The following is a 56,384-nucleotide window of genomic DNA, read 5'->3' as shown; positions in this document are numbered from 1 at the left end:
CGGCGACGGCGGCGGGGCCGCCCCGGGTGGTCCGCCACGCGTCCCACGCCACCCCCGCCGCGCTCAGCCGTCGAGGTCCTGGCTCCACGAGTGATCGTTCCAGTCCTCGGAGGAGGGGCCCATCATCGCGAACCGCTCCCCGTCGGGGCCCGCGGCGAACACCAGCTCCCCGTAGCCGAACTCCTCCGGGTCCCGGATCAGCGTGCCCCCGGCGGCGACGACCCGCTCGGCGGCGGTGTCGGCGTCGTCGACCTCGAAGCACACCCACCACATGGGCGGCGCCTCCTGCAGGGGGTCCACGTCCTCGGCGGGGACGCCGATCCCGCCGGCGGTGCGGTCCATGCCCGGGACGGTGAACACCGCGTAGGCCTCGTGGCGTGTGCCGATGTCCTGGAAGGTGTAGCCGAAGACCGTGCCGTAGAACCGCTCGGCGCCCTTCTTGTCCGAGGTCAGGAGGTCGCACCAGGCGACCGTGCCGTGCTTGCCGACGAGGCTGAAGCCGGTGTGGTCCTTGGGCTGCCAGACCCCGAACGCCGCGCCGGTGGGGTCGATCCACACCCCCATGGCGCCGAAGTCCCCGACCTCCATCGGCTCGAACAGCTGCCGCGCCCCGGCCGCCACCGCGGCGCGGCCGGTGGCCCCGATGTCGTCGGACTCCAGGTACACGGCCCAGGCGTGCGGGTCGTCCTCCATCTCGGGCAGGGCCGGGGACATCCCGGCCACCACCTCCCCGTCGACGAGGGCGTTGCAGTAGCCGCCGTACGCGGGGTCCGGGGGCGTGAACCGCCACCCGAGCACGGCGGCGTAGAAGTCCTGGGACCGGTTCAGGTCCGAGACCATGATGTCCGCCCAGCACGGGGCCCCGGGGGGCCACCTGTCGACGTGCTCCGCCATGGGATGTCCTCTCCTCGCGCCGGCGGCGGCCACGGCGACGACGACTTGGCCCCGCACCGGCAGTCCTGTCCCCCCATGGTCGTCCGCGCCGTCCCGGAAGGGAACACCCGGCGGTGAGATCCTGCCGCCGCGCCGTCCCGGCCCGCGGCGTCCGCGCGGCGCGGAGCGGCGGTTAACATTCCGGGCACGCTTCCGGGTCCCCCGCACCGTTCCTAGACTCGGGAGCAGGACAGGGGTTCCGTTCCGCGGGCCCCGCCCCGGCGGACGGACGAGCGGCCATGCGTGCTTGGTGGATCGAGGAACAGGGACCGATCGCCGGCGGGCCGATGCGCTTCGGGCGGTGCCCCGACCCCGTGCCGGGGCGGGGCGAGCTGCTGGTCCGCGTGCGCGCGTGCGGGGTCTGCCGCACCGACCTCCACCTCGCCGAGGGGGACCTCGGCCTGCACCGGGCAGGGGTGATCCCCGGCCACGAGATCGTGGGCGAGGTGGTGGGCCGGGGCCCGGACTGCACCCGCTTCCGCACCGGCGAGCGCGTGGGCGTGGCCTGGCTGCGCCGCACCTGCGGCCGCTGCCGGTTCTGCCGCCGCGGCCGGGAGAACCTCTGCGTCGCGCCGCGCTTCACGGGCTGGGACGACGACGGCGGCTACGCCGAGCTGACCCTGGCCCCGGAGGCCTTCGCCTACCGTCTGCCCGAGGAGTTCGACGACGAGCACGCGGCCCCGCTGCTGTGCGCCGGGATCATCGGCTACCGGGCGCTGAAGCGCGCGGAGCTGCCGCCCGGCGGCCGGCTCGGGATCTACGGGTTCGGCGCGTCCGCCCACCTGGCCGCGCAGGTGGCCCTGCACCAGGGGGCGGAGGTGTTCGTGATGACCCGCTCGGAGCAGGCGCGCGAGCTGGCCCGGGAGCTGGGCGCCGCCTTCGTGGGCGAGGCCGACGAGCCGCCCCCGCAGCCCCTGGACGCGGCCGTCCTGTTCGCGCCCGTGGGCACCCTCGTGCCGCCGGCCCTCCGGGCCCTGGACCGCGGCGGGACGCTCGCCGTCGCGGGCATCCACCTCAGCGACGTGCCCTCGCTGAACTACGCCGCGGAGCTGTTCCAGGAACGGCGGCTGGTCAGCGTCACGGCCAACACCCGCCAGGACGGGGAGGAGTTCCTCCCCCTGGCCGCCCGGCTGGGCCTGCGGCCCACCACCGTCCCCTATCCGCTCAAGGACGCCGACCGCGCCCTGGCCGACCTCGCCGGGGACCGGATCACCGGGGCGGCCGTCCTGCGCGTCTGACACCGCGCCCGGCACCACCCCGAACGACCGCGCACGACCCGAGCGAGAGGAGACCGGCGATGTCCGTCCTGGTCGTCTACGAGTCCATGTACGGCAACACCCACCTGGTCGCGGACGCGGTCGCCAGAGGCCTCGGCGAGGCCGGGGTGCCGGCCGAGGTGCTGTCGATCCGCGACGCGTGGGGCCGTCCCCTCGCCGACGACGACGTCCTGGTGGTCGGCGCCCCCACCCACGGCCACGGGCTGAGCCGGGAGAACTCCCGGGAGCAGGCCGTCCACGACGCGGACCGGCACCACCTGCGGGTCGACGAGTCCGCGGAGGGGCCCGGCGTGCGCGAGTGGCTGGCGTCCCTGCCGGCGGGCACCGGGCGGGCCGCGGCCTTCGACACCCGCGTCAAGGGGCCCCGGCTGCTCACCGGGCAGGCGTCCCGGAAGATCGCCGACGCCCTCGAGGAGCACGGGCACCGCCTGCTCACCGGGCCCGAGAGCTTCCTCGTCACCCTGTCCAACGAGCTGGCGCCGGGCGAGGCGGACCGGGCCCGGCAGTGGGGCGCGGCCCTGGCCGCCGCGCTCTGAGCACGGCCGCGGCCTCCTCGCACCACCCTGCAGCGCGCACCGAGCAGCACACCGACGCCGACCACCACCGGGGGACACCATGACCGCACACACCGCTCCAGCCCGACCCGGCCCGCCGCCGCCGCGGCCCGTGCCCCGCACCCGGCCCGGCCGGTGGGTGATGCTCGTCGTCGGCACCCTCCTGGCCGCCCTCGGGCTGGGCGCCACGATCGCCGGGCTCGTCCTGGCGGGGGCGGCGAGCGCCCAGGAGGGGGGCCGCTTCCTCACCGGGGACACGGAACGCCACCAGACCGCCGCCTACGCCCTCACCGCGCCCTCCGTGGATCTCGACGCCGGCGGGGTCCCGTTCCCCGACGTGCCGAACGTCGAGCAGCTGGCCGGGGTGCAGGTGCGGGTCACCGCCGTCGACCCGGAGCAGGAGGTCTTCGTGGGGGTGGCCCCGACCCCGGACGTCACGGCGTACCTCGACGGGGTCTCCCGCGCCGAGCTGGGGCGGGACACCCGTGACGGGGCGGACCGGTCCCGGGTGCCCGGTGACCGCACCCCGGACCGGCCGGGCAACCAGACCTTCTGGGCGGCGTCCGACCAGGGCACGGGGACCCGCGAGCTGACCTTCGACCTGCAGCCCGGCACCTGGAGCCTGGTCGTGATGAACGCCGACGCGTCCCGTCCCGTCTGGGTCGACCTGCAGGTCGGCGCGCGCTCGGACCTGATCGGGCCGGTCGCCGCCGGGCAGCTGGTGGGCGGGCTGATCGGCCTGGTCGTGGGGGTCCCGCTGCTGCTGCTCGGCGCCGCCGGGCTGGGCCGGGACATCGACCCGGGCGCGTCCCGCCCCGGCACCGGTCCCGGCGCCGCGCTCGCCCAGACCGCCGGGACCGGCGGCGGGGACGCGTTCCCCGTCTACCCGGTCCGGGTGCTCGGGTTCCTGGACCGCCGGCTGTCGCGGGGGCTGTGGCTGGTCAAGTGGCTGCTGGCGATCCCGCACTTCATCGTCCTCGCCGTGCTGTGGTTCGCCCTGTTCGTGACCACGGTCGCGGCCGGCATCGCCATCCTCTTCACCGGGCGCTACCCGCGCTCGTGGTTCTCCTTCTGCGTGGGCGTGCTCCGGTGGAGCTGGCGGGTGGGCTTCTACTCCTACTCGGTCCTGGGCACGGACCGGTACCCGCCCTTCACGCTGGCCTCCGCCGACTACCCGGCGGACCTGGACGTCGCCCACCCCCAGCGCCTCTCCCGGGGGCTCGTGCTGGTGAAGTGGTGGCTGCTGGCGATCCCGCACCTGCTCGTCGTCGCGGCCCTCACGGGCAGCGCCGGCAGCGCGGGGGCCGGCGCGGAGTGGGACGAGAGCGGCGGGGCGACGACCGCCTCCTGGGGGCCGTCGCTGCTGGGATTGCTCGTGCTCATCGCCGCCGTCATCCTGCTGTTCACGGGGCGGTACCGCTCCGGGCTGTTCGACCTGATCATGGGCATCAACCGGTGGCTCTACCGCGTGGGCGCCTACGTGCTGCTGATGCGGGACGAGTACCCGCCGTTCCGCCTCGACCAGGGCCCGGTGGAGCCCGCGGCGGGGACGGCGCCGCAGTCCCCGCCGCGGGGCCCGGCTCCCGGTCCGCAGCAGGGCCCGGAACAGGGCCCGCCGGCAGGACGGGACCAGGGCCCGTGGGCGGACCGGGGGCCGCAGGTCAGCGGAAGCTGACCGCGCCGATCCGGGCCCGGAAGAACTCGTCCTCGGGCCCGGGGCCCCACCCGGCGCGCAGCACGGTGGGCATCCGGACCCCGGAGAACACCGCCTCCTCGGACAGGGCCACCCGGAAGGGGTGCCGGCCGAACGGCGCCCCCTCAGGGTTCCCCCACCGCTGCATGCTCAGCTCCTGCAGCCGGCCCTCCGGGTCCACGCGCAGCACGCAGGCCTCGCGCTCGCCGCCGAGGGTCCAGGACATGGTCGCGGTGTCCGGCTCCGGCCCGGCGGCCCAGTCCGCGCGCAGGCACGCGGTGGGAACCGTGACGGCCTCACCCGCCAGGCGCCCGGCGGCGCTGCGGGAGACGTCCGGTCCCGCGGCGGACTGCACGGGCACGACGCCCAGCAGCCGCCACCGCATCTCCCCGCCCGCGGGCCCGTACCGGTCGAAGCCCACCACGGACAGGGCGAGCACGCGGGTGCGGGCGACCCACACGAAGCCCCGGCCCGGCGCGATGACCTGCCGGGCGGCGAAGCGGTGCCACGTGCCGCCGAGCCGGATCCCGCCCTCCATGGTCAGCTCGGCGGCGGACCACGCCGGGGTGCCGGGCGGAACGGCGCGGGCCAGCCACCGTCGCGCCGGTTCGGGCAGCCGCTCCAGGTCGGCGGGACCCACGGGGACCGGGGGCGTGGCCGCGGGGCGGCCCAGCGCCTCCCAGTCCGCGCGCGCGGCGCGGGGCACGCCCGGTCGCGCGGTCACGGCCGGTGCTCCCGGAGCATGACGACGGCGGCCGGCAGGTACCAGAGGACCGGCACCAGGCGCAGGGCGGTCGTGAGCGGGCCCAGCGGGGACAGGGGGCCCTCCGTGGGCACGAGCGAGACGGTGGAGAGCATCGCCGCGAGGGTCGCGGCCGCCGCGATCCAGCCCAGCCACGCGGGGTACGCCCCGCGGCCGACGGACAGCGCCGCGACGGCCGCGAACATCAGCGCGAGCGGCGCGTTGGCCAGGGCGATCGTCACGACGCACAGGTTCATCAGCGCCGCGAGGACTCCCGGGTCCAGGGCCGTGGTCGACGGCAGGGTGAGCACGATCTGGACGCCCTGCCCCGCGATGTTGAACGCGGCCGCCGTCAGCCCCGCGCCGAAGGCCACGGCGGAGAGGACCCCGGGGTCCCCCTCGGCCCGGAGCAGCCGGGCGCGGACGTAGCCGAGGAACCAGATCAGCGCGGCCTGCCCGGCCACGAAGAGCATGCTCTGGGCGAGCACGGGCGTCCGGTTCTCGGCGAGGAACGGCCCGTAGGACGCGTCCCCCGCAGCAGGCCACGGCCCGGAGAGCATCGTCTCCAGGAGGCCGCCGGCGAGGCCGAGCACCACCGACAGCAGCCCGGCGACCGCGCCCGCCACCGGCCACACCGGCGCCGTCGTCGTGGGCGCGGCGCCCGCGACCCGCGTCACGGCGCGGGCCGTTCCGGAAGCGGCCCGCCGCTGGGGCGGGCGCGTGGGCGGACGTGCGGGCGGGCGACGAAGTTCATGGCCGGTCTCCCCGGTTCTTCCGATGGTGTCCCGTGATGATGTCCCGTGATGACGGCCGCGGCGGGCCTGGTCGTTGACGGCCGGTGGACCCCATTCCACCATGAGCGGTACAGGGCGCTCCACGGGGGCGCCGGACTCCGGACCCGGGGAGCCGTCATGGACGTCGGACGCAGCCTGCGAACGGCCGGCCATGGCCTCGGGGCCCTCCTGGCAGGAGCGGCTGTCCACCTCCGCCGCCCTGCTGGAGCCCCTCAGCTTCGTCATGAGCCAGGAGATGCTGCGCAACATCGGACGGCCGGCGGAGGAACCGCCGGCCCACAGGAGGAGGAACGGCCATGACCGGCAGGAGATCAGCACGGACCGGGCTCGGGAGGACGAGCAGGTGCGGAAGGAAGATGAGCTGGGGGAAGAGGACCGGCTGGGGGAAGAGGACCGGCTGGGGTAAGAGGACCAGGCGGTGGAGCGACCTGACGCCGGGGCAGCGGACCGCGCTGCTGGTGCTGGGGTCCGTGCAGCTCTCCCTGGCCCTGACCGCGTGGACCGACCTGGCCCGGCGGCCCGCCGAGCAGGTCAACGGCAGCAAGGCGAAGTGGGCGGCGGTCATCGCCCTCAACTTCGTGGGCCCTCTGGTGTACTTCCGGCGGGGCATCCGGCGCTGACCACCCGGCGGGCGGACGCGTCCGGCCACGCAACCGTTATCTGATTTGCTCTAGTGACCACGGGACCGCAGACCTACACTGGGAACGTCAGAGTCTGCAACTGCGCAACGGTGCGTAGCCCCTGGTGGCACCTGCTCTGCCGGGCCGCTCCCGACTGACCGCCGCGCGTCGTGGCACCCGCTGACACCGATCGGTTTTCGGAGGTCTGGGGGACCCGCCATGCAACGTTCACTGATGTCCCGACTGCTCACCGGCGCGTCGGCCGCGGCGCTGGCCGTGACCGGCCTCGCCGCCGCCGGACCGGCCCAGGCCGCCGTCGCGAGCCCGATGTTCTCCTACGCGGACGGCTGGCGGGTCGACCGCCACGTGCGCGAGCTCGCCGACGTCAACGCCGACGGACGCCTGGACGTCGTCGGCTTCGGCGACGCCGGTGTGTGGGTCGCCTACTCGCAGACGAACGGCACGTTCACCTCGCCGGTGCTGCGGCTCCGCGACTTCGGCACCGCACAGGGCTGGACCAACGACCGGCACGTGCGGACGGTCGCCGACATGGACGGGGACGGCCGCGAGGACCTCGTCGGCTTCGGCAACGCCGGTGTCTGGGTCTCCTACGCGCTGACGAACGGCACCTTCACCGCCCCGGTGCTGAAGGTCCGCGACTTCGGCTGGGACCAGGGCTGGCGCGTCGACCGCCACCCGCGCATGATCGCCGACCTGACGGCCGACCGTGCCGGGGACGTCGTCGGCTTCGGCGAGTCCGGGGTGCACGTCTCGCACGGCCGCATCGACCGGTCCTTCTCCGGCACGGGCAAGCGGATCGACAGCTACGGCTACGACCGCGGGTGGCGGGTGGACAAGAACCCGCGGCTGCTCGCCGACATGGACGGCACCGGGACGGCCGACATCGTGGCCTTCGGCGACGCCGGCACCTACGTGTCCTACTTCTCGCCCCTGGGCGACACCTTCACCGCGGCGGCGCTGAAGATCCCGAACTTCGGCTACGCCCAGGGCTGGCGCGTGGGCGAGCACCCGCGCGCCGTGGGCCTGATGAACGTCGACGGCCTCCGGGACGTCGTCGGCTTCGGCTACGGCGGGGTCTCCGTCGCCTACGGGCAGGGCTCGCAGTTCTCGACCTCCTACACCGGGGTCCAGGTGAAGGTGAACAACTTTGGCCGGGCCCAGGGCTGGCGCGGGGAGGACCTGCACCCGCGGACCCTCGCCGACGTCAACGTCGACGGCATCCAGGACCTGGTCGGGTTCGGCAACGCCGGCGTCTACGTGGCCGAGGGACGGGCGAACAGCACCTTCGGACCCGTCTACCTGAAGGTCGCCGGGTACGGGTCCGATGACGGCTGGACCGAGGACCGGTATCCGCGCCTCATGGGCGACGTCAACGGCGACGGCCGCGACGACGTCGTCGGCTTCGGGCACTCGGCCACCTACGTGACCCTGTCCTGACCACAGGCCGAGGGGCCCGCCGCACCGGCGGCGGGCCCCTCGGCCCCGCTTCCCGCTCCGCTTCTTCTTCTCCTTCGCTTTCTTCCCGTCACGGGGGCCCGTCATGGAACGCTCGTCACTGTCCCGCCTGATCGCCGGCGCCGCGGCCGCGGCACTGGCCGCGAGCGCGGTAGCGCTCGGGGCCCCCGCCCACGCTGCCACCGCGCAGCCCTTCCTCTCCTACGCCGACGGCTGGCGGGTCGAGCGGCACCTGAGGGTCCTGGCCGACGTCAACGGCGACGAACGCGCCGACGCCGTCGGCTTCGGCGACGCCGGGGTGTGGGTGGCCCTCGGCCAGCCCGGCGGGACCTTCGCCGCCCCGGTGCTGAAGGTCCGCGGCTTCGGCTGGGACCAGGGCTGGCGGGTCGGCGCGCACCCGCGCGCCGTGGCCGACCTCGACGGCGACGGCCGCGACGACGTCGTCGGCTTCGGCGACGCCGGCGTCTGGGCCTCCTACGCCCAGCCCGACGGCACGTTCACGGCCCCGCAGCTGAAGCTGCGCGACTTCGGCCGCGCCCAGGGCTGGACGGCGGAGCGGCACTCCCGCCAGGTCGCCGACCTCGACGGCGACGGCCTCGCCGACCTCGTCGGCTTCGGCGAGGCGGGCGTCCACGTCTCCCACGCGACCGTCCAGCGCGGGTTCACCGGCACGGGGCGGCGGATCGACGACTTCGGCTACGCGCAGGGCTGGCGGGTCGACCGGCACCCCCGGATCCTCACCGACATGGACGCCGACGGCACGGCCGACGTCGTGGGCTTCGGCAACGCCGGCACCTACGTCTCCTACTTCTCCGCCGCCGGGGACACGTTCGCGCCCTCGATCCTGGAGGTCCGAGACTTCGGGTGGAACCAGGGCTGGCGGCTCGACCGGCACGTCCGGGTGGTGGACGGCGACGCCAGCGGGGACGGCCGGGCGGACGTGATCGGCTTCGGCGAGCGCGGCGTGCTCGCAGCCCACTCCCGGCCCTACGCGCAGGGCGAGCCGAAGTTCTTCGGCGTCTCCCTGGAGCTGGCCGAGTTCGGGTACGCGCAGGGCTGGCGGGTGGAGCTGCACCCGCGGACCCTGGCCGACATCAACGGGGACCGGCTGCAGGACGCCGTCGGCTTCGGGTGGTCGGGCGTCCACGTGTCCTACGGCGACGACAACGCCTTCGTCGGCACCGAGCGGCGGCTGGCCGAGTTCGGGACCGTGGACGGCTGGCGGCCCGACCGGTACCCGCGCCTGCTCGGCGACGTCAACGGCGACGGCCGCGACGACGTCGTCGGCTTCGGGTACTCCGCCACCTACGTGGCGCTGTCCTAGACCGGGGCGCCGGCGGTCCCCGGCTCAGGCGAGGAAGGAGCGCAGGGTCCGCTCGGCCGCCCGGTAGGTGTCCGCGTCGATGGTCTCGCCGCCGTGGAAGCGGTCGATCACGCGCGGGTCCACGTAGGAGCTCCGCGCGATGGCGGGGGTGTTGCCGAGGTGCTCCGCGACCTCCCGCATGGCGGAGGACACCGCCCTCCTCCGGGCGCTCTCGCTGGGCCGGGTGCCGGCCCGGGCCGCGAGGGCCATCGCGGCGGTGACGGTCCCCTGCCAGGTGCGGAAGTCCTTGGCGGTGAACTCCGGGCCGCACTGGATCCGCACGAAGTCGTTGAGCCGGGTGCTGGTGGTGGTGGCCCACTGCCCGTCCTCGTCGCAGTAGGCCAGCGCCGGCTCGTCGGGCCCCCGGTCGAGCATCGGGGCCAGGGCCGCGGCGAGGTCGGCGTCCCGGACGGCCAGCGTCCACCGGTGGCCGCTCTTGCCGGGGAAGTCCAGGTGCACCTCGTCCCCGTCCACCCGCACGTGCCGGACCAGCAGGGTGGTCACGCCGTAGGAGCCGTTGGACTGGGCGTACTCCTCGTTGCCGATCCGCAGGGCCCCGACGTCCATGAGCCGGAAGGCCGCGGCGTACGCCTTCTCCTCGGTGGCGCCCTCCGAGCGCAGCAGCCGGGTCACGGCCGGCCGGGCCCGGGGCAGGGTGTCGCCGAAGTCGAGGACGCGGTCGAACTTCTCCCGGTCCTTCAGCTCCCGCCAGCGGGGGTGGTAGATGTACTGGCGCCGCCCGGCGTCGTCCACGCCGGTGGCCTGGATGTGGCCGTTGGGCCGCGGGCTGATCCAGACGTCCTTCCAGGCCGGCGGGATCGCGAGCCCCCGGATCCGGGCGAGCTCCGCCTCGTCCTCCACCTTGGAGCCGTCGGCACTGCGGTAGGAGAAGCCCCTGCCGTGGCCGCGGCGGGTGATGCCCGGACGGGTGCAGTCGCTGCGCCGCAGACGCGGTGCGCGGGGTCTGCGGGGCGTCGCGGGGGTCTGCGGCAAGGCGGCCATGACGTCCTTCCGGGCGGGGCTCCCGGACCGTCCCGGGAACACCAAGTCTACTGACGACCGGGGTGGCGGCACAGCCCCCGCCCCGCACCGGGGCAGCTCCCGCGGCGGCGCTCAGCCCTCCGAGCGGGTGTACGCGGCGGCGCGCACGACGTCGTCGTCCTCCAGCCCGGCGCCCAGGGCTCCGCCCACCGTGGCGAGCGTGGCGGTGAGCCAGGCGAGCTTCACGTACTCGAGCGCCCCCACGGGCGCCCCGACCACCTCCGCGAAGACGTCCCCGTCCACGAGCAGCAGCGCCCCCAGCCAGGACAGCGCGAAGACCGTCAGGTAGAACACGAGCACCCCGACGGCCACGGTCGCGGCGGTGGCCAGGTTGAACAGGGCCACCTGCTCGCGCTCGGCGCGCCGCCGCGGGCGCTCCCAGAGCCGGGCGCCCACCACGAGCGCCCCGGTCACCGCGCCGACGGCGAGCAGGCCGAGCAGTCCCAGCCGCCACGGGCCGTAGGCGGCGGCCAGCAGCCAGAGGTCGGAAGCGACCAGGGTCAGCACGCCGGTCGCCGCGGCCACGGCGAGCAGCCGGGACAGCCGCGCCACCAGGGTCCACGGGCGGTTCGCCCGGATCATCCCGAGCAGCAGCCGCACGTTGCCGCCCAGGACACGGGCGGTGAATTGCACCGCGTTGTCCCCGGGCCGGTCCTCCACGTCGACGGCGCGCTGCCGGGCCCGGCGGACCAGCTCCTCCATCCCGTCCTCGTCGTCCGGGTCGTGGCCGAGCAGGTCGCCGGCCATCCGCACGGTGGCCTCCCGCACCTTCTGCGCCACGTGCCGGGCCCCGAGGGCCGGGACGGCGACCAGCCCCACCCCGTGCACGGGGCTCAGCTGGGTGAGCACGGGGTTGCGGCCGTCCTTGAGCGGGACGTCCGTGAGGACGACGACGAGGTCCCAGTCCTCGTCGAGCATCCGGTCGCGGGCGGCCTCGAGCAGGTCGAGTCCGTCCGCCGGCGGAACGGCCAGCCGGTCCTCCGCCACCGCCACCCGCCACCGCACCCCGGGGTAGCGCCCGGCGAGCATGGCGGGCAGGTCCGCGGCGACGTCCCGGGGCAGCAGGGACCGGATCTGCGGGGAGACCACGAGCCCGAGCAGCAGCTCGGGCTCGGGCTCGCCCGCGGCCCCGGGACCGGGAACGGGGTCGGGCAGGGGCTCAGTGGCGGAGGCGGAGCGGTCGTCGGGCACCGCACCATCGTCGTCGAGCGGCCCCGGGAGCGCCAGCCGGGCCGGCTCAGGCCCCCACGGGGACCGGTGCGGCCACCGGGTTCTCCAGCGTCCCGGCGTACTGGAGGGACGCCGCCTGGTCGGCGAGGTCCACCATCTGCAGGGTGTTGAGCAGCTGCAGGCGGTTGAGGCAGGAGTGGCTGAACCGGGGCGCGAGCAGCGGGAAGCGCTCCCCCGTCCCCGGGTCCGCCGCCACCAGCTCCTGCAGGCACCGCGCGGCAACCGCCCAGAACCGCTCCGACGGCAGCAGCCCCTCGGCCTCGAGGATCCCGGCGAGGTGGCGCAGCACGCCGTCGAAGACGTCGGTGTGCACGGACAGCGCCGCGGTGGCGGGGTCCACGACGTGGCGGATCCGCTCGAGGCCCTCCGGCAGGGGCCGGTCGGTGACGACCGCGACCTCCTCCCCGATGTCCTTCATGATCACCCGCCGCGGGACGTGCTCGTGGAGCACCAGGACCACGTTCTCCCCGTGCGGCATGAACACCAGGTCGTGGGCGAGCAGGCACCGGGCCACCGGGGCGAGGTAGGCGTCCAGGAGCCGGCCCACCCACTCCTCGGCGGCCAGCCCGGAGGCGCGCACGTGCTCGGCGACGAGGGGCACCCCGCAGGCGTCGACGTGCAGGAGGGAGGCGAGGGTCGCCAGCCGCTCCCCCGGCCCGGTCCGGGCCAGGGGGCTCTCCCGCCACAGGGCCGCGAGCATCTTGGTGTGCGGGCCCTCGTCCGCGCGCCCGGCCGCCGCGGCGCGGTGGTAGGCGTCCCCCGTGTACCCGACGGCCGCTACCTCCCGCAGCACCGAGAACCCGGACGCGGCGAGCACCGGGTCGGTCGCGACGACGTCGGCCACCCAGTCGTTGACCGCCGGGGTGTCCCGCATGTAGCGGGGGGAGAGCCCGCGCAGGAAGCCCATGTTCTGCACGGCCAGGGCGGTCTTCACGTAGTGCCGGCCGGGGCGGGAGGTGTTGAAGAAGGTGCGGATCGACTGCTGGGCCTGGTGCTCGTCGCCGGTCTCGCCCAGCAGCACGAGGTCCCGGCGGGCGAGGTCGGGCGCGAAGCTCACCGTGACCCGGTGCTCCCACTGGTGGGGGTGCACGGGCAGGAAGCGGTACTCCCCCGGGTCCAGGCCCAGGGCTGTCAGCCGGGCCCGGAACCGTTCCCGGACCTCGGGGTCGAGCTCCCCGGCGTAGAGCCCGTCCTCGTCGAGGCCGCGCGCGGCGTCGAACCGGCTGAGTTCCCGGCGCGCCGCCAGCCACACGAGGCGCACGGGGCGGGCGGCCTCGGGGGCGAAGCGGTCGTGCTCCGTGACGCCGAGGCCGATCCGGCCGTTGTTGGCCACGAACCCGGGGTGGCCCTCGGTCATGGCGGCCTCGACCTCCTGGAAGCCGGCGCGCGCGAGCGCCGCGGAGGGCCGGGTGCGGTGCACGAGCTTGTACGCCGCGGAGGCGAGGGTGCTCGCGATCTCCTCGAGGTAGGTGGCCAGCAGGTGCGGCGGGATGCCCAGCTGCGGGGCGAGCTCGGTGACCAGGGCCTGGGCGTCGGGCTCGGCGTCGGCGCCGTCGACGGTGCGGCGCAGCGAGCCCTCGTCGAGGACCCAGTGCTCCAGCCCGGTGCGCCGCGCCCGGAACCGGTAGCGGACGCGGCCGCCGTCGGCGCCCACCTCGAAGGCGCCGTCGCCCACGGCCTCGGGGTGCACGAGGCGCTCGTGGGCGAACTCGGCGAGCGCCTTGCAGCACAGGTGGCGGTGGGCCACGCGCATCGGGTGCAGCCCGAGGTGCGCGGCGGGCGCGGGGCCGCCCGCCCGGCCCGGCTCCGGCTCGGGGACGGGCACAGCCGCGGGCCCCAGCTCGGAGGCCTCGAACCCCTCCCGGGTGCACGTGCTGAGCAGGGCGGTCTTGCCGGGCAGCTCGAGCGGGCCGTGGACCTCGAACCCGGCGCGCGCGTTGAGCCGGTGGACGGCCGTGTTGCGGGCGTCGGGCTCGACGACGACGCGCCGGACCCCCTCCTGCTCGAACAGCCAGCGCATCGTCCCGGCCATGAAGGCGGCGCTCGTCCCGGGCACGGGGGTCCGGGCGGGGGCCAGGAGCAGGTGCATCCCGACGTCCCCGTCGCGGTGCGCGTAGCGGCCGGCGAGGAGGACCGCACCGGGGTCGTAGGTCTCCACGACCCCGAGCGGGACGCCGTCGAGGCGGACCAGCCACGCGTCGCAGCGGGGGTGCGCGGCGACGGCCTCGAAGGTGCGCCGGACCCGGTCGGGGTCGGCGTCGAGGAGGTCCCAGTACCGGGACCGCGGGTGGGTGAGCCACGCGTGCAGGAGCTCGACGGTGGGCCCGTCCGGGACGAGCGGCTCGAGGGCGAGGACGCCGCCGGGGGTGGCGAGGCGGGCGGGGGACGCGGTGCGGGGGCTCATGCGGACTCCTGGGGGATGCCGAAGGTCTGGAAGGCGATGGCGGGCTCGATCGGGTAGGCCTCCCGGCCCGTGACGGCCCGGAGGATGACGCTGTTGCGGTAGGCGCCCATGCCGAGGTCGGGGGCGGTCAGGCCGTGGGTGTGCACCTCGGCGTTCTGCACCCAGATCCGGGAGCGCTCGTGGTCCACCGCGTAGTCGCGGGAGACGTCGTAGCGGCCGGCGGCGTCCCACGCGATCCGGTCGAGCACGGGGTCCAGGAACGCGGGGACCTCGGCGCGGTAGCCGGTGGCCAGGACCACGGCGCCGGTCGTGTGCCGCCAGGGGCGGTCCAGCTCGTCGTCGTGCAGCGCGAGGACCAGCTCGCCGCCGTCCCGGTCGAGACCCGTGAGGGTGGTGTTCGTGGTCAGCACCCCGGCGGGGTGCCCGTGCACCGAGCGGCGGTAGAGCAGCTCGTGGATCCCGTTCACCAGCTCCGAGCTGATCCCCTTGTAGAGGCTCGCGTGCTCGCGGTTGAGCCGGTCCCGGACGGGCATGTCGAGGCCGTGGAAGTGGTCGACGTACTCGGGGGAGGTCATCTCGAGGGTGAGCTTGGTGTACTCCATGGGGAAGAACCGCGGGGAGCGGGTGAGCCAGTCCACGCGCGGGCCCCCGGCCCCGGAGCGCTCCAGGAGGTCGCGGTAGACCTCCGCGGCGGACTGCCCGCTGCCCACCACGGTGACGCTGTCCCGGGCCAGCAGCTCGTCGCGCCGGTGCAGGTAGTCGCTGGTGTGCAGGACGGGCCCCGCGCGGAGGTCGGCGCACTCCGGCACGGCCGGGACGGTGCCGATGCCCAGGACCAGGCGGCGGGTCCGCCACCGCTCCGTGCCGGCCGCCGTCCGGGCGGTGACGACGTAGGCGTCGTCGGCGGGGTCGTGCTCGACGGCCACGACCTCCCGGCCCCAGCGGAGGGAGCCGAGCTGCTCGGCGGCCCACCGGCAGTAGGCGCTGTACTCGGCCCGGAGGGGGTTGAAGTCCTCCCGGATGTAGAACGGGTACAGCCGGCCCGCCTGCTTGAGGTAGTTGAGGAAGGACAGCGGGGAGGTGGGGTCGGCCATCGTGACGAGGTCGGCGAGGAACGGGACCTGGATCGTGGCGTCCTCGAGCATCAGGCCGGGGTGCCAGTCGAAGCCGTCCCGGGCGTCGAGGAACACCGCGTCGAGGTCCTCCAGCGGGGCTGCGAGGCAGGCCAGGCCCAGGTTGAAGGGGCCGATCCCGATGCCCAGCAGGTCGTGGACGTGCCCGGTGGCGGGGCCCATCAGCGGGCCCCCGCCACGGCCTCGAGGGGGCGGGGGGCGGTCTCCCGGGCGGCGGCGCGGATCAGGTCGAGCACCCGCTCCACGTCGGTCGCGGTCGTCGCCGGGTTCAGGAACGTGAACTTCAGGCAGCGGCGCCCGTCGAGCACGGTCGAGGCGACCACGGCACGGCCGGAGTCGAAGAGGGCGGTCCGGACGGCCTCCACGATCCGGTCGGCGTCGTCCTCGCCGGTCCCCGGGGGCACGTGCCGGAACAGGACGGTGGAGAGCACCGGCTCGGCCACGAGCTCCATGTCGGGGGCCCCGGCGACGATCCGGCCCGCCTCCTGCGCGAGGTCCAGCACCCGGTCGAGGGCCCGGCCGATCTCCTCGGCGCCGACCGTGCGCAGGGTCATCCACAGCTTGAGGGCGTCGAAGCGGCGGGTGGTCTGCAGGGACTTGTCCACGAGGTTGGGCCGCACCGCGTGCCGGGGGTTCAGGTACTCGGCGCTCCAGGTGGAGAAGCGCAGGCTCCGCCCCTCGCGCAGCAGGAGGGCGGAGGCCGCCACCGGCTGGAACCAGGACTTGTGGAAGTCCACGGTGACGGAGTCGGCGCGCTCGATGCCCGCCAGCAGGTGCCGGCGGGTCGGGGAGACCAGCAGGCCCCCGCCGTACGCGGCGTCCACGTGCAGCCACGCGCCGTGGGCGCGGCACGCCTCCGCGACGCCGGGCAGGGGGTCGATCACGCCGAGGTCCGTGGTGCCGGCGGTGGCGACGACGGCCGCGACCTCGCCGCCGGACGCGGCGACGTCGTGCAGGGCCCGTTCGAGGGCGACGACGTCCAGGGCCCCGCTGCGGGTGCCCGGCACGAAGACCACCGCGTCCGGGGCCAGGCCCAGCAGGTGCGCCGCCTTCGCCACGCTGAAGTGCGCGTGCTCGCCCGCCACGATCCGCAGGCCGGCCAGCCGCTCCTGCCGGGTCCCCGGGTGCGGCCGGGACAGCCGCTCCTCCCGCGCCGTGAAGAGGGCCTGGAGGTTGGACTGGGTGCCCCCGGAGGTGAAGACCCCGTCCGGCTCCCCCGCCGCGGGGAAGCCGATCCGCGCCGCGGTCCAGTCCACGATCCGCTGCTCGATCAGGGTCGCGGTGGTGCTCTGGTCCCAGGTCTCCACCGCCGTGTTCACCGCCGCGGTGAGGGCCTCGGCGGCCACCGCGGGGATCGCCACCGGGCAGTTGAGGTGGGCCATGTAGCCGGGGTCGTGGAAGTGGACGGCGTGGTCCAGGTACAGCCGGCGCGTCTCGTCCACGGCGGCGCCGAGGTCCCCGAGCGGGCGGTCGAGGTCGACGGCGGCCACGAGGTCCTCGAGCTGCCCGGGGCTCGCCGCGGAGCGGGGGCCCCCGGTGCCGGCGAGATGGACGGCCACCGTGTCGACGGTGGAGTGCAGGGCGCGGGCGTACTGCGCCGGAGTGTCGCGGGTGAACAGGAAGTCGCTCATGGGCTCCTCGCAGGGGGTCGATGGGGCTGCCAGCACTTAGGCAAGGCTCACCTAACCACATTTCGATGAGGATTACATCATGCTCCTGTTGCGTATTCCCCGGCTCACAGCCTAGGGTGAGGCCTGTTCTTTGGTTAGGCAAACCTTGCCTGACCGCCCGATCCGCACCGACGGCCCCGCCGTTCCGTTCGAAAGGGTGGCCCGTGGCCCCTGCACCGCTCCGCGCTCCGCGCCCGCTGTTCCCCCTCCCCTCCGCCGCTCCGCGCCCCGGTTCCCGCCGCCGCGCCGCGGCCCCGGCCGCCGTGCTGGCCGTGGGCGCCCTGCTGCTGACCGGCTGCTCGACCGGGGCCTCGGGCGGGGAGGCGGCGGGTGCCGACGCCGCGGAGGGCGCCACCGGCGAGTTCCCCCGCACGGTCCAGCACGTCTACGGCGAGACCACGATCGAGGATGCCCCCGAGCGCGTGGCCACCGTCTCGTGGGTCAACCACGACGTGGCGACCGCCCTGGGCGTGGTGCCGGTCGGCGTCCCGACCACCGACTTCGGCGCGAACGAGAACGGCTCCACCGACTGGTTCGACGCCGCGCTCGAGGAGTCCGGGGCCTCGGCCCCGCAGACCTACTCCGAGACGGACGGGATCGACTACGAGGCGATCGCGGCGCTCGAGCCGGACGTCATCCTGGGCGCCTACTCCGGGCTGACCCAGGAGGAGTACGACAAGCTCTCCGAGATCGCCCCGGTCGTCGCCTACCCGGAGGACGGCGTCGCCTACGGCACCTCCTGGCAGGACTCCACGGAGCTGATCGGGCAGGCCCTGGGCCGCGAGGAGAAGGCCCAGGAGGTCGTCGCGGACGTCGAGCAGCAGATCGAGGAGACCGCCGCGCAGCACCCCGAGCTCGAGGGCACCTCGTTCGTCTCGGGCACGATCGACCCGGCCGCCGCCGACCAGATCTACGCGTACACCGACGTCGACAACCGGCCGAAGTTCCTGAGCGCGCTCGGCATGGTCCAGTCCGAGGCCGTCACGAAGGCCGCCGAGGGCAAGGAGGACCAGTTCGCGATCACCTGGTCTCCCGAGAAGGCCGACGAGCTGACCTCCGACGTGTTCGTCAGCTGGGCCGCCGACGAGGGCGTGCGCGAGGACATCGAGAAGGACCCCCTGCTCAGCCGCATCCCCGCCGTCGAGAACGGCGCCCTGGTGCTGCAGACCGACGCCCAGGAGGTGCTGTCCGTCTCCGCCGCGTCCCCGCTGAGCATCCCGTGGGCGCTCGAGAACGTGGTCCCGGACATCGCCGAGGCCGCCAAGACCGCCTCCGGCGAGTGAGGCCCGGCCCACGGTGAGCACGCTCTCCCCAGCCCGCACGACCTCCCCGGTCCCCGGTGCCGCCCAGCGGCACCGGGGCTCCGCCCTGCTCGGGGCCGTGGCCCTGCTCCTCGCCGCGGCCGCGGCGTCCCTGTTCTGGGGCGCCCGCTCCGTGGACCCGGCCACGGTCCTCGCCGTGCTGGGGCAGCTGCCCGCGGCCCTGCTCGACGGCGGGTGGTCGCAGGTCTCCGCGGGCCTGGGGATCGACGCCGCCGTGGTGCACAGCCGCATCCCGCGGACCTTCACCGCGGTGCTGGTCGGGGCGGCGCTGGCCGTGGCCGGCGCCGGGATGCAGGGGGTCAGCCGCAACCCGCTGGGCGACCCCGGACTGCTGGGGCTCACCGCGGGCGCGGCCGCCGCGGTGGTGCTCGGCATCGGGTGGCTCGGCGCCTCCGCGGCCTGGCAGCTCACCGCCCTCGCCCTGGCCGGCTCGGCGGTCGCCGCCGTCCTGGTCTTCGGCGTCTCCCGGCTGGGCGGCGGCTCCCCGACCCCCGCGGGGCTGGCCCTGTCCGGGGCGGCCGTCAGCGCGGGCTTCACCGCCCTGACCTCCTCCGCGGTGCTGGCCGTGCCCGCCGTCCTGGACCGGTTCCGGTTCTGGAACATCGGCTCGGTGACCCGCGCGGACCTCCCCGACGTCGCGGCCGTCGCGCCGCTCGTGCTCCTCGGCGTGCTCCTGGTGCTCGGCGGGTCCTCCGGGCTCAACGCCATGGCCCTGGGCGACGAGCTCGCCCACGGCCTGGGCGTGGACCTGGGCCTGCAGCGGGCCCTGGTCTTCGTGGGCGTGGTCCTGCTCTCCGGCGCGGCCACCGCCCTGGCCGGGCCCATCGCCTTCGTGGGCCTGCTCGTCCCCCACGCCGTGCGCCGCCTGCTGGGCGGAGACTACCGCTGGATCGTCGTGCTCAGCGCGGTGCTCGGTCCCGTGCTGCTGCTGCTCGCCGACGTCGTGGGCCGGGTCCTCACCCCGCCGCAGGAGATCCACGTGGGCGTGACCACCGTGGTGCTCGGCGTGCCCGTGCTGCTCGTGCTGCTGCGCCGGGGACGGAGCGTGGGCCTGTGAGCACCGCCCTGGCCCCGGACCCGGTCCGCCCGGCGCCCGCGTCCGCGTCCGCACAGGATCCCGCGGCCGCCGTCCGGGCCGTCCGCCGCGCCCGCGCCCGGCGGACCCGACGCGCCCTCGCGCTGCTGGTCCTCGCCCTGCTCGCGGCGCTGGCCGTGCGCGTGCTGCTGGGCCGCTACACCGTGACGGTCCCCGACTTCTTCGCGATCCTCACCGGGGAGCGGATCCCCGGGGCGAGCTTCATCGTGCTCCAGGAGAAGCTGCCGCGGGCCGTGCTCGGCGCCCTCGCCGGGATCGCGTTCGGCTGCTCCGGAGCCCTCTTCCGCCGGGTGCTGCGCAACCCCCTGGCCAGTCCGGACATCCTGGGGATCACCTACGGCGCCGCGGCCGGGGCCGTAGCCGGCATGGCGGTCTGGGGGCTGCGCGGCACGGCCGTGTCCTGGACCGCGCTGGCCGGGGCACTGCTGGCGGCCGTCCTCATCGCGGCCGCGTCCGTCCGGCTGCGGGGCGGCGCCGGGATCGTGGGCGAGCGGTTCCTGCTCGCCGGCATCGGCACCGCCTCCCTCGCCCAGGCGCTCACGGCGGCGATGCTGGTGCGGCTGTCCCTGAACTCCGCCCAGGACGCCGCGCTGTGGACCGCCGGCTCGCTGAGCGCGGCCACGTGGGAGCGGATCACGGTCCTCGGCGCGTGCCTGGCCGTGGCCGTGCCCGTCGCCGTCGTCGTCCACCGGTCCCTGGAGCCCGCGGAGCTGGGCCCGGAGCTGGCCGCCGGGCTGGGCGCGCACCCCGCCCGCAGCCGGGCCCTGGCCCTGGGGCTGGGCGTGGTCCTGGCCGCCGCGGCGACCGCCGCGACCGGCCCGCTCGCGTTCGTCGCCCTGATGTCCACCCCGGTCGCCACCGCCCTGACCCGCGGCCGGACCTCGATCGTGGCGTGCGCGCTGGTGGGCGCCGTCCTCGTCGTCGTCGCCGACGCCGTGGGCTCCGAGCTGCTCGGGGACGTGCGGCTGCCCGCCGGGGTCGTCACCGGGGCCGTCGGCGCGCCCGTGATGCTGTGGCTGCTCGTGCGGCAGCGGAGAGGGGCCTCGGCATGACCCCCGCCTTCCGGATCCGCGGGCTGGACCTCGGCTACGGGGACCGCCCCGTGGTGCACGAGGTCGACCTCGACGTCGCGCACGGGTGCACCACCGTGCTGATCGGCGCCAACGGCTGCGGCAAGTCCACCCTGCTCAAGGGCCTGTCCCGCCAGCTGCGCCCCGCCGGCGGCACCCTCGAGGCCGACGGCCGGGACGTGCGCTCCTGGTCCTCGCGCGAGTACGCCCGCTCCGTCAGCCTCCTGCCGCAGTCCCCGGTGGTCCCGGAGGGGCTCACGGTCGCAGAGCTCGTGGAGCGCGGCCGGCACCCGCACCGGAGGTGGTGGGGCGCGCCCTCCCCCGACGACGACGCGGCGGTGGCCCGCGCCCTCGAGCTCACGGAGCTCACCGCGCTGGCGGCCCGGCCCGTCGAGGAGCTCTCCGGCGGCCAGCGCCAGCGCGCGTGGATCGCCCTGACCCTGGCCCAGGGCGCCCGCACCATGCTGCTCGACGAGCCCACCTCGTTCCTGGACCTCGCCCACCAGGTGGACCTGCTCGACATGCTCCACGGGCTCGAGCACCCGGACGGCACGCGGGCCACCGTCGTCGCCGTCCTGCACGAGCTGAACCTGGCCGCGCGCGTCGCGGACCGGCTCGTGGCGATGGCCGACGGGCGGATCGTCGCCACCGGCACGCCCCACGAGGTGCTCACGCCCGCGCTGCTGGCCGAGGTCTTCGGCCTGCGGGCGGACGTGGCCCACGACCCGGTCGGCGGGCACCCCGTCGTCCTGCCCCGCGGCCGCGCCCGCGAGGGCTCGTCCCCCGACCTGCCCGACCTGCCCGTACTGTCCGACCTGCCCGACCTGCCCGCGGTCCCGGCCGCGCCGTCCGCCGCCGAGCCCGCCCGCCGGTGAGGAACCGACCGTGAGGATCCGACCATGACCCTGGCCCACCGCCCCGAGACCCCTGTGCCCGCCGAGCCCGCCGTGCCGGCCGCCGACCCCGTGCTGTGCGTCGAGGCCGCCGTGACGTCGGTGACCCGGCTGTGCCCGTCGTTCCGCCGCATCACGCTGGCGGGCCCCGAGCTGGGCACGCTCTCCCCCGCCCTGATCGGCGACGGCGGGCTGACCCGCTGCCGCGACGCCTACGTCAAGCTGCTCGTCCCGCCGCCCGGGCGCGCCCCGGAGCGGGCCGACCTCTCGGCGGGGCTGCGGGAGGGCTGGTTCGCACGCCCCGCCGAGGAGCGGGGGTGGATGCGCACCTACACCGTGCGCAGCGTCCGGCGCACGGTGCTCGGGGGCGTCCCCGTGCCGGAGCTCGTGATCGACGTCGTGGTGCACGGCGGCCACGGCCAGGACGGGCCGGGCAGCCGGTGGGCCCGCACCGTGGCCCCCGGCGAGCGCGTCTACCTCCTCGGCCCGGGCCCGCAGGAGCGGCCGTGGGCGGCGTGGGACCACGGCGGGGCGCGGCGGGTCCTGGCCGTCGGGGACGAGACCGCGGCCCCGGCCCTGATGTCCGTGGCGGAGGAGTTCACGGAGACCGCGCACGGCCCGGCGCAGGACGGGGCCCGTCCCCGCCTCGACGTCGTGCTGGAGGTGCCGCACGCCGAGGACGTGGCCGCGCACCGCCTGCTCGCCGACCTGCCCGACGTGCGCCTGCACGTCCTGCCCCGCGCGGGCGGCGGCGGCCGGGCCGGCCACGGGCACCGGGCCGCGGTGCGGCTCGCGCACCTGCTGGAGCTGCCGGGCAGCGCCGTGGACGACGTCCTGGCGGGGCGGCGCCCGCAGCGGGGCCTGGCCGTGGCGGAGGACCCCTCCGAGCCGCGGGCGTGGTCCGTGGCGGCGCCCGCGCGCCCCGACGTCCCGTACGTCTTCCTGGCCGGCGAGTCCGGGACGGTCAAGGCCCTGCGCCGCCTGTGCGTGGACGCGGCCGGGATCCCGAAGGAGCACGTGTCCTTCATGGGCTACTGGCGGCAGGGCCAGGCCGAGTCCTGAGCCGCTCCTGCCCCGGCCGGGAGCCGGAGGGAGCGCCTCAGGAGTGGCCGCGCCGCGCGAGCACGGCCGCGGCGCCCGCGGTCAGGGACGCCGCGACCCACGGGTCGTAGGACGCCCCGGCACCCTCGGACACCGCCCATGCCACGTTCGACGACGCATGGCCCAGCACCGCCGGCCACAGACCCGCCCCCGACCGGACGGCCAGGGCCACCAGCAGCACGCGCAGCGCCACGCTGAAGAGGCTCTGCCCGAGGATCCACATCCCTCCGTGCCCCAGCTGGAGCCAGGGCACGACGTGCCACAGCGACCAGAACGTCCCGATCAGCACGCCGGCCGCCACCGGACCGGTGCGGCGCAGCAGGCGGGGCAGGGCGAAACCGGTCCACCCGATCTCCTCCGCGAGCGCCGGGGCCAGGAACACCGCGCACAGCAGGAGCACTTCCCCCGGTGTCACCCCCTGCCAGGGCGCCCGTCCGCCCACGAGCGCCTCCAGGGCCAGGATCCCGGGCATGACGACGACGGCCGTCGCCCACCAGTGCCACCCGGTCCGGACGGGCCGCAGCCGGCGCACCAGCTCTGCGGCGGCGCCCCGTCGTGCCGCCACGATCCACGCCGCGAGGGCGGGGCAGACGACCATCAGCGCCGAGGCGGGCAGCTCCGCGCGCGTCCACGCGGTGAGCTCCCCGAGCAGCGGCCCCGCCACCCAGAACACCGCCCCGAGCAGGACCACGAGGAGGGCGTAGGCGAGCAGGCCCGCGTCGTCGTCCGCGTGGCGCGGTCCTGCCGTGCTGTCCATGTGCGTGCCCGACGCCCCCGCCCGATGCGTGTCCCTCCAGGTTCCCGCGGCCGCCTCCGGCCGGGCCGGCTGCTACGTGCGGGGGCTGACCCGCAGCACCACGTCGTCGTCGCCGTTGTCGGTCGTGACCCACAGCGCGCCCTCGTCGTCGAGGGTCAGGGAGCGCAGCCGGCCGTGCTCGTCCTCCAGCTCCGCGATGCGGGTGGTGCCGGTGATCGCCGTGCCGTCGACCCGGTGAACCCCGACGCCGGTGTTCTTCAGCTCCGCCACGGCCAGCGCGCCGTCCCATGCGCCCCACTGCCCGCCCTCCAGGAAGACGGCCCCGCTGGTGGCCGTGGTCGGGTCGCCGGAGGACCAGACCGCCTCGACGGCGCCGGGAAACTTCTCGAGGTCGGTCATCGGCACCGACTCGTCGTAGCCGGGCACCGGGTCCCAGCCGTAGTTGCCGCCGGGCTCCAGGACGTTGACCTCGTCGTCCACGTCGGGGCCGTGCTCCACCTCCCACAGGGTGCCCGTCCCGGGCTGCACCGCCAGCCCCTGCACGTTGCGGTGCCCCAGGGTGTACACCGCCGCGGCGTCCCCGCCCCGGCCGGCGAACGGGTTGTCCTGCGGGACGGTGCCGTCGGGGTTCAGCCGCAGCGTCTTGCCCCCGAGCGAGCCGGGGTCCTGCGGGTTCTCGCCCCGGGCGGCGTCGCCGGTGCCGACGCGCAGGGTGCCGTCCGGGGCGAAGCGCAGCCGGCAGCCGCTGTGCCGGCCGCTGCTGACGGGCAGGCCGTCGACCACCGTGCCGATGCGCTCGGCCCGCGTGGCGCCGTCGTCGAGCCGCCACCGGGTGACCCGCACGTCCCGCGGGCGCCCGTCGTCCTGCGTGGCGTGGCACAGGAAGATCTCCCGGGTCCGCCCGAAGTCCGGGGAGACCTCCAGCCCCATCAGCCCGGCCTCGCTGCCGACGAAGAGGTCCCCCAGGTCGGCCTCGACCTGCCGGGTGCCCCGGTCGTCGTGGGCGAGCAGGCGGCCGCCGCGCTCGGTGACCAGCGCGGTGCCCTCCGGGGTGAAGGTCACGTCCCAGGGGTGCTCCAGGCCGTCGAGCACGACCTCGACGGACAGGGCCGGCCCGGTGGGCGAGGGCCACGGCGTCCCGGCGGCCGGTCCGTCCGCGGCGCCGGAGCCGTCCGGGGCGCACGCGGTCAGCAGCAGGGCGGCGGCGGCGAGCGCCGCGACCGTGTGTCGGCGGACGTTCATGGGGACAATGTATCCCCGGATGCCGGGGCACGGAACGGTCCCGCGGCCACAGGATCGGGAGCCCGTGCCGGTCACGGGATCTCGAGCGGGAGTGGGGAGCACGGACATGGATCGCAGCACGACGGCGTACGCACGGCTGATCCTGCTGGGCGCGCTGGCCCCGGTCGTGTGGGGCAGCACCTACGTGGTCACCACGGAGCTGCTGCCCCCGGACCGGCCCATGACCGCGTCCCTCCTGCGGGCCCTGCCGGCCGGGCTGCTGCTGCTCGCGCTCACCCGGCAGCTGCCCCCGGCGGCCTGGTGGGGGCGGCTGGTGGTGCTGGCGCTGCTCAACTTCGGGGCCTTCTTCCCCCTGCTGTTCCTGGGCGCCTACCGCCTGCCCGGGGGCCTGGCCGCCGTCGTGGGCTCGGCCCAGCCCCTGGTCGCGGCCGCGCTGGTGTTCGCCCTGTTCCGCCAGCGCACCCCCGCTCCACGCCTGCTGTGGTCCCTGGCCGCCGTCGCGGGCGTGGCGGTGGCGGTCTTCACCGGGCCCTTCACGCTGGACGCGCTGGGGCTCACCGCGGCCTTCGCCGGGACCGTGATCATGGCCGCCGGGGTGGTGCTGACCCGACGGTGGGAGCTGCCCGAGGGCCTGAGCGGGCTCGCCGCGACCGGGTGGCAGCTGACGCTGGGCGGGCTGATGATCGCGCCGCTGGTGCCGCTGCTGGACACCGGGCCGTTCGTGCTCACGCCGCAGGCGGTGGCCGGCTACGCCTGGCTGGCCCTGCCCGGCGGGGCGATCTCCTACGCCGCGTGGTTCCACGCGGGACGGCGGGTGCCGGCCACCAGCCTGACGCTGCTCATGCCGCTGATCCCGGTCACGGCCGCGCTCCTGGGCTGGGTGGTGCTGGGCGAGACGCTCACGGGGCTTCAGGCCGCCGGGTTCGGGCTGGCCCTGGTGGCCTCCGTCGCCGGGCAGCTCCGGCGGTAGGCGGTCCTCCCCGGCCCGGCCGGTGGTCTGTGGTCCGGGAGGGGCCGGCGGTACCATGTCGGCACGGGACCGCGACGATCGGACTGGCCATGGCGAGAACCGCGATCATCTGGGTCCGGCCCACGGAGTCCACCCACCGGGTCACGACCCTGGAACTGTTCTTCGACCTGGTCTTCGTCTTCGCGTTCATCCAGGTCACGCGGCTGATGACGGCCGACCCCACGGTCGTGGGCGCGGCCCGCGGGCTGCTGCTGATGGCGATGCTGTGGGCCTCCTGGAGCGCCTACGCCTGGCTGGGCAACCAGGCCCGGGCCGACGAGGGGCTGGTCCGCGCGACATTCGTGGGGGCCATGGTTGTGATGTTCGTGGCGGCCCTGGCCATCCCGGAGTCCTTCGCCGACCTCCCCGGCGGGCTGTTCGCGCCCTTCGTGTTCGCCGTCTGCTACACGGTGGTGCGGCTGGCGCACCTGGCGTGCCACTTCGTGGTGGCGGGGGGCGACGCCGAGGAGCGGCGCCAGCTGCTGCGCACCGGCGCTCCCATCACGGCGTCGTGCGCCCTGATCGTCACGGGCGGGGCGCTGGGACCGCCCCACCAGACGGTGCTGTGGACGCTGGCGGTGGTCGTGAGCTACACCGGGGTCTGGGTGTCCGGCGTGGCCGGGTGGCGGCTGCCCAGCCCGGGGCACTTCGCCGACCGGCACGGCCTGATCCTCATGGTGGCGCTCGGGGAGTCCCTGATCGCGATCGGGTTCGGCGTCGCGGCGCACCCGCTCTCACTGCCGGCGGTCGCGGCCTCCGTACTGGGGCTGAGCGTAGCCGTGAGCCTGTGGTGGCTGTACTTCGACGTCGTCGCCCACGTCGCCGAGGGGGTGCTGCACCAGGTGCCCGAGGCCGAGCGGGCGGCCCTGGCGCGCACCTCCTACTCCTACCTGCACTTCCTCATCGTCGTCCCCGTCATCTTCATCGCCACGGGGCTGAAGGGCGTCCAGGAGCACGTCTCCGACCCTGCCCACCAGGAGCTCGCGGACCCGCTGACCGGTGTGCCGCTGGTCGCCCTCTACGCGGGCGTGGCGGTCCACCTGGCCGGGCACATCGCGTTCCGCCGGCGCGAGGTGGGCACCTGGAACGCCGAGCGCGGCGTCGTCGCCGTCCTCCTGGTCCTGCTGCTCCCCGTGGCGGGCCGGCTGCCCGCCCTCGCGTCGCTGGGCCTGGTCGCCGCGCTGCTGGCGGTCCTGGTGTGCTACGAGCTGCTGCGCTTCTGGCAGTACCGGGACGTGGTGCGCCACTCCGCCGACCCCGTGGCGGACCTCGCCCGCCTGCTCTGCGGGGACGGGCGGAGCGGCGGGCGGCCCGGTGGTCCTCCCGGTCCGGAAATCAAGTGGTGAACCGTGACCCAGCTCTCAGTAGGATGGGGCGAAGCCATCAGAGCTTCCCGCGATCCTGGTGGCCGGGCCGGTACGGGGTTCTCCTCGTGCCGGCCGCTTACTGGGCTCCCCCTGCCGGGCCCCTCCGCGAGCTTCCCGCCCGGCCCGCTCCGTGAACCCCCGGCTCAGCAGGTCTTCTCCTCGGCCGGGAGCGTGCCCTCGAGCAGGTAGGTGTTGACGATCGCGTCGACGCACGCGTTGCCGCGGGTGTAGGCCGTGTGCCCCTCGCCCCGGTACGTGAGCAGGTGCCCGGACTCCAGCTGCTCGGCGAGCGCCTCCGCCCACACGTAGGGCGTCGCCGGGTCGCCCGTGGTGCCGATCACCAGGATCGGGGCGGCGCCCGCGGCGTCGCGGACCACCCGGTCGGGGGCCGGGCCGTGCGGCCACTCCCCGCAGAAGACCTCGCCGTGGCTGAACAGGTCGCCGAAGGTCGGGGACGCCTCCTGGAGCTGGGCGTCCAGGGCCGCCATGGCCTCGGGGTCGGTGTCCACGGGGAGGTCGAGGCAGTTGATCGCCGTGTTGGCCTCGGAGCCGTTGTCCCGGTAGGTGCCGTCGGCGGCGCGCCCGTACCGGGCGTCGGCGAGGAACATCAGCGCGGTCCCGTCGCCCTGGTCCAGGGCCGGGATCAGCGCCTGGGTCAGCCACGGCCACAGGCGCTCGTCGTAGAGCGGGAGCAGCATCCCGGTGAGGGCGTCGTTCGCGGTCAGCGGCCGCCCGTCGGCGGTCGGCAACGGGGTCGTCTCGAGGCGCTCGAGCAGCGCGGCGACCTCCGCCGAGGCCTCCTCCGGCGTCCCCTCGAACGGGCAGCCGTCCATGGGCAGGCAGGACTCCACGTAGACCCGGAAGGAGCGCTCGAAGGCGTAGGCCTGCCCGAGGGTGACCTCGGCGTAGTCGAGGGTCGAGTCCATCGCCCCGTCCAGGACGAGCCGGCCGGTGTGCTCGGGGAAGAGGTCGGCGTAGGTGGAGCCGAGCTGCGTCCCGTAGGAGTACCCGACGTAGTCGAGATCCTCCTCCCCCAGGACCGCGCGCAGGACGTCCAGGTCCTGGGCCGCGCTGACGGTGTCGACCTCGGCGAGCAGCGGCCCGGTGTTGCGCGCGCACGCCGCGGCGTACTCCCGTGCGAACGCCGTGAGGTCGTCGAGGCCCTCCTCGGTGTCGGGGTCGATCTGGGTGGCGCGCATTGCGTCCATCCCGGCGTCGTCCAGGCACTCCACGGCCGTGGACGACGCCACGCCCCGCGGGTCGAAGCCCACCAGGTCGTACGCCGCCCGGATCCGGGGGTCCAGACCGGCGGCCCACGCCTCCAGCGACTGCGTCCCGGAACCGCCCGGCCCGCCGAAGTTCACCAGCAGGGATCCGGTGCGGGCGGCCGCGTCCGTGCTCCGCACCCGCTTCACCGCCAGCTGGACCTGCGCGCCCGCCGGGTTCGCGTAGTCCAGGGGCACCTGGAGCGTGGCGCACTCGGCGCCCAGGCCGCACGGGGCCCAGGTCAGGACCTGGGCGTAGAAGCTCTCCAGCCCGGGCGGGACCTGCGCGACGGCCACGACGCCGCTCTGCGGGACGGCCGCCTGCGGGGCGGCCACCGCGCCGGCGGGGCCGCCCGCGAGGAGCACGGCGACCGCCAGGGCGGAGGCGGCACGGCGACCGCCGTGGCGGTCGCCGTGCCGCCGGCCGGTCCCGGCGGGGCTGTCGGGGCTGTCGGGGTTCTCGGGGCTGGGGCTGCTGGCGGCAGGGCGCATGACACCACGTCTTTCGGTCGACCTCGCCGGGGAAGGGAGCAGGACCGCGCGCGGACGCGCGTCGTGGCCGGTGGGGCACCGGTCGCGCGGCAGGCCCGGGCACGGGGGCGCCCGGCGCGTCCCCCGCCCCCCGGCACCGCGATCAACAGCCGTCTGACCAGGAAGTTCAGGGTAGGAAGGCGCCGTTCGGCCCGTCAAGGATGTGTCGCGGCGCGTACGTCCTCCGGTCGGCGGGCGAGGAGCGAGGACAGGAGCGCCCCGGCGGCCAGCAGCCCCGCGCAGGCCCAGGCGAGCAGCGCGAAGCCGTCCCGCACCCGCTCCGGGTCGGTGAGCCCGGCCCCGCCGAGTCCGCCCACCAGGGGGACGGCGGCGACGGCGAGCAGGCCGCCCGTGCGGGCGACGGCGTTGTTCACCCCGCTGGCCAGCCCGGCCCGGGCGTCGGGCAGAGCCGCCAGGGAGGCCGCGGTGAGCGGGGTGACGTACAGGGTCAGGCCGGCGCCGAAGACCGCGACGGGGAGCAGGACGTCGCGGACGTAGTCGTCCGCGACGCCGGCCCGTCCCAGGAGGGCCGCGCCCAGCGCCGCGACGAGGAGGCCGGTGACGACGGGGCGGCGGGCGCCCGCGCGCCCCGCCCACCGGCCGGTCGCCGCCGAGCCCACCAGCATCACCAGGGTGAACGGGCTCAGGGAGAGCCCTGCGGCCAGGGGCGAGAGCCCCGCGCCCACCTGCAGCGTGACGGGCAGGGCGAAGAACACCGTGCCCATCGCCGCGTACGCCACGAACGTGACGAGGTTCGCGACGACGAAGGGCCGGGACGCGAAGACCGCCGGCGGCAGCAGCGGCGAGACCGCCCGGCGCTCCCGGAGCAGGAAGGCCCCCAGCAGCAGGACCGCCCCGGCGATCACCCCGCCCGCAGCCACGGGACCGGGACCGGCCCCGGCGGTCAGCCCGAGGGTCAGCGCCCCCAGGCCCGCCACGAGCAGGGCCGCCCCGGGCACGTCCAGCCGCACGCAGGCGCCCGGGTTGCGGGACTCGGGGAGGTGGCGGTGCGCGATGAGCGCCGCCACGGCCGCCACGGGCAGATGGACCAGGAACACCCACCGCCAGCTCCCCGCCTGCACGAGCCACCCGGCCACGAAGGGACCGGTGGCGGTCGCCACCGCGGTCAGGCCCGTCCACGCCCCGATGGCGCGCGCCCGGTCGGCCGGGGCGAAGGACGCCTCCAGGATCGCGATGCTCGCCGGCGCCAGCAGCGCGCCCCCGATCCCCTGCGCCGCCCGCGCGAGGATCAGTCCGGGGAGGTCGGGGGCCAGGGCGCACACCGCCGCGGAGAGGCTGAAGCACATCGTGCCGGCGAGGAAGATCCGGCGCCGCCCGTACCGGTCCCCCAGCGACCCGCCCAGCAGGACGAGCGACGCCACGGCCAGCGTGTACGCGTTGGCGACCCAGGTGAGCCCTGCCGCGTCCCCGCCGAGCTCCGCCCCCACGGCGGGCAGGGCGACGGGCACCGCGGTCATGTCGACGAAGGTCAGCGCGGAGCCGAGGACGGTGGCGGCCAGCACCCACCGGGCGCGCGCCCGGCCCCAGGTCAGCGGCGCGACCGGGACTCCGGTCCCCAGTGGTGTGCCCATCGCCAGCCCGTCCGTCACCGGCGCCGCCGCGGACGTCGCGGCGCCACGTGCGCCCAGTGTCCCACGGCCCCGTGCGTGCGGTCCCGCCTGCCCGGCGACCCTGTCACGCGACCACCCGTTCTCACTGGGCGATAACCACCCTGGTCCCTGGGCGTGATCCCCGTCACACTCGAATTCGCACCCGTCACTGCCGACGAGGAGGACAGCCATGGTCTATCCCGCGAAGTACTCCGCCCTCAACGCCCTCGCCCTCACGGACGAGGCCAAACGCACCCTCACCCGCGTCATCCGGGTGGCCTTCCCCCACCCGCAGATCCCGGACGGCCCGTACCTGCGGATGACGGACAAGATCGTGAGCGAGGCGGAGGGCTCCACCTGGTTCCGCATGGCCCTGACGCAGGGCCTGCTCACCCTGAACTCCCTGAGCGACAAGCCCTTCGTGGAGCTCTCCGACGAGGCCGCGCTGAACGTGCTCAAGCGCGTCGCGGACCTCGAGTTCTTCGGCTTCATCCGCCGCACCACGGTGCTCCACCTCTACGACGACCACGAGGTGTGGGAGGCCCTGGGCTACGAGGGCGAGTCCTTCTCCCGGGGCGGCTATCTGCACCGCGGCTTCGACGACCTCGACTGGCTGCCCGACCCGCGGATCGAGGAGTCCGACGAGGAGCTGGCCGAGGTCGGGCCCCTCGGCTACCAGGTCGCGAGCTGCGCCCCCAAGGAGGGCTGGAACCTGGACCAGCAGGGGGCCGCCGAGACCACCGACCAGCCCTTCAGCGACCTCTTCAAGGGGTCCGACATCATCGACCACGGAGAGACCGCATGACCACGACCAGCGACACGCAGCGCTCCGCGCAGATCGAGCTCGACGACGACTCCGCCGTCGTCGTCATCGGCTCCGGTGCCGGAGGCGGGACGCTCGCCCACGAGCTGACCGAGAAGGGCCTGAAGGTGGTGCTCCTGGAGGCGGGGCCGCACCTCACCCCCGACGACTGGGTCAACGACGAGTGGGAGGCCTTCCACCAGATGGCCTGGCTCGACCCGCGGACCACCACCGGGTCGTGGCGGATCGCCCGGGACTTCCCGAACCTGCCGGCGTGGATCGTCAAGGCGGTCGGCGGGACCACCACCCACTGGTCGGGGGCCACCCCTCGCTTCAAGGCGCACGAGTTCAGGACCCGCTCCGTCTACGGCCGCGTCGACGGCGCCAACCTCCTCGACTGGCCGATCGGCCTCGAGGACCTCGCCCCGTACTACGACCGGGCCGAGCAGAAGATCGGCTCCACGCACCGCCACGGCCGCCCTCCGCTGCCCGCCAACAACAACTACAAGGTCCTCGCCGCCGGCGCGGAGAAGCTCGGCTACCGCCACTACGCCACCGGCCCCTACGGGACGAACGCGGAGCCCTACGACGGCCGGCCGGCCTCGATCCAGGACGGGTTCAACTTCCAGGGGGACAAGAACCGCTCGAAGTGGTCCATCCTCGTGTCCGAGATCCCCAAGGCGCTGCGGACGGGCAACCTCGACCTGCGACCCGGCTGCCAGGCCGTGCAGATCACCCACACGGAGAAGGGCCTCGTGGACAGCGTGGTCTACGTGGACGCCGACGGCCAGGTGCAGCAGCAGAAGGCACGGCTCGTGGCGGTGGCCTGCAACGCGATCGAGACGCCCCGGTTGCTGATGCTCTCGGGCTCCCCGCTGTTCCCGGACGGGCTCGCGAACTCCTCGGGCCAGCTGGGCCGCAACTACATGCGCCACACCACGGGCTCCGTCTACGCGCAGTTCGACCGGCCGGTGCACATGTACCGGGGCGAGACGATGGCGGGGATCGTCGCGGACGAGTCGCGGCACGACGTCGACCGCGGGTTCGCCGGCGGCTACTACATGGAGACCATCTCGCTGGGGCCCGCGTTCCTGGCCAGCTTCGCGGACCCGGGGTCCTGGGGCCCGGACTTCACCGCCCTGCTGGACGGCTACCGGAACACGGCCGGGATGTGGGTCGTGGGCGAGGACATGCCGCAGGAGACCAACCGGGTCACGCTGAACTCCTCCGTCACGGACCACCTGGGGCTGCCCGTGCCCAACGTGCACTTCGACGACCACCCCAACGACATCGCGATGCGCAACCACGGCTACCAGCAGGCGTCGCTGCTCTACGAGTCCGTGGGGGCGCGCTCGGTGCACCACACCCCGCCCTACCCGGCCACCCACAACATGGGCACGGCCCGGATGAGCGAGCGGCCCGAGGACGGCGTGACCAACGCGTTCGGCCAGACCCACGACGTGCCGAACCTGTTCGTCTCGGACGGCTCGCTGTTCACGACCGGGGCGGCAGCGAACCCCACCCTGACCATCGTGGCGCTGGCCATCCGGCAGGCGGACTACATCGCGGAGCAGCTGGCGGGCCGGCACCTCTGAGCGGCCCCGCCCGCAGCGCGTCGCGGGCGGGTGCTCAGCCGGCCGACGGGCCGGAGGGGCAGCCGCCCGCGGCGCGCAGGGCGCGCCCCACGCGGTCCGCGGCGTCGCGCAGCACGGGCGCGAGCGCGCGGCGGCGGCGCTCGAAGTCCGCCGGCCGGAGGGAGACGGCCACGGACCCCAGGGTCCGTCCGGCGGCGTCGACCACCGGCGCGGCCATGCAGGAGGCGCCGGGCACGAACTCCTCCCGCTCCACCGCGATCCCCTCCGCCCGGACCAGCGCCAGCTCCTGCCCCAGGACCTCGGTCGTGGTGAGCGTCCGGTCCGTCAGCGCCGGCATCCCGTGCCGGTCGAGGTAGTCCGCGACCTCGTCGTCGTCCATGCCCGAGAGCAGGATCTTGCCGAAGGCGGTGGCGTGGGCGGCGTCCGTGAACCCGAAGTCCATCGGGTCGATCCGCGGCCGGTGCGGGGAGTCGACCACGTGCGCCACCACGATCGCGTCGCCGCGGTGGACCGCGAAGTAGGCCGCGGCGTCGGCGGCCGCGTGGAGCTCCTGGACGGCGCGCTTGACCGTGGCCGGGGTCCCGACCTGCTGGCGCAGGGACGCGTCCAGCGCGTGGACCTTGTAGCCCAGCCCGTAGCGCTTCTCGTCCCTGAGGTGCACCACGTGCTCGGAGGCCACCAGCGTCTGCAGCAGGCGGTAGACCGTGGGCAGCGGGATGGCCAGCTCGGCGCTGATGTCCTTGGCCGTGGCGCCCCGCGGGTCGCGGGCCACGACGTCCAGCAGCGCGAAGGCCTTCTGGACGGAGGCCATGCCGGTCTGCGGGACGTCGGATGTGGTCATGCCTCATATCCTGTCGCGCGGCACCGCGCGTGCCAAGGCCCCGGGAGCGGCGCTCCCGGGGCGGCGGCGCCGCGGGGGCGCTACTGCTCGACGGTGATCTCGCCCATCCGGTTCCAGCCCTCGGCGGAGATCTGCTCGCTGATGATCTGCGGGGTCTCCACGAGCGCCTGGGGCGCCTCCGCGGTGAACGTGCGGAAGTGGTCGCTGTTGACGTGCGGGGCCGCGCCGTCGTCCTTGAAGGCCTCCACGAGCACGAACTCGCTGGGGTCGTCCACGCTGCGGGACCAGTCGAACCACAGGTTGCCCGGCTCCCTGCGGGTCGCCTCGGTGAACTCCCGGCTGAAGTCCAGCCAGCGGTCGGCCCAGTCCGGCTTCACCTTGAACTTGACGACGATGAAGATCATGCCTGCTCCCTCTCTCTGTCTCTCTGTGGATGCGCCCCGGCGCGGGGCTCCTCCCGCCAGTCTCCCGGCCCGCGGCGCGACGCGCCAAGGACGGTTATCGCGGACCGATAACCGGGGCGGCCGGATTCCCCCGAGCATCCGGTGAGTGGATGACGGGCCTTCCCAGGCCGGCGCGGGGCGTGTTCCATGGCGGCATGACTCCTGCCTCCCGCACGCCGCAGCACACCGCCGACGACGATCTCGCGGCCGCGATCCCGCCCGCGGCGGAGGTGGCGGGCGTCTTCGGGCTGTCGGCGCCGGAGCGCCGGATCTGGTCCCGCGCCAAGGCCTTCCTGGACGTGCGCAACAACGACGTCCACAGCCTCTACGCCTACGGGATCGCACGCCAGCTAGTTCAGCTGACCCCTGGGGCCGATCCCGACGTGGTCCTTCCGGCCATCCTCCTGCACGACACCGGCTGGTCGCAGGTGCCTCCCGAGCTCGTGCTCACCGCGATCGCACCGGGCGGCGGGCGCCCCGACCTGGTGCGGACCCACGAGGTGGAGGGGGCCCGGATCGCCTCGGAGATCCTGCGCGGGATCGGCTACGACGAAGGGCTGATCCGGCGGATCGCCGCCATCATCGACGGGCACGACTCCCGCCGCGAGGCGCTCTCCGCGGACGACGCCGTCGTCAAGGACGCGGACAAGATCTGGCGCCTCACCCCGCACGGGATCAGCACGGTGATGGGCTGGTTCGGGCTCACCCACGAGCAGGCCCACCGGCTGTGCGGCTACCGTGTGCATGACCACCTCTTCACCGACGCGGGGCGGGCCATGGCGGCGGGCTTCGCCGCCGTCGCATCGATCGACGACGAACCGGAGCGCCTCGCCCTGTCCTGAGCGCCCGGCGCACGAAGGAGGCGCGCATGGCCGGCGGGTCCAACGAGCCGGGGCGCTCGGTCGTCTCCAAGGCGCTGTCCGTCCTGGAGGCGTTCGAGAACGACCGGCGGGCGCTGAGCCAGAGCCAGATCGTGGAGCTCACCGGCCTTCCGCAGAGCACCGTGCACCGGCTGCTCGCGGAGCTGGTCGACTGGGGGGCGCTGAGCCGTGACGTCAACGGCCGCTACCAGATCGGCATGCGGCTGTGGGAGCTGGGCCAGAACGCCGGCCGGCAGCTGCGGGAGATCGCCCGCCCCTTCGTCCTGGACCTCTACTCCCTCACCCGCGAGACGGCGCAGATCGCGGTGCGCGACGGCACCGACGCGCTCTACATCGACCGGGCCTACAGCTCCAAGCGGGTGCCGCGGGCCTCGCGGGTCGGCGGGCGCCTGCCGCTGCACGCCACCGCCGTGGGCAAGGTGCTGCTGGCCTTCGAGGAGCCGTGGGTCCGCGACGCCTACCTGCAGCAGGACCTGCAGGCGGTCACCCCGCACACCCACGTGGCGCCGCGGCGCCTGGCGGAGGAGCTCGAGGCCGTGCGGGAGCAGGGCTGGGCCGGGACGGCGGAGGAGGTCCGGCTCGGCGCCTGCTCCGTCGCCGTGCCCGTGCGGCACCGGGAGGGCCGGGTCGGCGCGGCCCTGGGGCTGGTCATGTCCTCGGCGCAGGCCGCGACCATGACCCGCCACCTGCCCACCCTGCGCGGCGTGGCCCATCAGATCGAGGCCGCCACAGCGCACGTGCCGCTGAGCACCATCCGGCGGGTCACCGATCCCAGGAACGGCGCCCGCCCCTGATCGGGGGCGACGCTCCGGCGTGCCGCCCGAGCGGATCATGATATCCACTCAGTGGATGAGCAGCATTGGTGTGACCGGGCTCACGGGACATGCTGGTGGTCAACCGCACCGCATGTCCCGAAGGAGCAGCGATGACCACCGCGCAGGACCAGACGCCCACGACGGCCGCCACCGGAGGGTGCCCCGTCGCCCACCACGGCTACGAGCCCTTCCAGCAGAACGACCCCTTCCCGGCCTACCGCAGCCTCCGCGCCGAGGAGCCGGTGATGTACGACGAGCGGATCGGCTACTGGGTGGTGACCCGCTACGAGGACGTCAAGGCCGTCTTCGGGGACTGGGAGACCTTCAGCTCCGAGAACGCCCAGGCGCCGGTGCGGGAGCGAGGTCCCGAGGCGAAGCGGATCATGGAGGAGGGCGGGTTCACCGCCTACTCGGGGCTCTCCGCCCGCGTGCCCCCGGAGCACACCCGGATCCGGGGGATCGTGCAGAAGGCCTTCACCCCGCGCCGCTACAAGGCCCTCGAACCGTTCATCCGCGACAACGTGGCGCGGCTCCTGGAGCGGATGCTCGAGCGCGAGGACCGCACCGGCGACCTCGTCCGGGACCTGGCCTACGACGTGCCGACCATCACGATCCTGACCCTCTTCGGCGAGGACATCGACCAGATCGACACGTTCAAGCGCTGGTCGGACTCCCGCGGCGCCATGACCTGGGGGGACCTCTCCGACGAGGAGCAGATCCCGCACGCGCACAACCTCGTGGAGTACTGGCAGAAGTGCCTCGGGATGGTGGAGAAGGCCCACCGGGAGGGCGGGGACCACCTCGTGGCCGACCTCGTGAAGGCCCAGGAGGCCGGGGCGGAGATCACCGACCACGAGATCGCCTCCGTGTGCTACAGCCTCCTGTTCGCCGGCCACGAGACGACGACGACGCTCATCTCCAACACCCTGCGCATGCTGCTCTCCCACCCCGGGCAGTGGCGGAAGCTCCAGGAGGAGCCCAAGAAGATCCCCGGCGCCGTGGAGGAGGTGCTCCGCACCAGCCCCTCGATCGTCGCCTGGCGGCGCAAGGCGCTGCGGGAGGCCGAGGTCGGCGGCGTGACCATCCCCGAGGGCGGTCAGCTGCTGCTGGTCATGGGCTCCGCCAACCGGGACGAGGCCGTGTTCGAGAACGGCGAGGAGTTCGACATCGACCGGCCGAACTCCCGCGAGCACCTGGCCTTCGGCTACGGCATCCACTACTGCCTCGGCAACATGCTCGCCAAGCTCCAGACCCGCATCACGGTCGAGGAGACCCTGCGGATCGCGCCCCACCTGCGGCTGAGCGATCCGGACGCCATCACCTTCGGCGAGAACCTGTCCTTCCGAGCACCCGTCGCGGTGCCCGTCATCTGGGAGTCCTGAACCGTGCAGAACACGCGATACATCGAATTCTTCGACGGCGGCGCCGAGCCGCAGCTCGAGCGACTGGGCGGCAAGTGCGCCTCGCTCGTGTCCATGACCGCCGCCGGCATGCCGGTGCCCCCCGGCTTCGCGGTGACCACCGATCTCTACGACGCGTTCCTCGAGTCCGCCGGGATCAAGGACGACATCCGGCGGCTGCTCTCCGGGATCGACCCCGACGACGTCGCGCACGTCGAGGAGGTCTCCGCCCGGATCCGCGAGGAGATCTGCTCCCGCCCGGTGCCGCAGGCCCAGCGGCAGCAGACCATCGACGCCTACGAGGCGCTGCAGGCCCGCTTCGAGAAGCCCGCCCCGCTGGCCGTGCGCTCCTCCGCCACCGCCGAGGACCTCCCCGAGGCGTCCTTCGCCGGCGCCGCGGACACCTACCTGTGGCTGACCGACCGCCAGTCGGTGCTCGAGCACATCCGCAAGTGCTGGGCCTCCCTCTACACCGCCCGGGCCATCCTCTACCGGCTGCGCAACGGCATCCCGGAGGACGGGCTGTCCATGGCGGTGGCCGTGCAGAAGATGGTCAACGCCGAGACCGCCGGCGTGGCCATGACCCTCGACCCGTCCACCGGGGACCGCTCGAAGATCACCATCGACGCCTCCTGGGGCGTGGGGGAGATGGTCGTCTCCGGGCAGGTCACCCCCGACAACCTCCAGCTCGACAAGGTCACCTTCGCGGTGGTCTCCGAGCACATCGGCGACAAGCACGCGGAGCTCGTCCCCGACGCCGCCAGCGGCTCGCTCCGGGAGGTCGAGGTCGACGCCGAGCGCCGCGCCCGCCGCTGCCTCACCGACGACCAGCTGCGGCAGGTCGCCGAGATGGCCAAGCGCGCCGAGACGCACTACGGGTGCCCCCAGGACATCGAGTGGGCCTTCGACCGGGACCTGCCGGCCGGGGAGAACCTGCTGCTGCTGCAGTCCCGTCCCGAGACCGTCCACTCGACCACCCCGGCGGAGACCGCGCCGGCCGCGGCGCCGGCGGGCCTGGGCGTGGTGGCCGAGCGGGTCGGCGCCGCCGACGACGTGGCCGTCAGGTCCTTCCCCAGCCCCTTCAGCGTGCAGACCCCCGAAGGCGCCGAGGGCTGGGAGCAGCTCTACCCCTACTACCTCGTCTTCCAGGAGACCCTGAAGGACCAGGACGGCCAGGAGTTCTGGTTCCAGAACTCCCAGCAGTGGCCCGTGGTGCTCAAGCCCTTCGAGACCATCGGGTGCGAGTTCGCGATCCGGCAGCTGGGCGAGTACAACTCCCGGCACCTGCTGATCCCCACCGCCAACGGCATCGACTACCGCATCCACCAGGGCTACCTCTACATGAGCCCCATCGCGGTGCCCCAGGAGGAGGTCGCCGAGCGCGTCACCCACTTCGAGGAGCGCGCGGGCCACTACTACCGCAACTGGGAGTCCCTGCTGGAGCAGTGGTACGGCAAGGTCAAGGGCACCATCCGCGAGATGGAGCAGCTCGAGTTCCGGCCGCTCCCGGAGATGGTGCCGCTCGAGGAGATCGTCTCCGGCAAGGGCAAGGACGGCTCCGAGGAGCTGTTCCGCTCCTACGACAAGCTGATCGACCTCGCCTACCAGAACTGGCAGTACCACTTCGAGTTCCTCAACCTCGGCTACATCGCCTACCTGGACTTCTTCGGCTTCTGCAAGGAGGTCTTCCCCAACATCCCCGACCAGAACGTCGCCACCATGGTCCAGGGCGAGGACATGGAGCTGTTCCGCCCCGACGACGAGCTCAAGAAGCTCGCGCTGCTGGCCCTGGAGCTCGGCCTCGACGGGCTCTTCGACCACCCGGAGGACGCCGACGGCACGCTCGGGCGGATCGGCGCCGCCCCGGGCGGCGACCGGTGGCTGGCCCAGCTCGAGGAGTCCAAGGACCCCTGGTTCAACTTCACCGTGGGCAACGGCTTCTACGGCCACGACCGCTACTGGATCGACCACATGGACATCCCGCTGACGTTCATCGCGGACTACATCCGCCGCGCCAAGGACGGCGCGCAGCTGATCCGGCCGATGGACGAGCTCGTGGCCGAGCGGGAGCGGATCATCCGCGAGTACCGGGACCTGCTCGGGGCCGAGCAGCAGGCGGCCTTCGACGAGAAGATCGCCCTGGCCCGGCTGGCCTACCCCTACGTGGAGAACCACAACTTCTACATCGAGCACTGGACCATGGGCACGTTCTGGCGCAAGGTCCGCGAGCTGTCCCGGCTGTTCGTGGACGCCGGGTTCTGGAACGACCCCGCCGACATCCTCTACCTCAGCCGGGAGGAGGTCCGCGGCGCGCTGTTCGACCTCGTCAACGCGTGGGGCATCGGCGCCAGGCAGCCCGTCGGCCCGAGCTACTGGGGCGCCGAGATCCCGCGCAGGGCGCGGATCGTCGAGGCGCTGAAGGCGCACCGGGCGGCCCCGGCCTTCAACACCCCGCCGGAGTTCATCACCGAGCCCTTCACCACGATGCTCTACGGCATCACCACCGACCAGGTCGCCCAGTGGCTGGGCCAGGACGAGCTGCCCGACGGCGTGTTCACGGGCATGGCCGCCTCCCCGGGCGTGGTCGAGGGGATCGCCCGCGTGGTCACCTCCGCCGACGAGCTGGGGCTGCTCCGGGACGGGGAGATCCTCGTGGCGCCCAACACCTCCCCGTCCTGGGGACCGGTGTTCGGCAAGATCAAGGCCACCGTCACCGACATCGGCGGCATGATGTCCCACGCCGCCATCGTGTGCCGCGAGTACGGGCTGCCGGCGGTGACCGGCGCCGGCTCGGCCTCGTTGGAGATCCGCAGCGGGCAGCGGCTGCGGGTGGACGGCACCAAGGGCGTCGTGACCGTTCTCGAGGAGGCCGAGGACACGACCGGGGCCGCCGGCGGGGCCCAGGGCTCCCGCCCGGAGGCCGTGCTGGAGGCGGCGTCGTGACCCCGTCCCCCGCCACCCCGCCGACCGCCGCCACGGGTCCGCGCGCCGACGGCTCCGCCCGCACCGTGATCGTCACGGGCGGGGCCGGCGGGCTCGGCCGGGCCTTCGCGCTCGGCTTCGCCGGCCGGGGCCACGACGTCGTCGTCGCCGACGTCAACGCCGAGGGCGCCGCCGAGACGGCCCGGCTCGTCGAGGCCGAGGGCCGCCGCGCCCTGGCCGTGACCGTGGACGTCACCTCCCCGGAGTCGACCGAGGCCATGGCGCAGGAGGCCGCGGCCTTCGGCGGCGGCCGGATCGATGTGCTCGTCAACAACGCCGCGATCTACGCCACGGTGACGCGCTCGCCGCTGGAGGAGATCGACCCGGCCGAGTGGGACCTCGTGATGGGGGTCAACCTCAAGGGACCGTGGTTGTGCGCCCGCGCCTGCAGCCCCTACCTCGGGGAGGGCTCCAGCGTGATCAACCTGTCCTCGGCGACCGTCTACAGCGGCTCCGAGAACTGGCTGCACTACGTGGCCTCCAAGAGCGGGGTGATCGGGCTGACCCGGGTCATGGCCAAGGAGCTGGGCCGCCGGGGCATCACCGTCAACGCCGTCGCCCCGGGCTTCACCCTCACCGAGGCCAGCTACGGGCTGATGCCGGACGCCGCGACCTACGGGGTGGACCGCGGGGCCCTCAAGCGGGCCAGCGAGCCGCAGGACATCGTGGGTGCGGCCCTGTTCCTGGCGGGCCAGGACAGCTCCTACGTCACCGGCCAGACCCTCGTGGTCGACGGCGGCCGCCAGTTCATCTGACCACCGCGCCGGCGGACGCCGGCGCCCTCCGAAAGGACGGACCATGCCCACTGTCACCTTCACCGACGCCCAGGGCGGGCAGCGCACCGTCGAGGCCGCCGCCGGGGACTCCGTCATGGAGACCGCCGTGCGCAACGGCGTGCCCGGCATCGTCGCCGAGTGCGGCGGCTCCCTCTCCTGCGCCACCTGCCACGTCTTCGTCGCCGAGGACGACCTCGAGACCCTCCCCCCGATGGAGGAGATGGAGGACGAGATGCTCTACGGCACCTCCGAGGACCGCCGGGACAACTCCCGCCTGTCCTGCCAGCTGAAGCTGGCGGAGGGCGCGGACCTGCACGTCACCACCCCCGAGACCCAGGTGTGATCATGGCCCAGGACCAGACGCGCAGCCACGGGCTGCTCATCATCGGCGCCAGCCAGTCCGGCGTCGCCCTCGCCGGCTCCCTGCGGGCCCTGGGCTACCAGGACCCCATCACGCTGCTGGGCGAGGAGGACCACCGCCCCTACCAGCGCCCGGCCCTGTCCAAGGAGTTCCTGCAGGACAAGGTGGACAAGGAGAAGCTGATCTTCCGGGCCCACCAGTACTGGGACGACCACCGGATCGAGCTGGTCAAGGGCGAGCGGGTCGAGCGGATCGAGAAGAACCCGGACGGTTCCGGCGTGGCCCGCTCGACCACCGGCGCCGAGTTCCCCTTCGACCGGCTCGCGCTGACTGTCGGGGCCCGGGCCCGCCGGCTCGAGCTCGACGGCGCGGACCTGGGCGGGGTGCTCTACCTGCGCAACGCCGACGACGCCCTGGAGCTCAAGGCGCAGCTGCCCTCCGCCGAGCACCTCGTCGTCATCGGCGGCGGGTTCATCGGCCTGGAGGCAGCCGCCAGCGCCCACGCCATGGGCAAGGCCGTCACGGTCCTCGAGGTCGGCCCCCGCCTGATCGGCCGCGCCGTGGGGGAGGAGACGTCGCAGTTCTTCCTCGACGCCCACCGCGCGGCGGGCATCGAGGTGCGGCTCGGCGTGCAGCTGTCCCGGATCGTCGGCGAGGACGGTCGCGTCACGGGCGTCGAGCTCGGCGACGGCACCGTGGTCCCGGCCGACATCGTGCTGGTCGGCATCGGCGTGGTCCCCAACACCGAGCTCGCCGAGGAGCTGGGCCTGGAGTGCGGGAACGGGATCCGGGTCGACGAGTACGCGCTGGCCTCCGACGGGCACACCGTGGCCATCGGCGACTGCGCCAACATGCCGAACCCGATCCCCGGCGCCCCCGCCGACGAGCGGTTGCGCCTGGAGAGCGTCAACAACGCGGTGGAGCACGCCAAGGTCGCCGCGTACTCGCTCACCGGCCGCCGCGAGGAGTACCGTTCCATCCCCTGGTTCTGGTCGAACCAGGGCCCGTACAAGCTGCAGATCGCCGGGTTGTCCGTCGGGCACGACCGCACCGTGGTCCGCCGCGACGGGACCGACGGGAAGCTGTGCGTGCTCTACTACCGCGACGGGCGGCTGATCGCCGCCGACTGCGTCAACAGCGGCGTGGACTTCCTGGACGTGAAGGCCGCCCTGACCAAGGGCCTGACCGTCCCGGCCGACGACGCCGCCGACCCGGCGCGGCGGCTCAAGGAGCTGGCCGTCTCCGGCGCCCCCGAACCCCTTCCCGCGACTCCCAGGAGCTGACCCCCATGCCCATCGACACCGTCCAGGCGGTCGACACCTCGCCGATCAGCACCACCCCGCCCGCCGGCACCGACCTCGACCCGATCTGGGCGAAGGTCGTCCCGGAGACCCGCGCCCGCAACAACGACATCCACCTGCCGATCTCGCTGGCCTACGCCGAGCGGCTGTGCGCGGCCCACCCCGAGGCGGACTCCCTCGTGGTCCGCGTGGCGATCCTGCTGCACGACACCGGCTGGGGCCGGGTGGACGAGGAGCGCATCCTCTCCGAGGGCTTCTCGGGCGACTGGCGCAAGGCCGACATCCGCTACGAGCACGAGCGGCAGGGCTGCCTGGTCGCCGAGGAGGTCCTCCCGGAGCTCGGCTACGACGACGCGTTCGTCGCCCGGGTCACCGCGATCATCGACGGCCACGACACCCGCCCGGAGCCGAAGTCCCTCGAGGACGCCCTGGTCCGTGACGCCGACCGGCTGTGGCGCTTCGACCACACCGGGATCGCCCTGGCGCACGGCTGGTTCAAGCTCACCCCGTCGGCCTACATGGACCGCCTCGAGGCCGAGATCATCCCCGAGCTGCAGACCTCGGCCGCCCGCCGGATGGCCGAGGCCGACCTCGCCCGCTCCCGGGCCCTGCTGAAAGCGAGCGTCCTGCGATGACCACCACCACCGTGCCCCGCACCCGCGCGGAGCTGCGCCTGCCCTACACGCACGTCGACGACCACTTCATCGACGGCGCCTACGTGCGCTCGACCGGGGAGCAGCGCAACGACGTCGTCGACCCCGCGACCGAGGAGGTCTGGGCCTCCGTGCCCAACGCCACCGAGGAGGACCTCGAGCGGGCGGTGACCGCCGCCGGGCGCGCCTTCGCCGGGTGGGCCGCGCTGACCCCCTCCGAGCGCGCCGAGCACCTCGTCCGCGCGGCGGAGCAGATCGAGGCCCGCCGCGAGCCGATGGCCCTGACCAACACCCGCGAGAACGGCTCCCCGATCTCCGAGACCCTCGGGGCCGCGGCCAACGCCGCCGGCATCTTCCGCTACTTCGCCTCGCTGGCCCCGTGGCTGGAGGCCGAGGACGTGCGCCCGTTCCCCAACGGCGCGGGCGAGACCGTCGTGCACCAGGACCCGGTCGGTGTGTGCGCGCTGATCGCCCCGTGGAACTTCCCGATCAACCTGGTCGTGGCCAAGCTCGCCCCCGCCCTGCTGGCCGGGTGCACCGTGGTGATCAAGCCCGCCTCGCCCACGCCGCTGTCCGTGCGGTTCATCGTCGACGCCCTCACCGCGGCCGGGGTGCCCGCCGGGGTCGTCAACCTGGTCACCGGCAACGGCCGGATGGGCGACCGGCTGGTCCGCCACCCGCTCGTGCGCAAGGTCGCCTTCACCGGCTCCACCCCCGTGGGGCGGAAGATCGCCGCGGCCTGCGGCGAGCAGCTCAAGCCGGTGACCCTGGAGCTGGGCGGGAAGTCCTCGGCGATCGTGCTGCCGGACGCCGACCTCGAGCACATGTCCTCCGTGCTGATCCGCTCCTGCATGCGCAACACCGGGCAGACCTGCTACATCTCCACCCGCATCCTCGCCCCCGAGAGCCGCTACGAGGAGGTGGTCGAGATGGTGGGACGGACGATCTCCGGGGCCGTGCAGGGCGACCCGCTGCAGGAGGCCACGGTCTTCGGGCCGATGGCCAACCGGGGCCAGTACGACACCGTCCTGGGCTACCTGGACTCGGCACGCCGGGAGGGCGCCCGCGTGGTCACCGGCGGGGGGCCCGCCGAGGGCACCGGGTTCTTCGTGCGCCCCACCGTCCTGGCCGACGTCACCCCGGAGATGACCGTGGCCCGGGAGGAGATCTTCGGCCCCGTCATCACGATCCTGCGCTACCGCGACGTGGACGAGGCGGTCGGCCTGGCCAACAACACGCCGTTCGGCCTCGGCGGGATCGTCTTCTCCGCCGACGAGGACGAGGCGTACCGGGTCGCCCGGCGGATGAACACCGGGTCCGTGGGCATCAACTTCTTCGCCTCCAACCACTCCGCGCCCTTCGGCGGGCGCGGGGACTCGGGGCTCGGCGTGGAGTTCGGCGTCGAGGGGCTGAGCGCCTACCTCACCCCCCAGTCGGTCCACCGGAGACCGCGCGCCTAGCGCCCTCCCCGGGGCGCTCCACCGGGCCGGCCCGCGCGCCGGTCCCGTGGAGCGCCCTCTGGTGGAGCCCATGACCTCCCCCGCCCTGCCCCCTCCCCGGACCGTGCCGCTCGACGGGAGGACATTCGTGGGCGTCAGCAACGCCGCCGACGGCCCTGAGCCGGGCGACCGGCCGGCCGCCGCGGCGGGGTGAGAGCATGGCCCCATGAGCCGCAACCTGACCGCCGCCCTCGTGGAGGACCTGCGGGCCCGCATCGTCGACGGGCGGATCGCGCCCGGCGAGCGCCTGCCCAGCGAGAGCACCCTCATCGCCGAGCACGGGGTCAGCCGCACGGTCGTGCGGGAGGCGATCGCCCGGCTGCAGGCGGAGGGCCTCGTGCACACGCGGCGCGGCAGCGGCAGCTTCGCGCTGACGCCGCCCGCCGACCCCGCCGGCGCGGGGCGGCCGGTGCGCACGGTGCAGGACCGGCTCCACCTGCTCGCGTTCCGGACCGGGGTGGAGTCCGAGGCCGCGGCGCTGGCGGCCACCGCCCACCGGCCCCAGCACCTGGCCGCGATGCAGTCCGCCCTGGAGCGCTTCGAGCGGGAGAGCGGCAGCCCGGCGGCAACCCTGGGGCACGACTTCGACTTCCACCGCACCGTGGCCGAGGCCAGCGGCAACCCCTACTGCGTGGACGCGATCAACGGCCTGGGCCCGGCCATGATCGCCATGCCGCCGCAGCGGCTCGACGCCACCGGCGCGGACGCGGACGGACCGGAGGGGGCCGGGCCGGAGGCGGCCGGACGGCGGACGGCCCGGGTCGCCGCCGAGCACCGTGCGGTGCTGGAGGCGATCCGGGCCGGTGATCCGCTGGCCGCCGCCGCGGCCATGCGCCTGCACCTGGCGGGCTCCCGCTGGCGGCTGGAGGCCGAGGCCGGCGGGGGTCCGCCGGAGCGCGCCCCCTAGCCAGGGTCTCCGGTCCGGGAGCCCTACCCCTTGGCGTAGGCGGTGCGCCAGCCGCCGTGGTAGTCCTGGCGCGCCACCTCCGAGTAGGGCACCGGGCTGACCACGGCACGGACCTCGAGCTGCTGGTGCGGCTCCACGGTGGTCTTGCGGCTGCCGCCGCCGGGCTCGCCCCAGACGACCCTGAGCTCGGTGCCCTCGGGGACGTTCGGGTCGACCGTCGCCAGGGACAGGGCCTTGCGCTCGTTGTAGCTGTAGCCGGTGAACATCGACAGGCCCACGGTGCGCCCGTCGGCGTCGACCACCGCGTCGTAGTTGGACGAGCCGTAGTTGGCCAGGGGCAGGTCGAAGTACTTGTAGTCCGGGCCCTCGGTGTCGAAGAGCGAGGCGAAGATCTTCGTCATGTCCTCGGCGTTCCAGGCGAGTGTCACCTTGCGGCGCTGCGCGGCGGGGTCCATGGCCTCCAGGGCGTCGCGGCCGATGAAGTCGTGGTCGAACTTCACGAACGACCCGTAGCCGAGGGCCCACGGGGTGAGGTAGTAGTCCTCGATGTTCTCGGACACGAAGCTGCCCGCGAGCGCGTTGGTCGCCTCGTAGCTGTCCGCCCCGAGCCACGCGCGGTAGTCCGCCAGCCCGTCGCCGGTGTAGATCGCCGGGAGCGGGGACGGGATCCACCCGGACTCCAGGGTGTTCGACGGGTAGGCGCGGGCGCCGACCGGGACGATGCCGAACTCGGCGCCGACCTCGAGGATCGTGTCCCGGACCCGGTCGTAGCTCTCGTAGGGCCCCCAGATCTCCAGGCCGGGGGCGCCGGCCATGCCGTGGCGCAGGGTGCGCACCCGGGCGCCGGCGACGTTCATGACGTCCATGGTGAAGAACTTCAGCTGCTCGAGCGGCCCGCCGTTGAGCTTCTCGATGATCTGCCAGGCGTTGGGGCCTTGGATCTGGAAGCGCCAGTACGTGCGCACCACGGGCTTGCCCATGGGCCGGGACGGGGAACGGCGGTCGACCTCGATGTCGACGTCGTAGCCGCCGGTCTCGCCGTGGAAGAGCAGCCAGTTGGCGGCGGGCGCCCGGCCGACGTAGACGTACTCGTCCTCCTCCTGGTGGAACAGGATGCCGTCGCCGATGACGTGGCCGGCCGGGGTGGTCGGGACGTACTGCTTCGCCTTGTTCACGGGGAACGTCCGGGTGCTGTTGATCGCGGTGTCCGAGATCAGCTTCAGGGCGTCCTTGCCGCGGATGAACAGGTTGTCCATGTGGTGGGACTGGTCGTAGAGCACGGCGGTGTCCCGCCAGGCCTTCTGCTCGCTGCGCCAGTTGTGGAACTCGGGTGCCACGACCGGGTAGACGTACGCGCCGATCTGGGAGCTGCGGAGCAGCTCGACGGTGCTGCCGGAGGCGTCGAGGACCTCCTGGAGGGTGCTGGGTGCCACGGTGTGCTCCTTCTCTGCGGGTTCTCTGCGGGTGGGTTCAGAACACGATCGTCTGGCGGTCGTGGAGGATCACGCGGTCCTGGCAGTGCCACAGCACCGCGCGGGAGAGGACCTGGCGCTCCACGTCCGCGCCGCGCCGGGCGAGCTCCGCCGCGGAGTCCCGGTGCGAGGCCCGCACCACGTCCTGCTCGATGATGGGGCCCTCGTCGAGGTCCTCGGTGACGTAGTGCGCGGTGGCCCCGATGAGCTTCACGCCGCGCTCCTTCGCCTTCCGGTAGGGCGCGGCGCCGATGAAGGCGGGCAGGAAGGAGTGGTGGATGTTGATCACCGGGACGCCGAGCGCCTCGAGGAACGGGGAGGAGAGGATCTGCATGTAGCGGGCCAGGACCACGAGGTCGACGTTGCCCTGGAGCAGGCGCAGGTGCTCCGCCTCGGCCGCCGCCTTGTCCTGGGTGGGGACCAGGAAGAAGGGGATCCCGAACCCGCGGACGTCCTCGGCCATGTCCGGGTGGTTGGACACGACCATGGAGATCGTCATGGGCAGCTCGCCGCGGCGCTGCCGCCAGATGAGGTCCAGCAGACAGTGGTCGGACTTGGAGGCGAAGATCGCCACGCGCTTGGGCACCGACAGGTCCGTGAACCGCCACTCGAGGTCGAAGTCCTCGGCGAGGGCCGCGTCGAGCTCCTGCTCGAGGAGGGGGTGGCACGCCGCGTAGTTGGCGAGGTGGAAGACGGTGCGCTGGAAGAAGGCCCCGCCCGCCGGGTCGTCGGAGTGCTGGTCGAGGGCGACGATGTTGGCGCCGTGCCGGGCCAGGACGGAGGCGACGACGGCGACGATGCCCGGCTGGTCCCGCCCGTGCACCACCAGGCTGGCGTGGTCGGGCAGGAGCAGGCCCTGGTCGCGGGGGCTCACCGTGCGCTCCCCGCCGACGCCGCGAACTCGCCGACCCACTCCGCCGTGGCCCGCAGCCCCCCGAAGGCGTAGAAGTGCAGCAGCACCTCCCCGTGGACGGCGGGGTCGTGCCCGGCGGCGAGGTCGCGCAGGAAGCGGTCGGGCCCGGCGGTGCCGAGCAGGTTGGTCAGGGAGAACCCGTACTTCTGCACGATCCCGGCGGACGTGCCGACGCCGAAGCGCCGGGCGTAGCCGAGCAGGCGCTTGACCCCGGCCGGGCCGGGCACGCCGATGCGCACGGGGGCGCCGACGCCGCGGCGGCGGACCTCGGCGAGCCAGCGCAGGACGGGCTCCGTGTCGAAGCCGAACTGGGTGATGACGGTGGGCTCGAGGCCCTGCTCCCGGATCGCGGCGGTCTTGTCGGTCAGGGCCGACCACAGGGTCCCGTCGTCGATCCCGGGGTGGCCCTCGGGGTAGCCGCTGACGCCCACGCCGCGGACGCCGTGGCGCTGGAGCAGCCCGCTGCGGATCACGGCGAGCGAGTCCTCGTAGGGCCCCTGCGGGGTCTCGGGGTCCCCGCCCACCACGAAGATCTGCTCGGCGGCGTCCACCCCGGCGAGCGCGGCGAGGAACTCCTCGAGCTCCTCCGGGGAGCGCAGCCGCCGGGCGGAGATGTGCGGGACGGGCACGAACCCGTGCTCGCGCACGGCCTTCGCGGCGGCCACGCGCATCGCCAGGTCCTCGTTGCCGAGGAACGTCACGTTGACCCGGGTCCCCGGCGGGATCGCCGGAGCGGCCTCCTGGAGGACCGGGACGTCCTTCCCGGTCATCTCGAGGGACCAGTGGGAGAGCAACCGGGCGAGCGCCGCGTCGTCGGGGGGCGTGTTGATCGGCATTGACCTGCATCCTTTTCACCGCACGGGCCCGGGGCGGGATCCCCGCGCGTGGTCGAGAACGTCTCGCCGCCAGTGTGGCAGGTCACAATATCTATGTACAGAGTGTTTGTGATCCGCCTGCGCCGGATGCGCCGAGGGCCGGCGCCCGTGACGGTCGCCGGCCCTCCGCGGGTGCGGGACGGTCAGAAGGACGACTCCGCGGCCTTGACGGCCAGGACGGGACGGTCGGCCTGCAGGAGGATGCGCTGGGCGTGCGAGCCCATGATGAACTTGCCCACCTGGGAGCGCTGGCGCAGCCCGATGACGATCCGCGAGACGTCGTGCTCGCGGGCGAGGTCGAGGATCTCCTGGGCGAGGTCGTCCCGGTGGGACGGCTGCAGGACCGTGTGCGCGACGCCGGCGGAGTCCGCGTCGGCGGTGATCCGGCGCAGGTCCTCCTCGGAGGCCACGGTGCGGTCCGCCAGGGCTCCCTCGCGGACGGAGTTGACGATCAGCAGCGGCTCGCGGCGCAGCCGGGCCTCGTCGATGGCGGCCTGGACGGCCGCCTCGCCGACGGGGGTGGGGACGTATCCGACGAGGATGCTCATGCGTTCTCCTTGACAGGGGTGCGATCGGCGGGCTCGGCGGGCGCGTCCCCGGAGGGCGTTCCCGTGTCCCGGCGACGGCGGAGGGCGGACTGGACGAGGGGCAGGACGGCGACCGCCACGAAGAGCAGCAGCAGGGTCGCGGAGATGGGCCGGCCGAGGAAGCCCGTGACGTCCCCCTGGAACACCAGGAGGGAGCGGCGGACGTTCGACTCGAGCAGCGACCCCAGGACGAAGGCGAGCACCAGCGGACCGGGCTCGAAGCCGAACTTCTTCATCAGGTAGCCGACGGCCCCGAAGACGACCACGAGCGCGACGTCGAACATCGAGTTGTTGATCGTGTAGGCGCCCAGCATCGTGATGAGGACGGTGATCGGGGCGAGGACCGCGGCCCGCACCCGCAGGATGCGGACGAACACCCCGATCAGGGGGATGGACATGATGAGCAGCAGGATGTTGCCGATGTACATCGAGTTCACCACGCCCCAGAACAGCTCGGGGTCCTGCTCCACCAGCTGCGGGCCGGGCGTCACGCCCTGGATGAGCAGGGCGCCGAACATGAGGGCCATCGTGGCGTTGGCGGGGATACCGAGGGTCAGCAGCGGGATGAAGGAGCTGGTGGCGGCGGCGTTGTTGGCGGTCTCGGGGCCGGCGACGCCTTCGATCGCCCCCCTGCCGAAGCGCTCCGGCCGCTTGGCCCGCTTCTTCTCCATGGCGTAGGCGGCCATCGAGGAGATCGTGGCCCCGCCCCCGGGCAGGATCCCGAGGAAGAAGCCCAGCACCGAGCCGCGGCCGATCGCCCCGGAGGACTGCTTGAGGTCGGCCCGGGAGGGCCAGACGTTGGAGACCCTGCTCGGGGCCTTGACCGCCCGGTGGCGCTCCTCCAGGTTGTGCAGGATCTCGCCCAGGCCGAAGAGGCCCATCGCGACGGGCACGAAGTCGATGCCGTCCGCCAGGTTGAGGTTGCCGAAGGTGAAGCGCTCGGTGTTCGTGAAGGCGTCCCGCCCGACCGTGGCCAGCAGCAGCCCGAAGCAGGCCGCGATGAGCGCCTTGGACTTGTCGCCGCTGCTGATGGTGGCGACCAGCAGGATGCCCAGCAGGGCCAGGGCGGCGTACTCGGGCGGGCCGAAGTCCAGGGCGAAGCCCGCGACCACGGGGGCCAGGAAGGTCAGCCCGACGATGGCGACGGTGCCGCCGACGAAGGAGCCGATGGCGGCGATGCCCAGGGCCGTGCCCGCCCGGCCCTGCTTGGCGAGCATGTAGCCGTCGAAGACGGTGACCACGGAGCTGGCCTCGCCGGGCAGGCGCAGCAGCACGGAGGTGATGGTGCCGCCGTACTGGGCGCCGTAGAAGATGCCGGCCAGCATGATGATGGCCGTCACGGGCTCGATGCCGTAGGTCAGGGGCAGCAGGATCGCGATGGTCGCGGCGGGGCCGAGGCCGGGGAGCACGCCGATGAGCATGCCGATCACCACGCCGAGCAGGCAGTAGAGGAGGTTGGTGGGCTCGAGGACGACGGTGAAGCCGTCCAGGACCGGTTGCAGGGATTCCATGCGGGAGCCTTTGGTCAGTGGCTGTCAGGAACAGTGGCTGTCAGGAACGGGCCGCCGGGCAGCGGCCGTCAGAACAGGTGCGGGACGGAGGTGCCGAGGGCCAGGACGAAGATCAGGTAGAAGGCGGCGACGACGAGCGCCGAGTAGAGCGTCGCGGCCCGCCACGACTCACCGCCCAGGAACTTCATCCAGACGAAGGACAGGATCAGGGAGGGGATCTCGAACCCGACGACGGGCATGAGCAGCACCAGTCCCACGAGGGTCGCGAGGCCGAGGACGGGCAGCAGCGACTCGCGGGAGAACTTCTCCCCCTCTCCCCCGCGCCGCCCCAGGACGAGGTGGGCCAGGCCGATCGCGACCGCCACGACGCCGACCACGAACGGCCACATGCCGGGGGCCGGCTGCTGCGGGGTGCCGAGCCCCATCCCCAGGGACAGCAGGGCCGCCCCGGCGGCCAGCGCCGTCACCACCAGGGTCGAGCCGAAGTGGGCGGCGCGCCCGCCCGGCGGGGGCCCCTCGGCCTCCCACCGGGCGGCGAGCTGCTCCGGGGTCAGCTCCTCCGCGGCCGCCTCCGTGTCGAGGTGGACGTCGGCCACGGCGGGCGGCGGGTCCGTGCGGGTCTGGTTTATGGGAACTCCTCCTGGGGCCGCGGGTGCCGGCCCGGACGACGGTGGTGGATCAGCTGTCGGCGAGGGTGATGTCGTGCTCCGCGACCAGCTGCTCGTAGCGCTCGGCCAGCTCGGTCCACTCCGCCTCGACCTCTTCGCCGGAGATCTCGTGGGGGGTGAGCATGTTCTGCTCGTTGAAGTCCTGGTAGGACTCCTCCGCCACCGCGGCGTCGAAGGCCTCGACCAGCCTGGTCTTGACGTCCTCGGGCAGGCCCTCGGGGGCGGCCACGGCCCGGTACTGGGACACGGGGACGTCGTAGCCGGACTCCACGGCGGTCGGGACGTCGGGCAGGAACGTGTTGCGCTCCTCGGAGAACACCACGATGGGCTTCACCTCGCCGGCGTCGATCTGCGGCTTGGCCTCGCCGAGCTGGACGGTGGCGACCTGGACCTGGTCGCCCAGCACCGCGGTCAGGGCGGGCGAGCCGGAGTCGAAGGGGACCTCGGTGCCGGTGATGTCGGCCTGGGCGAACAGGACGGTCTGGGCCAGCTGGGACCCGGTGCCGACCCCGGCCGTGCCGTAGCTGAACTCCCCGGAGCGGCTCTTCACGTCCTCGAGCGTCTCCATGCCGGACTCCGCGCTGGCCACCATGACGTAGTCGTCCTGGGAGAGCCCCTTGAGCACCTCGAGGTCGTCCAGGGACACCGCCTCCTCCTCGCCCACGGCGAGGGGGGTGATGGTGATCAGGGAGGCGTTGAGCAGCACGAGGTTGTAGCCGTCGGCGGGCTGGCCAGCGACCTCCTCGGTGGCGACCGCCCCGTTGGCCCCGGCCTTGTTCACGACGGGCATCGCCACGCCGAGCTCCTGGCCCGCGGCGTCGGCGACGGCCCGGGCGATGAGGTCGGTGGAGCCGCCGGGGGCCTGGCCGACCGTCAGGGTGATCGGCTCCGAGGGGAAGTCCTCGGCGCCGTTGGCGGCGCCGCCCCCGACGTTGCCGCCGCAGGCGGTGAGGGCCAGCAGCGAGGTCGCGGCGGTCACGCCGACGAGGGCCTGACGGGTGAGAATGAGCTTCATGGGTTCTCCTGGGTGCGAGCGGGGCCGGGCGTCCCGGCGGGTGCTGTGAGTGCCGTCACAGGCGGCTTGAGTCCCGAGCCTAGGAACCTCGTATGATGCCTGTCCAAACCTATTCCTGCATTGAGTGATACCCGGGAGGCATCATGTTCACCTTGGACCAGGCGCGCGGCTTCATCGCCGTGGCGGAGGAGCTGCACTTCGGCCGGGCCGCTGAACGGCTCAGCATGACCCAGCCGCCCCTGAGCCGGCAGATCCAGAAGCTGGAGAGGACCCTGGGGGTCGACCTGCTGGAGCGGGACAACCGCCGGGTGTCCCTCACCGTGGCCGGCCAGGCCTTCCTGGCCGAGGCCCGCAAGCTCGTCGCCGCCGCGGAGCGGGCGCCGAGCCTGGCCCGGCGGATCGCCGCGGGCCGGGCGGGCGTGCTGCGGGTCGGCTTCACCGCGGCCTCCGGGTTCAGCCTGCTCGGCCCCCTCCTCGGCGAGATCGCGGCGGCTCTGCCGGACGTGGACGTGGAGCTGCAGGAGCTGGTGACCGGCGAGCAGGTGGAGGCGCTGCGCAACGGCGAGCTCGACCTGGGCCTGGCGCGCCCGCCCTTCGACACGGACGTCTTCGAGTCGCAGCTGCTGCTGGCCGAGGACCTCTACGTCGCGGTGCCCGATGGGCACCCCCTCGCCGCCCTCAAGCGGCCGGTCACGTCCGCCGACCTCAAGGACGTGCCGCTGATCATGCACTCGCCCACCAAGGCGCGGTACTTCTACGACCACGTGGTGCGCCTCGTGGACGTCGAGCACGGCAACGTGGTGCACACTGTCAGCCAGGTCCTGACGATGGTCGGCCTGGTCGCCGCCGACCGCGGCGTCGCCTTCGTCCCGGAGTCCGCCCGGCTGCTCGGCATCGCCGGGGTGTCCTACCTGCGGCTCGCCAACAGCTCCTCGAACGCCGTGGAGCTGCACGCCATCTGGGACCGGGACTCGCGCAACCCGGCCCTGCACCGCATGCTCGAGCTGGTCCGGCTGGGCCACCCCTGAGCTCACCCTCCTCTCTCGATACCTTCCGGGCATCACCCCATGCGAAGAATGGCTTGGACAGGCATCACCGGGCGTCCCTACGGTGAGACGGACATCACCAGCGGGCCGCCGTCGCGGTCCCGAGCAAAGGACGACCACCGTGGCCAACCGCACGCCCCAGGAACTGGCGGCCCACCTGAAGGACGGGCTGCTCTCCTTCCCCGTCACCGCCTTCGACGCAGACCTGCTCTTCGACGAGACTGCCTACCGCGAGCACCTGGCGTGGCAGGCCGGCTACCCCGTGGCGGGCCTGTTCGCGGCCGGCGGCACCGGCGAGGGCTTCTCCCTGACCCCCGAGGAGATCGCCACCGTGGTGCGCGTCGCGGTGGAGGAGGTGGGGTCCACGGTGCCCGTGCTCGCCCCGGCCGCCGGGAACACGGCCCAGGCCGTGCGCAACGCCCACGACGCGGGGACCGCCGGCGCCGAGGGCCTCCTGGTCCTGCCGCCCTACCTCACCGAGGCCGACCAGCTGGGGCTCGAGGCGCACGTCAGCGCCGTCTGCTCCGCGACCGACCTGGGCGTCATCGTCTACAACCGCGCCAACGCCATCTACTCGGCCGAGACCGTCGCCCGCCTCGCCGACCGGCACGCCAACTTCATCGGCTTCAAGGACGGTGTGGGCAGCATCGAACACCTCACCAAGGTCTTCGCCAAGAACGGCGACCGGCTCTTCTACCTGGGCGGGCTGCCCACCGCCGAGACCTTCGCGCTGCCCCTGCTGCAGCTGGGGATGAGCACTTATTCCTCGGCCATGTACAACTTCGTCCCCGAGTTCGCCCTGGAGTTCTACCGCGACGTGCGCGCCCAGGACCGTGCGGCCGTCACTGACAAGCTCAACCGGTTCGTCCTGCCCTACATCGAGATCCGGGACCGGGTGAAGGGCTACGGGGTCTCGATCGTCAAGGGCGGCCTGAAGGCCGTCGGCCGCGACGCCGGGTCCGTGCGCCCCCCGCTCCAGGACCTCACCGCGCAGGACCTGGCCGACCTCAAGGCCCTCATCGACGCCCACGTCCTGCAGTCCGCCTGAGTTCCCGCCCCCCGATCCACCAGGAGGAGTCCCCGCCCATGAGCACCCAGACCACCACCCTCTCCGGCCGCTCGATCATCGCCGGCCACGAGGTCGCCGGCAGCGCCGGCACCACCCGGGGGATCGACCCGGCGACCAACGCCGAGCTCGAGCCCTCCTACTCCCTGATCGACGAGGCCCAGCTCGCCGGGGCGACCGCCGCCGCCGAGGACGCCGCCGCGTCCTTCGGCGCCCTCGACCCCGAGACCCACGCCGGGTTCCTGGAGCGGATCGCCGAGAACATCGAGGCCGTGGGCCCGGAGATCGTGGCGCGCGCCGGCGCCGAGACCGGCCTGCCGGAGCCCCGCCTGAACGGTGAGCTCGCCCGCACCACCGGCCAGCTGCGGCTGTTCGCGAAGGTCGTCCGCCAGGGCGACCACCGCGGTGTGCGCATCGAGCCGGCCCTGCCGGGGCGCACCCCCCTCCCCCGCCCGGACCTCCGCCAGCGCAGGATCCCGCTCGGGCCCGTGGCCGTGTTCGGCGCCAGCAACTTCCCGCTGGCGTTCTCCACCGCCGGCGGGGACACCGCCTCGGCCCTGGCCGCGGGCTGCCCCGTGGTCTTCAAGGCGCACAACGCCCACCCGGGCACCGGGGAGATCGTCGGCCGCGCCGTCACGGACGCCGTGCGCGAGTGCGGGTTGCACCCGGGGGTGTTCTCCCTCGTCTACGGCCCCGGCGCGAGCATCGGCCAGGCCCTGGTGAAGGACCCGGCGATCAGGGCGGTCGGCTTCACCGGCTCCCGCGCGGCCGGCACCTCGCTGATGGCCGCGGCCGCGGCCCGCCCGGAGCCCATCCCGGTCTACGCGGAGATGAGCTCCGTCAACCCCGTGTTCGTCCTCGAGGGCGCCCTCCGCGGCGACGTGGAGGCCCTCGCCCGCGGCTACGTCACCTCGCTCACCGGCTCCTCGGGCCAGCTGTGCACCGCCCCGGGGCTGCTCTTCGCGCCGGCCGGGGAGGCGGGCGAGGCGTTCGTCGTCGCCGTCGAGCGGGCGCTCGCGGACGCGGCCGGCCAGACGATGCTCACCCCGGGCATCGCGGGGGCGTGGCAGGAGGGCGTCGAGGCCCTCGGCGCCCAGCAGGGCGTCGACGTCGTGGCGCGCGGCGGGCAGGGGCCCACGGAGAACGCCCCCGCGCCGGTGGTCTTCGAGTCCGACGTCCCCACGTTCCGCGCCAACCCGGTGCTGCAGGAGGAGATCTTCGGCGCCGCGTCCCTCGTGGTCCGCTACGCCTCCGCCGAGGAGCTGGCGGACGCGGCCCGCAGCATGGAGGGCCAGCTGACCGCGACCCTCCACCTGGCCGAGGAGGACCACCGGACCGAGTCCGCCCTGCTGCCGGTGCTCGAGCGCAAGGCCGGGCGGATCCTCGCCAACGGCTGGCCGACCGGCGTGGACGTCGGGGACGCCATGGTCCACGGCGGGCCGTTCCCCGCGACCTCCGACTCCCGGACCACCTCGGTGGGTACCCTGGCGATCGAGCGCTTCCTGCGCCCCGTGGCCTACCAGAACATCCCCGACGCCCTGCTGCCGGCGCCCGTGCAGCAGGCCAACCCCTGGCGCCTGAACCGCCGCGTCGACGGCGCCCTGCAGCTCGCCGACGCCCCCACGCAGGAGCCGGCACCGGAAGGAGACCGCGCATGAGCGTCCAGCCCACGATCTCCCGGGTGGAGGTCGTGCCCGTCGCCGGGCACGACTCCATGCTCCTGAACCTCTCCGGCGCCCACGGGCCCTTCTTCACCCGCAACGTCGTGATCGTGACCGACTC

At 74.1% G+C, this 56,384-nt stretch carries 52 protein-coding genes (1 of these 52 running past the window's edge); 30 read left to right on the top strand and 22 right to left on the bottom strand.

The features are described 5' to 3' along the window. A protein-coding gene (locus tag IEW07_RS06600) for a phenylacetate--CoA ligase family protein (RefSeq protein WP_229741618.1) crosses the window boundary here: on the bottom strand, positions 1-88 show its start. Its footprint begins 1,316 nt before the window's first position; the window shows 88 of its 1,404 coding nt (coding positions 1-88); it begins with the start codon at positions 86-88; the stop codon falls past the left edge of the window. After that, a complete protein-coding gene (locus IEW07_RS06595) occupies positions 64-894 on the bottom strand; it encodes a VOC family protein (RefSeq protein ID WP_188535488.1) in 831 nt (276 codons plus the stop codon). The genes IEW07_RS06600 and IEW07_RS06595 overlap by 25 nt, the downstream gene beginning before the upstream one ends. A gap of 278 nt (positions 895-1,172) precedes the next feature. On the opposite strand from IEW07_RS06595, the gene IEW07_RS06590 reads away from it, so the two are divergent. The 3 genes from IEW07_RS06590 (at position 1,173) to IEW07_RS06580 (ending at position 4,439) form a co-directional block, all read left to right on the top strand. After that, positions 1,173-2,171 carry a zinc-dependent alcohol dehydrogenase family protein gene (locus IEW07_RS06590; RefSeq protein ID WP_188535486.1) on the top strand — a complete coding sequence of 333 codons (999 nt, stop codon included), beginning with the start codon at positions 1,173-1,175 and terminating at the stop codon, positions 2,169-2,171. A 59-nt stretch (positions 2,172-2,230) separates the two neighbouring features. Next, on the top strand, positions 2,231-2,746 hold the full coding sequence (locus tag IEW07_RS06585) for a flavodoxin family protein (protein WP_188535484.1): 516 nt from the start codon (positions 2,231-2,233) through the stop codon (positions 2,744-2,746). 79 nt (positions 2,747-2,825) lie between these two features. Further along, positions 2,826-4,439 carry a DUF4389 domain-containing protein gene (locus IEW07_RS06580; protein WP_188535482.1) on the top strand — a complete coding sequence of 538 codons (1,614 nt, stop codon included), beginning with the start codon at positions 2,826-2,828 and terminating at the stop codon, positions 4,437-4,439. On the opposite strand, the gene IEW07_RS06575 is transcribed toward IEW07_RS06580, so the two are convergent. Together IEW07_RS06575 and IEW07_RS06570 are read right to left on the bottom strand one after the other, a co-directional pair. Further along, positions 4,426-5,181, bottom strand: a complete 756-nt coding sequence (locus tag IEW07_RS06575; protein ID WP_188535480.1) for a DUF6544 family protein — start codon at positions 5,179-5,181, stop codon at positions 4,426-4,428. The two genes, IEW07_RS06580 and IEW07_RS06575, sit on opposite strands and share 14 nt — an antisense overlap. Continuing rightward, the gene (locus IEW07_RS06570) at positions 5,178-5,876 is read right to left on the bottom strand and encodes a hypothetical protein (protein ID WP_188535478.1); all 699 of its coding nucleotides are present in this window, start codon (positions 5,874-5,876) and stop codon (positions 5,178-5,180) included. The genes IEW07_RS06575 and IEW07_RS06570 overlap by 4 nt, the downstream gene beginning before the upstream one ends. 178 nt (positions 5,877-6,054) lie before the next feature. Between IEW07_RS06570 and IEW07_RS06565 the strand changes: the two genes are divergently transcribed. From IEW07_RS06565 to IEW07_RS06550, 4 genes are all read left to right on the top strand, one after another. Then, a complete protein-coding gene (locus tag IEW07_RS06565; RefSeq protein WP_188535806.1) occupies positions 6,055-6,399 on the top strand; it encodes a hypothetical protein in 345 nt (114 codons plus the stop codon). After that, positions 6,350-6,613 carry a hypothetical protein gene (locus IEW07_RS06560; RefSeq protein ID WP_188535476.1) on the top strand — a complete coding sequence of 88 codons (264 nt, stop codon included), beginning with the start codon at positions 6,350-6,352 and terminating at the stop codon, positions 6,611-6,613. Before IEW07_RS06565 ends, IEW07_RS06560 begins: the two co-directional genes overlap by 50 nt. A gap of 219 nt (positions 6,614-6,832) precedes the next feature. Further along, positions 6,833-8,071 (top strand): FG-GAP repeat domain-containing protein, encoded by a 1,239-nt coding sequence (locus tag IEW07_RS06555; protein WP_188535474.1) that lies wholly within the window; start codon positions 6,833-6,835, stop codon positions 8,069-8,071. Between the two features lie 103 nt (positions 8,072-8,174). Next, positions 8,175-9,413, top strand: coding sequence for an FG-GAP repeat domain-containing protein (locus IEW07_RS06550; protein ID WP_188535472.1), 1,239 nt, complete (start codon positions 8,175-8,177; stop codon positions 9,411-9,413). A 24-nt stretch (positions 9,414-9,437) separates the two neighbouring features. Here IEW07_RS06550 and IEW07_RS06545 read toward each other — a convergent pair whose 3' ends face one another. The 5 genes from IEW07_RS06545 to IEW07_RS06525 all read right to left on the bottom strand — a co-directional run bounded on the left by IEW07_RS06545 (position 9,438) and on the right by IEW07_RS06525 (position 16,891). Next, on the bottom strand, positions 9,438-10,454 hold the full coding sequence (locus IEW07_RS06545) for a DNA topoisomerase IB (RefSeq protein WP_188535470.1): 1,017 nt from the start codon (positions 10,452-10,454) through the stop codon (positions 9,438-9,440). Between the two features lie 111 nt (positions 10,455-10,565). Continuing rightward, complete coding sequence (locus IEW07_RS06540; protein ID WP_229741617.1) at positions 10,566-11,684, bottom strand: hypothetical protein; 1,119 nt, start codon at positions 11,682-11,684, stop codon at positions 10,566-10,568. A gap of 46 nt (positions 11,685-11,730) precedes the next feature. Continuing rightward, on the bottom strand, positions 11,731-14,127 hold the full coding sequence (locus IEW07_RS06535) for a GNAT family N-acetyltransferase (protein ID WP_188535468.1): 2,397 nt from the start codon (positions 14,125-14,127) through the stop codon (positions 11,731-11,733). Continuing rightward, positions 14,124-15,422: a lysine N(6)-hydroxylase/L-ornithine N(5)-oxygenase family protein gene (locus IEW07_RS06530; RefSeq protein ID WP_188535466.1), complete on the bottom strand. Its 1,299-nt coding sequence runs from the start codon at positions 15,420-15,422 to the stop codon at positions 14,124-14,126. Before IEW07_RS06530 ends, IEW07_RS06535 begins: the two co-directional genes overlap by 4 nt. Next, positions 15,422-16,891 (bottom strand): pyridoxal phosphate-dependent decarboxylase family protein, encoded by a 1,470-nt coding sequence (locus IEW07_RS06525; protein ID WP_188535464.1) that lies wholly within the window; start codon positions 16,889-16,891, stop codon positions 15,422-15,424. The genes IEW07_RS06530 and IEW07_RS06525 overlap by 1 nt, the downstream gene beginning before the upstream one ends. A gap of 203 nt (positions 16,892-17,094) precedes the next feature. Here IEW07_RS06525 and IEW07_RS06520 point away from each other — a divergent pair, with 203 nt between their 5' ends. From IEW07_RS06520 to IEW07_RS06500, 5 genes are read left to right on the top strand one after another with little or no spacing between them, the layout of a single operon-like run. Then, positions 17,095-18,213, top strand: coding sequence for an iron-siderophore ABC transporter substrate-binding protein (locus IEW07_RS06520; RefSeq protein WP_229741616.1), 1,119 nt, complete (start codon positions 17,095-17,097; stop codon positions 18,211-18,213). A gap of 13 nt (positions 18,214-18,226) precedes the next feature. Then, entirely contained in the window at positions 18,227-19,309 is a 1,083-nt protein-coding gene (locus IEW07_RS06515; protein WP_188535462.1) for a FecCD family ABC transporter permease, read from the top strand. Further along, on the top strand, positions 19,306-20,400 hold the full coding sequence (locus IEW07_RS06510; RefSeq protein WP_229741615.1) for a FecCD family ABC transporter permease: 1,095 nt from the start codon (positions 19,306-19,308) through the stop codon (positions 20,398-20,400). The genes IEW07_RS06515 and IEW07_RS06510 overlap by 4 nt, the downstream gene beginning before the upstream one ends. Then, the gene (locus IEW07_RS06505) at positions 20,397-21,293 is read left to right on the top strand and encodes an ABC transporter ATP-binding protein (protein ID WP_188535460.1); all 897 of its coding nucleotides are present in this window, start codon (positions 20,397-20,399) and stop codon (positions 21,291-21,293) included. Before IEW07_RS06510 ends, IEW07_RS06505 begins: the two co-directional genes overlap by 4 nt. A 24-nt stretch (positions 21,294-21,317) precedes the next feature. After that, positions 21,318-22,373: a siderophore-interacting protein gene (locus tag IEW07_RS06500; RefSeq protein ID WP_188535458.1), complete on the top strand. Its 1,056-nt coding sequence runs from the start codon at positions 21,318-21,320 to the stop codon at positions 22,371-22,373. 37 nt (positions 22,374-22,410) lie between these two features. Here the strand turns inward: IEW07_RS06500 and IEW07_RS06495 are convergent, their stop codons facing one another. Next, a complete protein-coding gene (locus IEW07_RS06495; RefSeq protein ID WP_188535457.1) occupies positions 22,411-23,169 on the bottom strand; it encodes a CPBP family intramembrane glutamic endopeptidase in 759 nt (252 codons plus the stop codon). Between the two features lie 72 nt (positions 23,170-23,241). Further along, positions 23,242-24,411 carry a PQQ-dependent sugar dehydrogenase gene (locus IEW07_RS06490; RefSeq protein ID WP_188535455.1) on the bottom strand — a complete coding sequence of 390 codons (1,170 nt, stop codon included), beginning with the start codon at positions 24,409-24,411 and terminating at the stop codon, positions 23,242-23,244. 106 nt (positions 24,412-24,517) lie between these two features. On the opposite strand from IEW07_RS06490, the gene IEW07_RS06485 reads away from it, so the two are divergent. Continuing rightward, positions 24,518-25,381: a DMT family transporter gene (locus IEW07_RS06485; protein WP_188535453.1), complete on the top strand. Its 864-nt coding sequence runs from the start codon at positions 24,518-24,520 to the stop codon at positions 25,379-25,381. Positions 25,382-25,470: 89 nt separating this feature from the next. Next, on the top strand, positions 25,471-26,766 hold the full coding sequence (locus IEW07_RS06480; RefSeq protein ID WP_188535451.1) for a low temperature requirement protein A: 1,296 nt from the start codon (positions 25,471-25,473) through the stop codon (positions 26,764-26,766). A 164-nt stretch (positions 26,767-26,930) separates the two neighbouring features. Here the strand turns inward: IEW07_RS06480 and IEW07_RS06475 are convergent, their stop codons facing one another. Next, positions 26,931-28,544 carry an alpha/beta hydrolase gene (locus IEW07_RS06475; RefSeq protein ID WP_188535449.1) on the bottom strand — a complete coding sequence of 538 codons (1,614 nt, stop codon included), beginning with the start codon at positions 28,542-28,544 and terminating at the stop codon, positions 26,931-26,933. A 194-nt stretch (positions 28,545-28,738) separates the two neighbouring features. Continuing rightward, a complete protein-coding gene (locus IEW07_RS06470; protein WP_188535447.1) occupies positions 28,739-30,175 on the bottom strand; it encodes a DHA2 family efflux MFS transporter permease subunit in 1,437 nt (478 codons plus the stop codon). Between the two features lie 208 nt (positions 30,176-30,383). Here IEW07_RS06470 and IEW07_RS06465 point away from each other — a divergent pair, with 208 nt between their 5' ends. Continuing rightward, positions 30,384-30,998 carry a hypothetical protein gene (locus IEW07_RS06465; protein ID WP_188535445.1) on the top strand — a complete coding sequence of 205 codons (615 nt, stop codon included), beginning with the start codon at positions 30,384-30,386 and terminating at the stop codon, positions 30,996-30,998. Beyond that, complete coding sequence (locus IEW07_RS06460) at positions 30,995-32,590, top strand: GMC family oxidoreductase (RefSeq protein ID WP_188535443.1); 1,596 nt, start codon at positions 30,995-30,997, stop codon at positions 32,588-32,590. The genes IEW07_RS06465 and IEW07_RS06460 overlap by 4 nt, the downstream gene beginning before the upstream one ends. A gap of 34 nt (positions 32,591-32,624) precedes the next feature. Here the strand turns inward: IEW07_RS06460 and IEW07_RS06455 are convergent, their stop codons facing one another. Continuing rightward, entirely contained in the window at positions 32,625-33,431 is an 807-nt protein-coding gene (locus tag IEW07_RS06455; protein ID WP_188535441.1) for an IclR family transcriptional regulator, read from the bottom strand. An 80-nt stretch (positions 33,432-33,511) separates the two neighbouring features. Further along, entirely contained in the window at positions 33,512-33,835 is a 324-nt protein-coding gene (locus tag IEW07_RS06450; protein ID WP_188535439.1) for a putative quinol monooxygenase, read from the bottom strand. 194 nt (positions 33,836-34,029) lie between these two features. Between IEW07_RS06450 and IEW07_RS06445 the strand changes: the two genes are divergently transcribed. The 11 genes from IEW07_RS06445 (at position 34,030) to IEW07_RS06395 (ending at position 45,449) form a co-directional block, all read left to right on the top strand. Beyond that, positions 34,030-34,716, top strand: coding sequence for an HD domain-containing protein (locus tag IEW07_RS06445; RefSeq protein WP_188535437.1), 687 nt, complete (start codon positions 34,030-34,032; stop codon positions 34,714-34,716). 26 nt (positions 34,717-34,742) lie between these two features. Then, positions 34,743-35,549, top strand: a complete 807-nt coding sequence (locus IEW07_RS06440; protein ID WP_188535435.1) for an IclR family transcriptional regulator — start codon at positions 34,743-34,745, stop codon at positions 35,547-35,549. Positions 35,550-35,680: 131 nt separating this feature from the next. After that, positions 35,681-36,952, top strand: coding sequence for a cytochrome P450 (locus IEW07_RS06435; protein ID WP_188535433.1), 1,272 nt, complete (start codon positions 35,681-35,683; stop codon positions 36,950-36,952). Between the two features lie 3 nt (positions 36,953-36,955). Next, positions 36,956-39,913, top strand: a complete 2,958-nt coding sequence (locus IEW07_RS20900) for a PEP/pyruvate-binding domain-containing protein (RefSeq protein ID WP_229741614.1) — start codon at positions 36,956-36,958, stop codon at positions 39,911-39,913. Further along, on the top strand, positions 39,910-40,707 hold the full coding sequence (locus IEW07_RS06420) for an SDR family NAD(P)-dependent oxidoreductase (RefSeq protein WP_188535431.1): 798 nt from the start codon (positions 39,910-39,912) through the stop codon (positions 40,705-40,707). Before IEW07_RS20900 ends, IEW07_RS06420 begins: the two co-directional genes overlap by 4 nt. Before the next feature lie 43 nt (positions 40,708-40,750). Then, positions 40,751-41,071 carry a 2Fe-2S iron-sulfur cluster-binding protein gene (locus IEW07_RS06415; protein ID WP_188535429.1) on the top strand — a complete coding sequence of 107 codons (321 nt, stop codon included), beginning with the start codon at positions 40,751-40,753 and terminating at the stop codon, positions 41,069-41,071. Positions 41,072-41,073: 2 nt separating this feature from the next. Next, positions 41,074-42,372 (top strand): NAD(P)/FAD-dependent oxidoreductase, encoded by a 1,299-nt coding sequence (locus tag IEW07_RS06410; protein ID WP_188535427.1) that lies wholly within the window; start codon positions 41,074-41,076, stop codon positions 42,370-42,372. Between the two features lie 5 nt (positions 42,373-42,377). Continuing rightward, a complete protein-coding gene (locus IEW07_RS06405; protein ID WP_188535425.1) occupies positions 42,378-43,025 on the top strand; it encodes an HD domain-containing protein in 648 nt (215 codons plus the stop codon). Further along, a complete protein-coding gene (locus IEW07_RS06400) occupies positions 43,022-44,503 on the top strand; it encodes an aldehyde dehydrogenase family protein (protein ID WP_188535423.1) in 1,482 nt (493 codons plus the stop codon). Before IEW07_RS06405 ends, IEW07_RS06400 begins: the two co-directional genes overlap by 4 nt. 70 nt (positions 44,504-44,573) lie before the next feature. Next, positions 44,574-44,696: a hypothetical protein gene (locus tag IEW07_RS21420; RefSeq protein WP_268235528.1), complete on the top strand. Its 123-nt coding sequence runs from the start codon at positions 44,574-44,576 to the stop codon at positions 44,694-44,696. A gap of 12 nt (positions 44,697-44,708) precedes the next feature. Beyond that, complete coding sequence (locus IEW07_RS06395) at positions 44,709-45,449, top strand: FadR/GntR family transcriptional regulator (RefSeq protein ID WP_188535421.1); 741 nt, start codon at positions 44,709-44,711, stop codon at positions 45,447-45,449. A gap of 23 nt (positions 45,450-45,472) precedes the next feature. On the opposite strand, the gene ligM is transcribed toward IEW07_RS06395, so the two are convergent. The 7 genes from ligM to IEW07_RS06360 all read right to left on the bottom strand — a co-directional run bounded on the left by ligM (position 45,473) and on the right by IEW07_RS06360 (position 52,490). Next, a complete protein-coding gene (gene ligM, locus IEW07_RS06390) occupies positions 45,473-46,882 on the bottom strand; it encodes a vanillate/3-O-methylgallate O-demethylase (RefSeq protein WP_188535419.1) in 1,410 nt (469 codons plus the stop codon). Between the two features lie 37 nt (positions 46,883-46,919). After that, positions 46,920-47,795, bottom strand: coding sequence for a formyltetrahydrofolate deformylase (purU, locus tag IEW07_RS06385; RefSeq protein ID WP_188535417.1), 876 nt, complete (start codon positions 47,793-47,795; stop codon positions 46,920-46,922). Then, positions 47,792-48,670, bottom strand: a complete 879-nt coding sequence (locus IEW07_RS06380) for a methylenetetrahydrofolate reductase (protein WP_188535415.1) — start codon at positions 48,668-48,670, stop codon at positions 47,792-47,794. The genes purU and IEW07_RS06380 overlap by 4 nt, the downstream gene beginning before the upstream one ends. A gap of 182 nt (positions 48,671-48,852) precedes the next feature. Continuing rightward, positions 48,853-49,257 carry a universal stress protein gene (locus tag IEW07_RS06375; RefSeq protein WP_188535412.1) on the bottom strand — a complete coding sequence of 135 codons (405 nt, stop codon included), beginning with the start codon at positions 49,255-49,257 and terminating at the stop codon, positions 48,853-48,855. Next, a complete protein-coding gene (locus tag IEW07_RS06370; RefSeq protein ID WP_188535410.1) occupies positions 49,254-50,807 on the bottom strand; it encodes a tripartite tricarboxylate transporter permease in 1,554 nt (517 codons plus the stop codon). The genes IEW07_RS06375 and IEW07_RS06370 overlap by 4 nt, the downstream gene beginning before the upstream one ends. Positions 50,808-50,875: 68 nt before the next feature. Further along, positions 50,876-51,403, bottom strand: a complete 528-nt coding sequence (locus IEW07_RS06365; protein ID WP_229741613.1) for a tripartite tricarboxylate transporter TctB family protein — start codon at positions 51,401-51,403, stop codon at positions 50,876-50,878. Between the two features lie 82 nt (positions 51,404-51,485). Next, entirely contained in the window at positions 51,486-52,490 is a 1,005-nt protein-coding gene (locus IEW07_RS06360; RefSeq protein WP_188535409.1) for a tripartite tricarboxylate transporter substrate binding protein, read from the bottom strand. A gap of 143 nt (positions 52,491-52,633) precedes the next feature. Between IEW07_RS06360 and IEW07_RS06355 the strand changes: the two genes are divergently transcribed. From IEW07_RS06355 to IEW07_RS06345, 3 genes are all read left to right on the top strand, one after another. Then, a complete protein-coding gene (locus IEW07_RS06355) occupies positions 52,634-53,518 on the top strand; it encodes a LysR substrate-binding domain-containing protein (RefSeq protein WP_188535407.1) in 885 nt (294 codons plus the stop codon). 139 nt (positions 53,519-53,657) lie between these two features. Then, positions 53,658-54,584, top strand: a complete 927-nt coding sequence (gene kdgD / locus IEW07_RS06350; protein WP_188535405.1) for a 5-dehydro-4-deoxyglucarate dehydratase — start codon at positions 53,658-53,660, stop codon at positions 54,582-54,584. Between the two features lie 38 nt (positions 54,585-54,622). Further along, positions 54,623-56,260, top strand: a complete 1,638-nt coding sequence (locus tag IEW07_RS06345) for an aldehyde dehydrogenase (NADP(+)) (protein WP_188535403.1) — start codon at positions 54,623-54,625, stop codon at positions 56,258-56,260. Positions 56,261-56,384 lie beyond the last annotated feature (124 nt).

Source organism: Kocuria dechangensis (genome assembly GCF_014636775.1).
Taxonomy (GTDB): Bacteria; Actinomycetota; Actinomycetes; order Actinomycetales; family Micrococcaceae; genus Kocuria; species Kocuria dechangensis.
Note: the sequence above shows the minus strand (reverse complement) of the source record. Positions and strands in the feature narration are given on the sequence as shown.

Bases quoted from the DNA above. Each gene is read 5' to 3' on its own strand.
- IEW07_RS06595 (WP_188535488.1), bottom strand. From the start codon at position 894: ATGGCGGAGCACGTCGACAGGTGGCCCCCCGGGGCCCCGTGCTGGGCG.
- IEW07_RS06590 (WP_188535486.1), top strand. From the start codon at position 1,173: ATGCGTGCTTGGTGGATCGAGGAACAGGGACCGATCGCCGGCGGGCCG.
- IEW07_RS06585 (WP_188535484.1), top strand. From the start codon at position 2,231: ATGTCCGTCCTGGTCGTCTACGAGTCCATGTACGGCAACACCCACCTG.
- IEW07_RS06580 (WP_188535482.1), top strand. From the start codon at position 2,826: ATGACCGCACACACCGCTCCAGCCCGACCCGGCCCGCCGCCGCCGCGG.
- IEW07_RS06565 (WP_188535806.1), top strand. From the start codon at position 6,055: ATGAGCGGTACAGGGCGCTCCACGGGGGCGCCGGACTCCGGACCCGGG.
- IEW07_RS06560 (WP_188535476.1), top strand. From the start codon at position 6,350: ATGAGCTGGGGGAAGAGGACCGGCTGGGGGAAGAGGACCGGCTGGGGT.
- IEW07_RS06555 (WP_188535474.1), top strand. From the start codon at position 6,833: ATGCAACGTTCACTGATGTCCCGACTGCTCACCGGCGCGTCGGCCGCG.
- IEW07_RS06550 (WP_188535472.1), top strand. From the start codon at position 8,175: ATGGAACGCTCGTCACTGTCCCGCCTGATCGCCGGCGCCGCGGCCGCG.
- IEW07_RS06545 (WP_188535470.1), bottom strand. From the start codon at position 10,454: ATGGCCGCCTTGCCGCAGACCCCCGCGACGCCCCGCAGACCCCGCGCA.
- IEW07_RS06535 (WP_188535468.1), bottom strand. From the start codon at position 14,127: ATGAGCCCCCGCACCGCGTCCCCCGCCCGCCTCGCCACCCCCGGCGGC.
- IEW07_RS06530 (WP_188535466.1), bottom strand. From the start codon at position 15,422: ATGGGCCCCGCCACCGGGCACGTCCACGACCTGCTGGGCATCGGGATC.
- IEW07_RS06525 (WP_188535464.1), bottom strand. From the start codon at position 16,891: ATGAGCGACTTCCTGTTCACCCGCGACACTCCGGCGCAGTACGCCCGC.
- IEW07_RS06505 (WP_188535460.1), top strand. From the start codon at position 20,397: ATGACCCCCGCCTTCCGGATCCGCGGGCTGGACCTCGGCTACGGGGAC.
- IEW07_RS06500 (WP_188535458.1), top strand. From the start codon at position 21,318: ATGACCCTGGCCCACCGCCCCGAGACCCCTGTGCCCGCCGAGCCCGCC.
- IEW07_RS06495 (WP_188535457.1), bottom strand. From the start codon at position 23,169: ATGGACAGCACGGCAGGACCGCGCCACGCGGACGACGACGCGGGCCTG.
- IEW07_RS06490 (WP_188535455.1), bottom strand. From the start codon at position 24,411: ATGAACGTCCGCCGACACACGGTCGCGGCGCTCGCCGCCGCCGCCCTG.
- IEW07_RS06485 (WP_188535453.1), top strand. From the start codon at position 24,518: ATGGATCGCAGCACGACGGCGTACGCACGGCTGATCCTGCTGGGCGCG.
- IEW07_RS06480 (WP_188535451.1), top strand. From the start codon at position 25,471: ATGGCGAGAACCGCGATCATCTGGGTCCGGCCCACGGAGTCCACCCAC.
- IEW07_RS06475 (WP_188535449.1), bottom strand. From the start codon at position 28,544: ATGCGCCCTGCCGCCAGCAGCCCCAGCCCCGAGAACCCCGACAGCCCC.
- IEW07_RS06470 (WP_188535447.1), bottom strand. From the start codon at position 30,175: ATGGGCACACCACTGGGGACCGGAGTCCCGGTCGCGCCGCTGACCTGG.
- IEW07_RS06465 (WP_188535445.1), top strand. From the start codon at position 30,384: ATGGTCTATCCCGCGAAGTACTCCGCCCTCAACGCCCTCGCCCTCACG.
- IEW07_RS06460 (WP_188535443.1), top strand. From the start codon at position 30,995: ATGACCACGACCAGCGACACGCAGCGCTCCGCGCAGATCGAGCTCGAC.
- IEW07_RS06455 (WP_188535441.1), bottom strand. From the start codon at position 33,431: ATGACCACATCCGACGTCCCGCAGACCGGCATGGCCTCCGTCCAGAAG.
- IEW07_RS06450 (WP_188535439.1), bottom strand. From the start codon at position 33,835: ATGATCTTCATCGTCGTCAAGTTCAAGGTGAAGCCGGACTGGGCCGAC.
- IEW07_RS06445 (WP_188535437.1), top strand. From the start codon at position 34,030: ATGACTCCTGCCTCCCGCACGCCGCAGCACACCGCCGACGACGATCTC.
- IEW07_RS06440 (WP_188535435.1), top strand. From the start codon at position 34,743: ATGGCCGGCGGGTCCAACGAGCCGGGGCGCTCGGTCGTCTCCAAGGCG.
- IEW07_RS06435 (WP_188535433.1), top strand. From the start codon at position 35,681: ATGACCACCGCGCAGGACCAGACGCCCACGACGGCCGCCACCGGAGGG.
- IEW07_RS06415 (WP_188535429.1), top strand. From the start codon at position 40,751: ATGCCCACTGTCACCTTCACCGACGCCCAGGGCGGGCAGCGCACCGTC.
- IEW07_RS06410 (WP_188535427.1), top strand. From the start codon at position 41,074: ATGGCCCAGGACCAGACGCGCAGCCACGGGCTGCTCATCATCGGCGCC.
- IEW07_RS06405 (WP_188535425.1), top strand. From the start codon at position 42,378: ATGCCCATCGACACCGTCCAGGCGGTCGACACCTCGCCGATCAGCACC.
- IEW07_RS06400 (WP_188535423.1), top strand. From the start codon at position 43,022: ATGACCACCACCACCGTGCCCCGCACCCGCGCGGAGCTGCGCCTGCCC.
- IEW07_RS21420 (WP_268235528.1), top strand. From the start codon at position 44,574: ATGACCTCCCCCGCCCTGCCCCCTCCCCGGACCGTGCCGCTCGACGGG.
- IEW07_RS06395 (WP_188535421.1), top strand. From the start codon at position 44,709: ATGAGCCGCAACCTGACCGCCGCCCTCGTGGAGGACCTGCGGGCCCGC.
- IEW07_RS06380 (WP_188535415.1), bottom strand. From the start codon at position 48,670: ATGCCGATCAACACGCCCCCCGACGACGCGGCGCTCGCCCGGTTGCTC.
- IEW07_RS06375 (WP_188535412.1), bottom strand. From the start codon at position 49,257: ATGAGCATCCTCGTCGGATACGTCCCCACCCCCGTCGGCGAGGCGGCC.
- IEW07_RS06370 (WP_188535410.1), bottom strand. From the start codon at position 50,807: ATGGAATCCCTGCAACCGGTCCTGGACGGCTTCACCGTCGTCCTCGAG.
- IEW07_RS06360 (WP_188535409.1), bottom strand. From the start codon at position 52,490: ATGAAGCTCATTCTCACCCGTCAGGCCCTCGTCGGCGTGACCGCCGCG.
- IEW07_RS06355 (WP_188535407.1), top strand. From the start codon at position 52,634: ATGTTCACCTTGGACCAGGCGCGCGGCTTCATCGCCGTGGCGGAGGAG.
- IEW07_RS06345 (WP_188535403.1), top strand. From the start codon at position 54,623: ATGAGCACCCAGACCACCACCCTCTCCGGCCGCTCGATCATCGCCGGC.